Source organism: Roseovarius arcticus (genome assembly GCF_006125015.1).
Classification (GTDB): Bacteria; Pseudomonadota; Alphaproteobacteria; order Rhodobacterales; family Rhodobacteraceae; genus Roseovarius; species Roseovarius arcticus.
Genome location: NZ_SZZN01000001.1, coordinates 3,752,774 through 3,809,127 on the forward strand (window position 1 = coordinate 3,752,774; position 56,354 = coordinate 3,809,127).

The 56,354-nt window shown below is 60.9% G+C and carries 53 protein-coding genes (1 of these 53 cut by a window edge); 32 read left to right on the forward strand and 21 right to left on the reverse strand.

Going from position 1 to position 56,354, the window contains the following annotated elements:
* The 5 genes from thiM to MK6180000_RS17990 all read left to right on the forward strand — a co-directional run.
* Window positions 1-656: the 3' portion of a hydroxyethylthiazole kinase gene (thiM, locus tag MK6180000_RS17970; RefSeq protein WP_138935996.1), read on the forward strand. It extends 133 nt beyond the left edge of the window; only the last 656 of its 789 coding nucleotides appear in the window; its start codon lies beyond the left edge, outside the window; it ends in the stop codon at window positions 654-656.
* Window positions 653-1,285 carry a thiamine phosphate synthase gene (gene thiE, locus MK6180000_RS17975; RefSeq protein WP_138935997.1) on the forward strand — a complete coding sequence of 211 codons (633 nt, stop codon included), beginning with the start codon at window positions 653-655 and terminating at the stop codon, window positions 1,283-1,285. The genes thiM and thiE overlap by 4 nt, the downstream gene beginning before the upstream one ends.
* Window positions 1,282-2,076, forward strand: a complete 795-nt coding sequence (thiD, locus tag MK6180000_RS17980; RefSeq protein ID WP_138935998.1) for a bifunctional hydroxymethylpyrimidine kinase/phosphomethylpyrimidine kinase — start codon at window positions 1,282-1,284, stop codon at window positions 2,074-2,076. Before thiE ends, thiD begins: the two co-directional genes overlap by 4 nt.
* A 117-nt stretch (window positions 2,077-2,193) precedes the next feature.
* Window positions 2,194-3,324, forward strand: coding sequence for a pyridoxal phosphate-dependent aminotransferase (locus MK6180000_RS17985; protein WP_138935999.1), 1,131 nt, complete (start codon window positions 2,194-2,196; stop codon window positions 3,322-3,324).
* Between the two features lie 203 nt (window positions 3,325-3,527).
* Window positions 3,528-4,193 carry a L,D-transpeptidase gene (locus MK6180000_RS17990; RefSeq protein ID WP_138936000.1) on the forward strand — a complete coding sequence of 222 codons (666 nt, stop codon included), beginning with the start codon at window positions 3,528-3,530 and terminating at the stop codon, window positions 4,191-4,193.
* Window positions 4,194-4,238: 45 nt separating this feature from the next.
* Here MK6180000_RS17990 and MK6180000_RS17995 read toward each other — a convergent pair whose 3' ends face one another.
* Both MK6180000_RS17995 and dapB read right to left on the reverse strand, forming a co-directional pair.
* The gene (locus MK6180000_RS17995) at window positions 4,239-4,526 is read right to left on the reverse strand and encodes a hypothetical protein (RefSeq protein WP_138936001.1); all 288 of its coding nucleotides are present in this window, start codon (window positions 4,524-4,526) and stop codon (window positions 4,239-4,241) included.
* A gap of 89 nt (window positions 4,527-4,615) precedes the next feature.
* A complete protein-coding gene (gene dapB / locus MK6180000_RS18000; protein WP_138936002.1) occupies window positions 4,616-5,428 on the reverse strand; it encodes a 4-hydroxy-tetrahydrodipicolinate reductase in 813 nt (270 codons plus the stop codon).
* Between the two features lie 86 nt (window positions 5,429-5,514).
* Between dapB and rbfA the strand changes: the two genes are divergently transcribed.
* The 8 genes from rbfA (at window position 5,515) to pnp (ending at window position 13,942) form a co-directional block, all read left to right on the forward strand.
* Window positions 5,515-5,925 (forward strand): 30S ribosome-binding factor RbfA, encoded by a 411-nt coding sequence (gene rbfA, locus MK6180000_RS18005; protein ID WP_138936003.1) that lies wholly within the window; start codon window positions 5,515-5,517, stop codon window positions 5,923-5,925.
* On the forward strand, window positions 5,918-6,661 hold the full coding sequence (locus MK6180000_RS18010; protein ID WP_138936004.1) for a phosphodiester glycosidase family protein: 744 nt from the start codon (window positions 5,918-5,920) through the stop codon (window positions 6,659-6,661). The genes rbfA and MK6180000_RS18010 overlap by 8 nt, the downstream gene beginning before the upstream one ends.
* 99 nt (window positions 6,662-6,760) lie before the next feature.
* On the forward strand, window positions 6,761-8,173 hold the full coding sequence (locus tag MK6180000_RS18015) for an MATE family efflux transporter (RefSeq protein WP_138936005.1): 1,413 nt from the start codon (window positions 6,761-6,763) through the stop codon (window positions 8,171-8,173).
* A gap of 54 nt (window positions 8,174-8,227) precedes the next feature.
* Window positions 8,228-9,139: a tRNA pseudouridine(55) synthase TruB gene (gene truB / locus MK6180000_RS18020; protein WP_138936006.1), complete on the forward strand. Its 912-nt coding sequence runs from the start codon at window positions 8,228-8,230 to the stop codon at window positions 9,137-9,139.
* A complete protein-coding gene (locus MK6180000_RS18025; RefSeq protein ID WP_138936007.1) occupies window positions 9,136-9,657 on the forward strand; it encodes a DUF1643 domain-containing protein in 522 nt (173 codons plus the stop codon). The genes truB and MK6180000_RS18025 overlap by 4 nt, the downstream gene beginning before the upstream one ends.
* A gap of 75 nt (window positions 9,658-9,732) precedes the next feature.
* A complete protein-coding gene (locus MK6180000_RS18030) occupies window positions 9,733-10,947 on the forward strand; it encodes a calcium-binding protein (RefSeq protein ID WP_138936008.1) in 1,215 nt (404 codons plus the stop codon).
* A gap of 141 nt (window positions 10,948-11,088) precedes the next feature.
* Window positions 11,089-11,358 (forward strand): 30S ribosomal protein S15, encoded by a 270-nt coding sequence (rpsO, locus tag MK6180000_RS18035; RefSeq protein WP_076529993.1) that lies wholly within the window; start codon window positions 11,089-11,091, stop codon window positions 11,356-11,358.
* Between the two features lie 451 nt (window positions 11,359-11,809).
* Window positions 11,810-13,942 (forward strand): polyribonucleotide nucleotidyltransferase, encoded by a 2,133-nt coding sequence (gene pnp / locus MK6180000_RS18040; protein ID WP_138936009.1) that lies wholly within the window; start codon window positions 11,810-11,812, stop codon window positions 13,940-13,942.
* Window positions 13,943-14,002: 60 nt separating this feature from the next.
* Here the strand turns inward: pnp and MK6180000_RS18045 are convergent, their stop codons facing one another.
* Window positions 14,003-14,461, reverse strand: coding sequence for an Lrp/AsnC family transcriptional regulator (locus MK6180000_RS18045; protein WP_138936010.1), 459 nt, complete (start codon window positions 14,459-14,461; stop codon window positions 14,003-14,005).
* Window positions 14,462-14,595: 134 nt separating this feature from the next.
* Here MK6180000_RS18045 and ald point away from each other — a divergent pair, with 134 nt between their 5' ends.
* Together ald and aroC are read left to right on the forward strand one after the other, a co-directional pair.
* Window positions 14,596-15,708 carry an alanine dehydrogenase gene (gene ald, locus MK6180000_RS18050; RefSeq protein WP_138936011.1) on the forward strand — a complete coding sequence of 371 codons (1,113 nt, stop codon included), beginning with the start codon at window positions 14,596-14,598 and terminating at the stop codon, window positions 15,706-15,708.
* Between the two features lie 96 nt (window positions 15,709-15,804).
* Window positions 15,805-16,911 carry a chorismate synthase gene (gene aroC, locus MK6180000_RS18055; protein WP_138936012.1) on the forward strand — a complete coding sequence of 369 codons (1,107 nt, stop codon included), beginning with the start codon at window positions 15,805-15,807 and terminating at the stop codon, window positions 16,909-16,911.
* Between the two features lie 27 nt (window positions 16,912-16,938).
* On the opposite strand, the gene MK6180000_RS18060 is transcribed toward aroC, so the two are convergent.
* The 3 genes from MK6180000_RS18060 to MK6180000_RS18070 form a co-directional block, all read right to left on the reverse strand.
* Window positions 16,939-18,531 (reverse strand): thiamine pyrophosphate-binding protein, encoded by a 1,593-nt coding sequence (locus MK6180000_RS18060; RefSeq protein ID WP_138936013.1) that lies wholly within the window; start codon window positions 18,529-18,531, stop codon window positions 16,939-16,941.
* Window positions 18,531-19,979, reverse strand: a complete 1,449-nt coding sequence (locus tag MK6180000_RS18065) for a TrkH family potassium uptake protein (RefSeq protein ID WP_138936014.1) — start codon at window positions 19,977-19,979, stop codon at window positions 18,531-18,533. The genes MK6180000_RS18060 and MK6180000_RS18065 overlap by 1 nt, the downstream gene beginning before the upstream one ends.
* 65 nt (window positions 19,980-20,044) lie before the next feature.
* Window positions 20,045-20,470: a PaaI family thioesterase gene (locus MK6180000_RS18070; protein ID WP_138936015.1), complete on the reverse strand. Its 426-nt coding sequence runs from the start codon at window positions 20,468-20,470 to the stop codon at window positions 20,045-20,047.
* 132 nt (window positions 20,471-20,602) lie between these two features.
* Between MK6180000_RS18070 and rpe the strand changes: the two genes are divergently transcribed.
* On the forward strand, window positions 20,603-21,295 hold the full coding sequence (gene rpe / locus MK6180000_RS18075; RefSeq protein WP_138936016.1) for a ribulose-phosphate 3-epimerase: 693 nt from the start codon (window positions 20,603-20,605) through the stop codon (window positions 21,293-21,295).
* Window positions 21,296-21,301: 6 nt separating this feature from the next.
* Here rpe and pbpC read toward each other — a convergent pair whose 3' ends face one another.
* Window positions 21,302-23,338 carry a penicillin-binding protein 1C gene (pbpC, locus tag MK6180000_RS18080; RefSeq protein WP_138936017.1) on the reverse strand — a complete coding sequence of 679 codons (2,037 nt, stop codon included), beginning with the start codon at window positions 23,336-23,338 and terminating at the stop codon, window positions 21,302-21,304.
* 4 nt (window positions 23,339-23,342) lie between these two features.
* On the reverse strand, window positions 23,343-28,748 hold the full coding sequence (locus MK6180000_RS18085) for an alpha-2-macroglobulin family protein (protein WP_138936018.1): 5,406 nt from the start codon (window positions 28,746-28,748) through the stop codon (window positions 23,343-23,345).
* A gap of 143 nt (window positions 28,749-28,891) precedes the next feature.
* Between MK6180000_RS18085 and MK6180000_RS18090 the strand changes: the two genes are divergently transcribed.
* Entirely contained in the window at window positions 28,892-31,078 is a 2,187-nt protein-coding gene (locus MK6180000_RS18090) for a response regulator (RefSeq protein ID WP_138936019.1), read from the forward strand.
* 5 nt (window positions 31,079-31,083) lie between these two features.
* Here MK6180000_RS18090 and yaaA read toward each other — a convergent pair whose 3' ends face one another.
* The 3 genes from yaaA to MK6180000_RS18105 all read right to left on the reverse strand — a co-directional run bounded on the left by yaaA (window position 31,084) and on the right by MK6180000_RS18105 (window position 34,296).
* Entirely contained in the window at window positions 31,084-31,839 is a 756-nt protein-coding gene (gene yaaA / locus MK6180000_RS18095) for a peroxide stress protein YaaA (RefSeq protein ID WP_138936020.1), read from the reverse strand.
* Between the two features lie 28 nt (window positions 31,840-31,867).
* Window positions 31,868-33,907 carry a DNA helicase RecQ gene (recQ, locus tag MK6180000_RS18100; protein ID WP_138936021.1) on the reverse strand — a complete coding sequence of 680 codons (2,040 nt, stop codon included), beginning with the start codon at window positions 33,905-33,907 and terminating at the stop codon, window positions 31,868-31,870.
* A 101-nt stretch (window positions 33,908-34,008) separates the two neighbouring features.
* Window positions 34,009-34,296 carry a YggT family protein gene (locus tag MK6180000_RS18105; RefSeq protein WP_138936022.1) on the reverse strand — a complete coding sequence of 96 codons (288 nt, stop codon included), beginning with the start codon at window positions 34,294-34,296 and terminating at the stop codon, window positions 34,009-34,011.
* Window positions 34,297-34,438: 142 nt separating this feature from the next.
* On the opposite strand from MK6180000_RS18105, the gene MK6180000_RS18110 reads away from it, so the two are divergent.
* From MK6180000_RS18110 to MK6180000_RS18150, 9 genes are all read left to right on the forward strand, one after another.
* Window positions 34,439-35,776 (forward strand): MFS transporter, encoded by a 1,338-nt coding sequence (locus MK6180000_RS18110; RefSeq protein WP_171054686.1) that lies wholly within the window; start codon window positions 34,439-34,441, stop codon window positions 35,774-35,776.
* Window positions 35,777-35,832: 56 nt separating this feature from the next.
* Window positions 35,833-36,672 carry a penicillin-insensitive murein endopeptidase gene (mepA, locus tag MK6180000_RS18115; protein ID WP_425466861.1) on the forward strand — a complete coding sequence of 280 codons (840 nt, stop codon included), beginning with the start codon at window positions 35,833-35,835 and terminating at the stop codon, window positions 36,670-36,672.
* Window positions 36,673-36,976: 304 nt separating this feature from the next.
* The gene (gene arfB / locus MK6180000_RS18120) at window positions 36,977-37,399 is read left to right on the forward strand and encodes an alternative ribosome rescue aminoacyl-tRNA hydrolase ArfB (RefSeq protein ID WP_138936025.1); all 423 of its coding nucleotides are present in this window, start codon (window positions 36,977-36,979) and stop codon (window positions 37,397-37,399) included.
* 133 nt (window positions 37,400-37,532) lie between these two features.
* Window positions 37,533-38,144, forward strand: a complete 612-nt coding sequence (locus MK6180000_RS18125) for a ribonuclease D (protein ID WP_138936026.1) — start codon at window positions 37,533-37,535, stop codon at window positions 38,142-38,144.
* Window positions 38,141-38,758: a hypothetical protein gene (locus MK6180000_RS18130; protein ID WP_246040569.1), complete on the forward strand. Its 618-nt coding sequence runs from the start codon at window positions 38,141-38,143 to the stop codon at window positions 38,756-38,758. The genes MK6180000_RS18125 and MK6180000_RS18130 overlap by 4 nt, the downstream gene beginning before the upstream one ends.
* Window positions 38,759-38,817: 59 nt before the next feature.
* Window positions 38,818-39,258 carry an LptA/OstA family protein gene (locus tag MK6180000_RS18135; RefSeq protein WP_138936573.1) on the forward strand — a complete coding sequence of 147 codons (441 nt, stop codon included), beginning with the start codon at window positions 38,818-38,820 and terminating at the stop codon, window positions 39,256-39,258.
* A complete protein-coding gene (gene lptB, locus MK6180000_RS18140) occupies window positions 39,255-40,031 on the forward strand; it encodes an LPS export ABC transporter ATP-binding protein (RefSeq protein ID WP_425466851.1) in 777 nt (258 codons plus the stop codon). Before MK6180000_RS18135 ends, lptB begins: the two co-directional genes overlap by 4 nt.
* 227 nt (window positions 40,032-40,258) lie before the next feature.
* Window positions 40,259-40,822 (forward strand): ribosome hibernation-promoting factor, HPF/YfiA family, encoded by a 564-nt coding sequence (hpf, locus tag MK6180000_RS18145; protein ID WP_138936574.1) that lies wholly within the window; start codon window positions 40,259-40,261, stop codon window positions 40,820-40,822.
* Between the two features lie 46 nt (window positions 40,823-40,868).
* Window positions 40,869-41,333, forward strand: coding sequence for a PTS sugar transporter subunit IIA (locus MK6180000_RS18150; RefSeq protein ID WP_138936028.1), 465 nt, complete (start codon window positions 40,869-40,871; stop codon window positions 41,331-41,333).
* A 6-nt stretch (window positions 41,334-41,339) separates the two neighbouring features.
* Here the strand turns inward: MK6180000_RS18150 and MK6180000_RS18155 are convergent, their stop codons facing one another.
* The 7 genes from MK6180000_RS18155 to cysQ form a co-directional block, all read right to left on the reverse strand.
* The gene (locus MK6180000_RS18155; RefSeq protein ID WP_138936029.1) at window positions 41,340-42,764 is read right to left on the reverse strand and encodes a sulfotransferase family 2 domain-containing protein; all 1,425 of its coding nucleotides are present in this window, start codon (window positions 42,762-42,764) and stop codon (window positions 41,340-41,342) included.
* Window positions 42,765-42,767: 3 nt separating this feature from the next.
* Entirely contained in the window at window positions 42,768-44,468 is a 1,701-nt protein-coding gene (locus MK6180000_RS18160) for a DUF5927 domain-containing protein (RefSeq protein ID WP_138936030.1), read from the reverse strand.
* A 19-nt stretch (window positions 44,469-44,487) separates the two neighbouring features.
* Window positions 44,488-45,474 (reverse strand): glycosyltransferase family 2 protein, encoded by a 987-nt coding sequence (locus MK6180000_RS18165; RefSeq protein WP_138936575.1) that lies wholly within the window; start codon window positions 45,472-45,474, stop codon window positions 44,488-44,490.
* 166 nt (window positions 45,475-45,640) lie between these two features.
* Window positions 45,641-46,684 (reverse strand): glycosyltransferase family 2 protein, encoded by a 1,044-nt coding sequence (locus MK6180000_RS18170; RefSeq protein ID WP_138936031.1) that lies wholly within the window; start codon window positions 46,682-46,684, stop codon window positions 45,641-45,643.
* A 38-nt stretch (window positions 46,685-46,722) separates the two neighbouring features.
* Window positions 46,723-47,706: a UDP-glucose 4-epimerase GalE gene (galE, locus tag MK6180000_RS18175; protein WP_138936032.1), complete on the reverse strand. Its 984-nt coding sequence runs from the start codon at window positions 47,704-47,706 to the stop codon at window positions 46,723-46,725.
* Window positions 47,707-47,728: 22 nt separating this feature from the next.
* Window positions 47,729-48,622 carry a UTP--glucose-1-phosphate uridylyltransferase GalU gene (gene galU / locus MK6180000_RS18180; protein WP_138936033.1) on the reverse strand — a complete coding sequence of 298 codons (894 nt, stop codon included), beginning with the start codon at window positions 48,620-48,622 and terminating at the stop codon, window positions 47,729-47,731.
* 195 nt (window positions 48,623-48,817) lie between these two features.
* Complete coding sequence (gene cysQ, locus MK6180000_RS18185) at window positions 48,818-49,615, reverse strand: 3'(2'),5'-bisphosphate nucleotidase CysQ (protein WP_342777731.1); 798 nt, start codon at window positions 49,613-49,615, stop codon at window positions 48,818-48,820.
* A gap of 133 nt (window positions 49,616-49,748) precedes the next feature.
* On the opposite strand from cysQ, the gene MK6180000_RS18190 reads away from it, so the two are divergent.
* Window positions 49,749-50,573, forward strand: coding sequence for an ABC transporter permease (locus MK6180000_RS18190; protein WP_138936034.1), 825 nt, complete (start codon window positions 49,749-49,751; stop codon window positions 50,571-50,573).
* A 51-nt stretch (window positions 50,574-50,624) separates the two neighbouring features.
* The gene (locus tag MK6180000_RS18195) at window positions 50,625-50,990 is read left to right on the forward strand and encodes a VanZ family protein (RefSeq protein ID WP_138936035.1); all 366 of its coding nucleotides are present in this window, start codon (window positions 50,625-50,627) and stop codon (window positions 50,988-50,990) included.
* On the opposite strand, the gene pncA is transcribed toward MK6180000_RS18195, so the two are convergent.
* On the reverse strand, window positions 50,983-51,579 hold the full coding sequence (pncA, locus tag MK6180000_RS18200) for a bifunctional nicotinamidase/pyrazinamidase (RefSeq protein WP_138936036.1): 597 nt from the start codon (window positions 51,577-51,579) through the stop codon (window positions 50,983-50,985). The two genes, MK6180000_RS18195 and pncA, sit on opposite strands and share 8 nt — an antisense overlap.
* 99 nt (window positions 51,580-51,678) lie before the next feature.
* On the opposite strand from pncA, the gene trhO reads away from it, so the two are divergent.
* A complete protein-coding gene (gene trhO, locus MK6180000_RS18205; RefSeq protein ID WP_138936037.1) occupies window positions 51,679-52,593 on the forward strand; it encodes an oxygen-dependent tRNA uridine(34) hydroxylase TrhO in 915 nt (304 codons plus the stop codon).
* A gap of 257 nt (window positions 52,594-52,850) precedes the next feature.
* On the opposite strand, the gene MK6180000_RS18210 is transcribed toward trhO, so the two are convergent.
* Complete coding sequence (locus tag MK6180000_RS18210) at window positions 52,851-53,072, reverse strand: DUF1127 domain-containing protein (protein ID WP_138936038.1); 222 nt, start codon at window positions 53,070-53,072, stop codon at window positions 52,851-52,853.
* A gap of 257 nt (window positions 53,073-53,329) precedes the next feature.
* On the opposite strand from MK6180000_RS18210, the gene MK6180000_RS18215 reads away from it, so the two are divergent.
* The 3 genes from MK6180000_RS18215 to MK6180000_RS18225 all read left to right on the forward strand — a co-directional run bounded on the left by MK6180000_RS18215 (window position 53,330) and on the right by MK6180000_RS18225 (window position 55,651).
* Window positions 53,330-54,421, forward strand: a complete 1,092-nt coding sequence (locus MK6180000_RS18215) for an Mrp/NBP35 family ATP-binding protein (RefSeq protein ID WP_138936039.1) — start codon at window positions 53,330-53,332, stop codon at window positions 54,419-54,421.
* A gap of 57 nt (window positions 54,422-54,478) precedes the next feature.
* Window positions 54,479-54,880, forward strand: a complete 402-nt coding sequence (locus MK6180000_RS18220; RefSeq protein ID WP_138936040.1) for a DUF2177 family protein — start codon at window positions 54,479-54,481, stop codon at window positions 54,878-54,880.
* 84 nt (window positions 54,881-54,964) lie between these two features.
* The gene (locus MK6180000_RS18225; protein ID WP_246040570.1) at window positions 54,965-55,651 is read left to right on the forward strand and encodes an SGNH/GDSL hydrolase family protein; all 687 of its coding nucleotides are present in this window, start codon (window positions 54,965-54,967) and stop codon (window positions 55,649-55,651) included.
* 9 nt (window positions 55,652-55,660) lie between these two features.
* Here MK6180000_RS18225 and MK6180000_RS18230 read toward each other — a convergent pair whose 3' ends face one another.
* Window positions 55,661-56,176, reverse strand: a complete 516-nt coding sequence (locus MK6180000_RS18230; protein ID WP_138936041.1) for a peptidoglycan-binding domain-containing protein — start codon at window positions 56,174-56,176, stop codon at window positions 55,661-55,663.
* Window positions 56,177-56,354 lie beyond the last annotated feature (178 nt).

Genomic DNA, 56,354 nt, shown 5'->3' on the forward strand with positions numbered 1-56,354 from the left:
ATGCTCAGCAGGAGGCGGCAGAGTTCGCTGGTCTGGCCGATGCGCTCAGCGTCAATATCGGCACGCTTGACCCTGAATGGGTTGTGTCGATGGAGGACGCCGCGCGCGTAATGAACGCAACAAACAAGCCATGGGTGCTGGACCCCGTTGCCGTCGGCGCGACCGCTTTGCGCCGCGATGCCGGCGCGCGCCTGCTTGCGTTGAAGCCGACCATCATTCGTGGAAACGCCTCTGAGATCATCGCGCTCGCGGGCTTTGAGGCCGCGGGCAAGGGCGCCGATACCGCAGACACGGTCAGCGACGCCGAGGACGCGGCGCGCATTCTGGCCCGCCAGACGGGCGGCGTCGTAGCTGTAACGGGCGAACGCGATTTTATCACAGATGGGCAGGCAGCCTACCGCGTGGCGGGCGGTCATGCGCTGATGCCGCGAATCACGGTTTTAGGCTGTTCGCTGACCGGAATCGTCGCCGCTTTTGCGGTAGACCAACCCGCATTGCCTGCGACGGTCGGCGCGCTGGCCTACTATGGCGTTGCGGGCGAAGTGGCAGGCGAGGTCGCCACTGGCCCGGCCAGCTTCCAGGCCGCCTTCATCGACGCGCTCTATAACCTCGGGCCTGAGGAAGTATCCGACCGCGCGCGAATTGAGGTCGTATGAGGCTAAATAAGCGGCAACTTGGCCCGATTTATTTCGTGACTGACGCGGGCGCGCCTGCGACCGTGCCGGAGCAGGTGCGCGCCGCTCTTGCCGCAGGCGTGCGCATCATTCAACTTCGCGACAAACACGCCAGTGATGCGGAGTTCGAGAAGCTGGCAGCTGCGCTGCTGCGCATCACGAGCGCCGCAGGCGCGGCTCTGATCGTCAATGACCGTGTCGACGCCGCGCTAAAGATCGGGGCGAACGGCGTGCATCTGGGGCAGGGCGACGGGGACGTCGCTGCCATTCGCCGCCGAATCGGGCCTGATATGATCCTGGGGTTGTCGGTGGAAACGCTGGCGCAAATCGGCTCTATACCGCAGGATAGTGTCGATTATCTTGGCGTTGGACCTCTGCGCGCGACAGCGACCAAGCCGGATGCGGCAGAGCCTTTGGGCATTGACGGCATGGCCCGGATAATCGCGGCCACGCCGCTACCATGCGTTGCAATCGGCGGGATAAAGCGCGGCGATGCGGCGGCCATTCGGGCGATAGGTGCGGCGGGCATTGCAGTCGTCTCGGCCATATCGCAGGCGGCCGACATGGAAGGCGCGGCGCGCGCCCTGATCGCAGAATGGGGCCCGGCATGATCCCCAATATCTTGTCCATTGCAGGCTCGGACCCGTCGGGCGGGGCTGGCATTCAAGCCGATATAAAATCCATTTCTGCCAATGGCGGCTATGCCATGGCTGCGATCACAGCGCTGACCGCGCAGAACACACGCGGCGTGCAGGCCGTGCGGTTGATGGATGCAGATATCATCACAGCCCAAATTGCGGCGCTCCGCGAGGATATTCGCATCGACGCGGTCAAGATTGGAATGCTGGGTGGTGCCGTCCTGATTAACGCGGTGGTAGATGCGCTTGCAGGGCTGGACGCGCCCATCGTGCTGGACCCGGTCATGGTGGCCAAGGGCGGTGATCGCCTACTGGAAAGCGATGCGGTTAATGCGCTGCGCAGCCTGCTATTGCCAAAAGCCGCGCTGATCACGCCGAACCTGCCGGAGGCGGCCGATCTACTGGGCTGCGCCGAGGCGCTTAATTTGGATGAAATGACCCGCCAAGCGGACCAGCTATTGGGTCTTGGGGCGCAGGCCGTGTTGCTAAAAGGCGGGCATCTGGACAGTGACGCCAGCCCCGATCTGTTAGTGTGGCACGATGGTCGCGAGTGGCTGCATGGCGCGCGCATCGACACGGTGCGCACCCATGGCACAGGATGCACGCTGTCATCGGCCATCGCGGCGCATCTAGGCGCGGGTTTACCGCTGCTGGAGGCGGTGCAGCGCGGCAAAAAGTACATCACAGAGGCAATCGCCGCCGCACATCTGCTGGATGTGGGCCATGGCCACGGACCCACGCATCACTTTTATCACTGGCAGTAGACTCTATTCCGGCGCAAAAGTGGCTCTATAGGTAGTACCTTGGATGACGGATGACTTAGCATCGTTGGTGTGGTCTCAAGGTGTCCTATGGCGCAGAGGGACACGCAAGGAGACAGCATGACAGGATTACCCGATTTCCGGCTAGAGACGCATTTCGCCAAGTGGGAGTTCAGCGCCCGCTACCACCTGACTGCTTCTGACGCCGAAAGCATGCCGCTGGCGGATTTACTGGCCATGGCGACGCCTGAGGATCGTGCCGCATTTGAGAATATGTGGCTCGGTTACACCGAAACATGGGGCGAGCCTGCCTTGCGGGCTGAGATCGCCGCGACTTATGCCGGGCGGGATGCGGACGATATCCTGTGCTTTGCCGGGGCCAGCGAGGGGATATTTGCCGCCAATTCCGTGCTGCTGGCGCCGGGCGATCATGCCGTCGTCGTTACCCCGAACTATCAGTCGCACGAGACGCTGCCTGCGATGATCTGCGACGTGACCGGCGTGCCGCTGGACGCAGATGATAACTGGTCACTGGATATCGACCGCGTGGCTGCCGCAATTCGGCCCAACACGCGGCTGGTGACGATCAACTTCCCGCATAATCCCACCGGGGCGATCCTGCCGCTGGATCGCTACCGCGCGCTGATCGCGCTGTGCCGCACCCACGGCATCTGGATTCTGCACGATGAGATTTTTCATGGGCTTGGGCCAAGCGGCGCCGCGCATCTGCCGTTTGTTGCGGACGAGTACGAGCGCGGGCTGTCCTTGGGCGTGATGTCCAAATCATACGGTTTGCCGGGCCTGCGCATTGGCTGGATCGCGTGCCAGGATCGCGATGTATTATCCCGCATGGAGCGGATGAAGCACTACTTATCTATCTGTAACTCCGGCCCGTCCGAGCATTTGGCCCGCATCGCGCTGAAGGCGCGCGGGCAGATATTGGCACGTAACAACGCCATTGTGGACGAAAACCTGCCAAAATGGGACGCATTCTTTGACCGCCATGCGGATCTGTTTGAATGGCGGCGACCTGATGGATCCTGCATGGGGTATCCGCGTTATCTGGGCGCGGATGGCGTGGAGACGTTTGCCCGCCGGTTGGTCGAGGAGGCCGGCGTGCTGGTGCTGCCCAGCACGATCTATCGGTCCGATTTGGGCAAGACGCCGACAGATCGCTTCAGGATCGGGTTCGGTCGGACAGGGCTAGATGAGGGGCTTGCGGCGATGGAGGGATGGCTGGAACGGGAGTAGCAGGCGGCTTGAAATGGTGTTTTCAACAGCCAATTGCCTGCCGCGAAGCCGTTCGCTGACGCTTCTTCCTTCTGCATTTGCATTTTTGCAACTATAACTTGCTATAGGCGCTGACACAGGCACGTGATTGGATCTTTGCCCGGTGATGCGTTGTTGAGTAGTTATCTACAGATTCGTGCCGCAACAAAAAGGATCAAAAACCTATGCTGACCAGACGCCACTTCGTGATTTCGACAGCCGCTTTGTTTTCGGCACCCATTCCGACCATCGCAGCAGCGGCCCCGACGTCGGACCAATCGAAATGGTCGAAATGGGATGCTCAGGTCACGCCCGCGAACTATGATCCGGCCACGTCGAACCCTTGGGGATTTAATCCGCGCTTCCTGCCACAGCGTGTCGAGGCGAATGATGGTCTGCGGCCCGGCGATATCCATGTCGATGCAGTGGCGCGGTATCTGTACCATATCGGCGGCGATGGAACGGCGATGCGCTACGGCGTCGCTATTGCGCGCGGCAATCTTTACGAGCCGGGCACGTACACGATCCGGCGCAAGGCAAAATGGCCGACGTGGACGCCGACGGCAGCCATGATCAAGCGCGATCCCAACATTTATACGCAGCATGCAGATGGCATGAACGGCGGGCCGAACAACCCGCTCGGCTCTCGTGCGTTTTATCTATTTGTCGGCAATCGGGATACCTACTTGCGCATTCACGGCTCTCCGCAGCCGCGCTCGATCGGGGGGCGGGCCAGTTCGGGCTGCGTTCGTATGGTTATGGCGCATATCATCGGTTTGTATGGACAGGTTCAGCCCGGATCGACGGCATACCTATATGCGCCCGAGGACCGGATCGCAGCCCAAAGCTGAGGCCACTTTCGCCGCCCTATCAGCAGGGCGGCGTTACCTGTCTGCTTAGGTCTTTGCGACGCGCTGTGTGCAAATCGGCCGGCCGTCTTTGGACCTAAGTGGCAGGAACGTAGTCTCGACCGGACCTGTATATTGATAGACATAGCATCCATCCGCCGGGTTAAGCCGTACAGCGTTCAGATTCTGGTAGGGTGCGGCAAGGGCCACTAGGCTCTCTGGCAACTCGCTTATGAATTGATTGGACGCACCGCCCGTCCCGGTGCCACCCTCCATCTCCTCGCATGCCGCGAGCAGGAATGGTGCGCAGCCCAATAGCCAGACAAACTTATTCATAACAGATATTTCTCCTAGTTCTGGTTAGGATGGTCGATTTTATGTCGAAGGACCAGCGCTTTTGCGCGGGTCTAGGATGGGCGCTTGCCTCACCGCAGCCCCAAGACATCCAGCATGTCATAGGATCCCGGCTCGCGGCCTTGGCCCCATAGCGCCGCCTTAAGCGCGCCGCGCGCAAATACGGCGCGGTCAGTCGCGATGTGGCGCAGGACGATCCTCTCCCCGGCGGCGGCAAAGATGACGTCATGTTCGCCCACCACGTCGCCGCCTCGAATAGCGGAGAAGCCGATGTCGCCGCGCGTCCGTGCGCCCGTGATGCCGTCGCGCCCTCGGTCCGACACGCGGTCCAGCGCGACACCGCGCCCCGTCGCCGCCGCCTCGCCCATCATCAGGGCAGTGCCGGAGGGCGCGTCCACCTTTTGATTGTGATGCGCCTCGACGATCTCGATGTCGAAATCATCGTCCAGCGCGCGTGCGACCTTTTCGGTCAGCATGGTCAGTAGATTGACACCCAGGCTCATGTTGCCTGCGCGGATCTGTACGCAATGGCGGGCGGCGGGCTGTAGCGCCTCAACGTCGGCGTCTGAAAATCCCGTGGTGCCTATAACGTGCACGGCGCGGGCCTGCGCGGCCAACTGGGCAAATGCGATGGTGGCGGCGGGCGCGGTAAAGTCAATGATGGCCTGCGAGGGGGCGAACGCCTCTAGCGCGTCGTCCGTCACGATCACGCCCATTGCCGCGCCGCCCATCGCTTCGCCCACGTCGCGGCCGATCCATGCGTGGCCAGTACGCTCAACCGCGCCAGTAAGGTGGGCGCGCCCGCTATCCATGATGGTGCGGATCAGCATCTGGCCCATTCGGCCAGATGCGCCTGTCACTGCTATGCCCGGTCCTGTGCTCATGATCCTGCCTCTTTGCTGGTTGCAGCCCTCAATAGCGCGGGCATCATCGCTTGGCAAAGGGCGCTATAGGGACTAAATGCTGCGCTATGGCAAAGAACAAATCTCAAGATGGCGCAGGCCCAACGCAACGGCAGCTTCAGGTTGGCGAGAACGTGCGCCGCACGCTGGCCGAAGTTCTGTCGCGCGGCGATATCCACGATCCCGATCTCAGCCGCATGTCGGTGACGGTAGGCGAGGTGCGCATGTCCAACGATCTAAAGATCGCGACAGCCTATGTTATGCCGCTAGGCGGACACGGGCAGGAGGAATTGCCCGCCTTGCTGGCGCGCAACAAGGGTGAGCTGCGCCGCGTGATCGGCAAGAAGCTCGGCCTGAAATTCGCCCCTGATTTGCGGTTTCGGCTAGACCCGACCTTTGACCAGATGGACGAGACGCGCCGCCTCTTTTCCCAAGGTGCGGTGCAGCGTGATCTGGAGGATGGGGCCAGCGATGACTAAGGCGTGGCTGGCGGCCCTGCTGGCGCTGCTGCCTGCGGTGCTGAGCGCGGCAGAGTGCCGAACGGACACGTTTGAGGATGTCCAGTACTCCATCTGCGAGGTCGACATGAGCGTCGCCGACTTGCGCGTTTTCCTCAAATCCCCCGAAGGCGAGACGTTGGGCAGTTTCAGCCGTGTCCGTGTCCAGCTGGCCGAGGATGGCGGCGATCTGGATTTTGCCATGAATGCCGGAATGTATCATTCGGACCGTCGGCCTGTCGGCCTTTATGTCGAGAACGGGCAGGAGCATGCGGGTCTTGTCACGAGCAAGGGCCCTGGCAATTTCGGCTTGCTACCTAACGGTGTCCTATGCGTGCGAGAGGGCCGCGCCGACGTGATCGAGACGCTGCGCTTTGCCGATAGGGCGCCAGAGTGCCGCTATGCAACGCAGTCGGGGCCGATGCTGGTAGTGGACGGTGAATTGCATCCCCGTTTTTTGGTGGATAGCGACAGCCGCTACGTCCGCAACGGCGTCGGCACCAGCAATGACGGCACGCGGGCTGTGTTTGTCATCTCGAACGCGGCTGTGAACTTTCATACGTTTGGGCGCCTCTTTCGCGATCATCTGGACCTGCCTCAGGCGCTTTATTTCGACGGCAATATCTCGCGCCTCTACGCGCCCGAGCTGAACCGCAGCGATATCGGATTTGCCATGGGGCCGATCATTGGCACGGTGGTTCGCGGGCAGCCTGAATAGGCGCAAAATCAATGATGGATTCGGCTTTTTGGTGAAACGCCTTAGGTAGGCGCGTTGGCGGCCCGTCTGGCCGCGCCGATACCTGAGGGCACGCACATTATGACCGCCGAAAAGACACTGAACGATGGCCCTGTAGGTCGCGCGCTATGGTCCGTCAGCGCGCCGATGACGATCGGTATCTTGGGCGTGCTCAGCGTTGGTCTGGCGGATGCGTTCTTTCTGGCGCGCGACGGGGCGACATCCCTGGCCGCGATCGGCTTTGTCTTTCCTGTGATAACTGCGCTGACATCGCTGTCCATCGGGCTGTCTGCAGGCACAAACACTGTCATTAGTCAGGCCATCGGTCGCGGCGAAGACGCAGGTGATCGCCGCCGTATGACCCTACACGCGATGGCGTTGGCGCTGGGGCTGTCCTGCACGATAGCGCTGATCGTATATCTGGTGGCGCCGCATCTCTTTGCTGCGATGGGCGCCGGCGGCGAAGTGCTTGGCGCGATACTCGGGTATATGCGCTTTTGGTGCCTGAGCTTTCCGTTTTTAGTCACTGGTATGGCGCTGAATGCAGTTTTTCGCGCCGGGGGTCGCAGCGGTGTCGCCGCAATGGCAATGCTGGCGCAGGCACTTTTGAATATCGGCCTTGATCCGATGCTGATCTTTGGTTTTGGCCCGATTCCGGCGATAAGTATGGATGGCGCCGGCCTGGCCTCGCTGATCGCGCGGATGGCGTCGTTTTCGGGGCTGGCCTTCTTTGCGTGGCACGCTGGCGTCTTGCAGTTAAACGCGGCGCCATGGCTGGGCGCCGCGACCTCTATCCGCCGCATTGTGCGCGTGGGCGCGCCTGCCGCGATGTCAAATGCGATTAATCCGCTGGGCATGGCCATCGTCACCGGCTTTGTTGCCACCATCGGCGATACGGCCGTCGCGGGATTTGGCGCAGCGACGCGGGTGCAGGGCGTGGTCGTGGTGCCGCTGCTGGCGCTGTCATCTGGCATCGGGCCTGTTGTGGGGCAGGCGTGGGGCGCGGGCGACGAGGCGCGGGCGAAAAAGGGCCTGCGCATCACACATGCCGCCTGCGCGATCTTTGGGCTGGGTGTGGCGGCGCTGCTGCTATTCTCTGCGGTGCCGCTCGCCGCGATCATGACCTCGGGCAGCGAGGCGCAATCCTACACCGCTACCTATCTGCGCATCGCCAGCTGGGGCTTTCTGGGCTATGGCATCCTGATTACGGCCAATGCGGCGATGAACGCGCGCGACCGCGCGCTATGGTCGATGAGCCTGAGCGGAACGCGTATCTTTCTGCTCTATGTACCGATGACGTGGGCGGGCCTTCAATTGGGCGGATATACCGGGATGCTGATCGGCGCGGTGGTTGCCAACCTTTTCAGTGGGTGGATGGCTCTGATTGCCGTCCGCTCTGTCGGTCTTGGGGTGATGGGCTGGGGGCCTGTGCGCTGGCCATCTGACTGGCTGGCGGCGCGGCTGGGTGCGCATGGCACGCCTGCCCGAGATTGACAGACCGCCGGCCTTGGGCTAGCCCCGCCTTTCATCCATCAAAGGCAGGACCGCATGGCACGCAAACGCAAGGGACGCGATATCTCAGGCTGGCTGGTCGTGGACAAGCCTGCTGGCATCACCTCCACCTCCGTCGTGAACAAGGTGCGCTGGGCATTGCAGGCCAAAAAGGCCGGGCATGCCGGCACGCTGGACCCCGAGGCGACAGGCGTTCTGGCCGTGGCGCTGGGCGAGGCGACCAAGACGGTGCCGTACATCACCGATGCGCTCAAGGCCTACAGGTTTGAGGTGCGGTTTGGCACGGCCACCAACACCGACGATGCAGAGGGCGAGGTGATCGCCACTAGCGACACACGCCCCACCGATGATGAGATCAAGGAGGCGCTGCACCGCTTTGCCGGCGATATCATGCAGGTGCCGCCCAAGTTTTCGGCCGTAAAGGTTGATGGCGAGCGTGCCTATAAGCTGGCCCGCGACGGCGAGGATGTGACGCTGGCCGCGCGCCCGCTCTGGGTGGATGAATTGCTGCTGGCCGAGCGGCCCGATGCAGACCGCGCCGTGCTAGAGATGGTGTGCGGCAAAGGCGGCTATGTGCGCGCCATTGCCCGCGATCTGGGCGATGCACTGGGCTGCAAGGGGCACGTCACATGGCTGCGGCGTGTTTGGTCCGGCCCGTTCGAGGCCGAAGAGGGTATCACCTTGGACAAAGTCGAGGAACTGGCGCACGATCCTAGCATCGACGCGCATATCCTGCCGCTGGAAGTGGGTCTTACCGACCTGCCCGAACTACGCTGCACACCCGAAGGTGCGGCCAAGCTGCGAAATGGTAATCCCGGCATGGTCTATCCGGGTGACGCCGAATATGGCGATGAATGCTGGGCCTCACTAGAGGGCCGCGCAGTGGCTGTGGGCATCTACAAGGCGGGCGAATTGCACCCCAGCCGCGTCTTTGCCGCGCCCGAATGATCACGCGCACACATCTGAAGGGCGACGCCGCGTCCACCGCAATCTATTCGCCCTGCGAGAGGTATCGTTACTCTTTGACCCGCATCTGGGACGATACAGCCGGACGCGCGCATTTTATCATGCTGAACCCCTCGACCGCGACCGAGATCCAGAACGACCCGACGGTCGAGCGATGCGAGCGGCGCGCCCGCGCGCTGGGCTTTGGCGCATTTCGTGTCAGCAACATCTTTGCTTGGCGCGACACCGACCCGCGCAAAATGCGCGCCGCCCTTGATCCGGTCGGCCCTGCCAACGACGCGGCCATTTTGGAGGGATGCGACTGGGCGGGGTGCAACATCGCCGCATGGGGCACCCACGGCGCGCATCTGGACCGGGGCGCGCAGGTCGCGGCCTTGCTCATCAACGCTGGCGGCGCGGTACATCATCTGGGCCTGACCAAGGACGGCCATCCGCGCCATCCGCTATATGTCGCGTATGCGCGCCAACCCGAATTGTGGGATATAATGCAGTCGCGTTAACCACTTGCAGGGAATTGTCTGTTATGCACGCGGCAGATCTCGCATGTTGGATGCTGGATCATCAGGATTGACGACATGCTGTTTCTTGCAGGCCTTATGGGAATGATGGCGCTCGGCGCGACCGCCTTTGCAGGTTTGTCGCCTGCGATGGACGATCATGAGGGCGCTGGGCGGGACGACTCGGGCGACGGCGATGACACAGCATCGCAAGACGAACCGAGCAGTGCCGACGAAGCTGGGGTGGAAATCAGCGGGACCAGTATTCTGGATTTTGCGACCCTTGACACGCATCAGGTAGCGACGGGGAATGTCGCGAATGGTGGCGATCAGGACAACACTGCTGGCGACTTGGTTGATCCCACCAATGATGTGACGTCAGTGAGCGACACACTTGCCGATGTCCTCCCTGCGGATAAGCTGCCCAATGACGTTGCGCAGGCCACCAAGGTCAGCGACGCAGAAACTATCCAGCGCGTTGCTGTTGGCACAGTTGAAGACGATCATATGGCCGGAACGAGCGACCGAGATGTCGCCAACGGCTATGATGGAGATGACAAGTTAACTGGTGCGGAGGGCGACGACGAATTGTGGGGTGCGCTCGGCGACGATACGCTTGACGGAGGCGCCGGCAGTGACACACTGCATGGCGGCGCGGGCCAGGACGATGTGAAGGGTGAGGACGGAGAAGACCACGTGTTCGGCCATGGCGGCGACGATACTATGGCAGGCGGTGCAAACGACGACAGCCTCGTCGGAGGGCATGGCAACGACACGCTGGACGGCGGCGACGATGACGACGCCATTCACGGCGGACTGGGCGACGATGTACTGCGCGGTGGAACTGGGGCAGATGTTTTATTTGGCGGCTGGGGCGACGACACATTGTCTGGCCTTGAGGATGATGATGGCACGGATGGCTGGGATGATACAGACGTCAGCGACTTTCTTAACGGCGGCGGCGGCGCCGACCTTATCATCGCTGGGGCAGGCGATATCGTGACCACCGGCGACGGGGCTGATACCGTCCTGCTGGGTGAGTGGCTAAGCATGGAGCATCAGGCGGATATTCTTGACTTCGCCCCTGGCGAGGACAGTTTGTTGGTGGTCTATGACGATATCACCGGAGGCGAGCCTGACGTGGATCTTTCCCCTGATCCCGACAATGCCAGCGTGCAGCATATCATGCTGAACGGGATTCAAATCGCTACGATTAACAATGTGCCGGGGCTGAACGCGGGCCACATCACGCTGGTCGGATCCAGCATGCTGCCAGCCGGTGTGATGCTGTAGCATCCCGGCCCTTCCCAAACGATCCCAATTCGCCTATACGCCCCCAGTGCGCCCGCCATCGGCTTGCGTGCAGATTCTCTATGGACCCTGCTGGACGACATCCCGGCTTGCGCCCGCAACCCCTGTTAAAAGGAGATCCCGATGTCGATTACCGTCGAAGAAAAGCACCGCCTGATGAAGGAATTTGCAACCAAGGAAGGCGACACTGGCTCGCCCGAGGTTCAGGTTGCCATCCTCACATCGCGCATCACTACGCTGACAGAGCATTTCAAGACCCACAAGAAGGACAACCACGGTCGCCGTGGCCTTCTGAAGATGGTCGCGCTGCGCCGCAAGCTGCTGGACTATACCAAGTCCAAGGATGAGGCACGCTACCAAGACCTGATCAAGCGTCTGGGCATCCGCCGCTAAGCGTTTCGAGCTAATTTACAAAACTTTGGCCGCCTTGGTTTTCCCAGGCGGCCTTTGCATTTGTGCACCTGCACCCCGCACAGCGGGCGCGAAACTGGCGATCATTTGTTTCGTTGCCGACCGTTGGGCGTGACGAGCACCTCCAACGTCATGCGTCGGCAGCAGGGCCGCGCCGGTCTTCAGCCAAGAGGCTCCTCGCCGAGGTGCTCCCCGACGACTAGATCAACAGCCGCGGTCATGTTTCCGACGCCCGTAATGCCGCGCGCCCCCGCTGTGCCTCACTACCTTTCAATTCATCCCATTCTGCTGTATGGCCCCCACATCTGAAACTGCGTGCCATGGCCCCGGCACCCAGATGACAAGATTATTGGGGTCGGCGGCAATGGGGCCGCCATTGAAAAATCGGAGGGTCGGGCAGGGGTCCGGTACGCCTCCAGATAGGAAACGATAGATGTTCAACGAAGTGAAAAAATCAATCCAGTGGGGCGAAGAGACGCTGACACTGGAAACGGGCAAGATTGCCCGCCAAGCAGACGGATCGGTCATCGCCACCTTGGGCGAGACCAGCGTCATGGCCAACGTCACGTTTGCGAAATCGCCCAAGCCGGGCATGGATTTCTTTCCGCTGACGGTCCACTACCAAGAAAAATATTACGCGGCTGGCAAAGTACCAGGCGGCTTTTTCAAGCGCGAAGCGCGCCCGTCCGAAAAAGAGACGCTGACCGCGCGTCTGATCGACCGACCCATCCGCCCGCTTTTTGTCCCCGGTTTCAAGAACGAGACACTGGTGATGTGCACAGTGCTTAGCCACGATCTGGTCAACGATCCTGACATGGTTGCTATGATCGCTGCCTCGGCTGCGCTGACGATTTCCGGTGCGCCCTTCCGCGGGCCGATTGCCGCCTGCCGCGTTGGATTTGAGGATGGCGAGTACATTCTGAACCCGACAGTCGACGATATGCACGACCTCAAGAACAATCCCGATCAGCGTTTGGATCTGGTCGTTGCAGGTACGCAAGACGCCGTGATGATGGTCGAATCCGAAGCCTACGAACTGACCGAAGAAGAAATGCTGGGCGCCGTGAACTTCGCCCATGAGCAGATGCAGCCGGTCATCGGCCTGATCATCGACTTGGCCGAGGATGCTGCCAAAGAGCCTTTCGATTTCCAGCCCGCCGATTATTCGGACCTTTATGCTGCTGTGAAAAAGGCTGGCGAGGACAAAATCCGGGCTGCCTATGCGATCACCGACAAGCAGGAACGCACTGGTGCGGTGTCTGCCGCCAAGGACGAGATCAAGGCATCTCTGTCTGATGAGCAACTGGACGATGCAAACCTCGGCGCGGCGCTGAAGAAGCTGGAAGCCACCGTTCTGCGCGGTGATGTCGTGAAAACCGGCAAGCGGATCGACGGCCGGGCATTGGATACCGTGCGCGAAATCGTCAGCCAGACGGGCCTTCTGCCCCGTACGCATGGCTCGGCGCTGTTCACGCGCGGCGAGACGCAAGGCTTGGTCGTGACCACGCTGGGCACCGGCGACGATGAGCAGTTCATCGACGCGCTGCATGGCAACTTCAAATCCAACTTCCTGCTGCACTACAACTTCCCTCCCTATTCGGTTGGCGAAGCTGGGCGCGTGGGCCCTCCCGGTCGCCGCGAAATCGGCCATGGCAAGTTGGCTTGGCGCGCGCTTCAGGCGGTTCTGCCTGCTGCGACGGATTTCCCGTACACCATTCGCGTTGTGTCTGAGATCACCGAATCGAACGGCTCCAGCTCTATGGCGTCGATTTGCGGTGGTTCACTGTCGATGATGGATGCGGGCGTTCCGCTGAAGGCAGCTGTGGCTGGCGTCGCCATGGGCCTGATCATGGAAGAGGATGGCGAATACGCAATCCTGACTGACATTTTGGGCGACGAGGATCACCTCGGCGACATGGATTTCAAGGTCGCAGGCACCGAAAAGGGCATCACGTCCTTGCAGATGGACATCAAGATTGCAGGCATCACGCCTGACATCATGAAAAAGGCGCTCGCACAGGCCAAGGACGGACGGATTCACATCCTGAACGAGATGTCCAAGGCGCTTACTGGCGCTCAGGATTTCTCAATCCATGCGCCGCGTATCGAGACGATGCAGATTCCCACGGACAAAATCCGCGAAGTCATCGGTTCGGGCGGCAAGGTCATCCGCGAGATCGTCGAAGTGTCGGGTGCCAAAGTCGACATCAACGACGAAGGCGTCATCAAGATTGCATCGCCCAACGCCGAGGCCATCAAGAAGGCCTACGACATGATCTATTCGATCGTGGCCGAGCCCGAAGAAGGCCAGGTCTATGATGGCAAAGTCGTCAAGATCGTCGATTTCGGCGCGTTCGTGAACTTCTTTGGCAAGCGTGACGGCCTCGTGCATGTGAGCCAGATCGAGAACCGCCGCCTGAACCATCCCTCGGATGTGTTGAAGGAAGGCCAAGACGTGAAGGTCAAGCTGCTTGGCTTTGACGATCGCGGCAAGGTGCGTCTGTCGATGAAAGTCGTCAATCAGGAAACCGGCGAAGAAGTCGCGGCTGACGGCGACAGCGACTGATAACTGCCTCTAGGCAGCGAAATGCGAGGGCCCCTGCGGATGCGCCGGGGCCTTTTGCGTTCAGACCGGCAGCGCTGTCGTGTTGCACACCGTTCGCAGGGCAAAGCTGCTTTGCATCTTGGCCACGCCGGGCAGGCGCGTCAGGTATTGCCGATGGATACGGGCGAAATCCTCGGTATTTTCGGCGACAATCTTGAGGATGTAATCCGCCGTCCCAGCGGTCAGGTGACATTCCAGCACGTCGGGGACGCGCGCGACGGCCTTCTCAAACGCCTCCAGCACAGAATCGGCCTGCGCAGATAATGTAATTTCCACAAATATCGTAGCCGAGACGCCCATTTTGCGCGCGTCCAGCAGGGCAACGTAGCCCGCGATATACCCCTCGGTCTCTAGCCGTTGCACCCGGCGGTGGCAGGCGCTGGCGGACAGATTGACCTTATCGGCAAGATCCGCGTTCGAGATGCGACCCTGCTTTTGCAAGACGGTCAGCAGGCGGCGATCCATCGCATCGAGGGACATTCTCGCAAATCCTTTCACGTTTTGGGGTAGTCTATCGAAGAATCTTGCCATGAAAAGCGTTCTGACAGGCGAAATTTCAAACGGATTGCGTAGTGCTTGCCTCATATCTGGATGTATCAACAGGAGAGCCAACAATGAAAATCGGATGCCCCACCGAAATCAAGCCACAGGAATTCCGCGTCGGCATTACGCCCAACGCGGCGCAAGAGGCCGTATCGCACGGCCATGACGTTCTGATCCAGTCTGGCGCCGGGATCGGCTCCGGATTTACCGATGACGACTACACCTCTATCGGCGCCAAGATCATCGACACCGCCGAAGAAGTGTTTGCCACCGCCGACATGATCGTCAAGGTCAAAGAGCCACAGGCAGTTGAGCGCAAGATGCTGCGTGAGGGCCAGTTGTTGTTCACCTATCTGCACCTCGCCCCGGACCCTGACCAGACGCGCGATCTGATTGCGTCAGGCTGCACAGCCATCGCGTATGAGACGGTGACAGACCGCAATGGCGGCCTGCCCCTTCTGGCACCGATGTCCGAGGTCGCCGGGCGCCTTGCGCCGCAGACCGGATCATGGGCGCTGCAAAAGGCCAATGGTGGTAGCGGCGTCCTGATGGGCGGCGTGCCGGGCGTTCGACCTGCAAATGTTGCAGTCATCGGCGGCGGCGTAGTGGGCGCCGCCGCGGCCCGCGTGGCCGTGGGTATGGGCGCGAACGTTACCGTGCTTGATCGGTCGATCGCGCGGCTGTCATATCTGGACGATATTTTTATGGGCCGCCTGACGACGCAATATTCCGACAAGGGCGCCGTTGTGGAGCTGCTGCCGCGCATGGATATGATCGTGGGCGCCGTTCTGATACCCGGTGCCGCCGCGCCTAAGCTGGTTAGCCGCGATCAACTATCGCTCATGAAGCCCGGCTCGGTTCTGGTGGATGTTGCCATCGACCAAGGTGGCTGTTTCGAAACGTCCAAGGCCACGACCCACAAAGACCCGATCTATGAGGTCGATGGTATCGTGCATTACTGCGTCGCCAATATGCCGGGCGCGGTCGCGCGCACATCAACCATCGCACTGGGCAACGCCACGATGCCCTTCATGCTGGCGCTTGCCGATAAGGGCTGGAAGAAGGCTTGCGCGGATGATCCGAACCTCTTGAACGGCCTGAATGTCCATGCCGGGCAGCTGACTTATGAGGCAGTCGGTACTGCACTGGGAATTGACACCGTAGACCCTAAGTCGCTGGTTTGACGCCATGGGGCCGCTGCTATGGCGGTGGCCCTATTGCCAAAATCCCTTGAGGGATACGGACCGGGCAGCTAGACCAAGCGGCAAAGGAGCCGCGCCATGAGCCTCAATACTTTCGGACATATGTTTCGCGTCACGACATGGGGCGAAAGCCATGGGCCTGCGTTGGGCGCGACGGTCGATGGCTGCCCGCCGGGCGTGCCAGTGGACGAGGCGATGCTACAACAGTGGCTGGACAAGCGGCGCCCCGGCCAGAACAAAAATATGACCCAGCGGAATGAGGCTGACGCGGTTCGCATTCTGTCGGGTGTGTTTGAGGGGAAAACCACCGGAACATCCATCCAGTTGATGATTGAGAATACCGATCAGCGCAGCCGTGATTATGGCGACATCGCGAATACGTTTCGGCCCGGTCATGCGGATATCACTTATCACCAGAAGTACGGCCTGCGCGACTATCGTGGCGGCGGGCGTAGCAGCGCACGCGAGACGGCATCGCGGGTGGCGGCGGGCGGTATCGCACGCGCGGCCTTGGGCCAGTTGGTCCCCGAAGTGCAGATCAAGGGCTACATGACGCGCATGGGCGCGATGACGCTGGACCGTGCGGCGTTCGACTGGGACGCGATTGAGGGCAACGATTTTTGGCTACCAGACGCCAATGCCGCGCCCGATTGGGAGGCGTATTTGCAAAAACTGCGCAAGGCCCACAACTCGGTCGGCGCAGTCGTTGAGGTGGTTGCGCGGGGCGTGCCTGCGGGGCTGGGCGCGCCGATCTATGCCAAGCTGGATACCGATCTGGCCGCTGCGATGATGTCGATCAACGCTGTGAAGGGCGTCGAGATCGGTGAGGGGATGGCCGCTGCCGAATTGATGGGCACCGATAACGCTGACGAGATTTTCATGGGCAAGGATGGCCCGGTATACAGCAGTAATCATGCGGGCGGCATCCTTGGCGGTATATCGACAGGGCAAGAGGTCGTCGTGCGCTTTGCGGTCAAACCAACGTCGTCGATCCTTAGCCCGCGTGCATCGATCCGAATGGATGGGACGGCGACAGAGGTGGTGACCAAGGGCCGCCATGATCCTTGTGTCGGCATCCGTGCCGTGCCAGTGGGCGAGGCGATGATGGCTTGCGTTTTGCTGGACCATCTGCTGCTGCATCGCGGGCAGACGGGCTGCATCGGGCCTGTGGGGCGCATCGGCTGACGCGCCCCACATTTGCCGATTGGCAGATTAATCCTTCATGTCGCCGGTCATGTAGATCAGCGTCGGCCCGTCCGCTTTGAACGCCGCCGTGACGGCTTTCTTCAGCTCTCCGAGTGATTTCGGCGCCGTCGCCTCGCAGCCGTACGCCTTGGCCAGCGCGACGAAATCGGGATTGTGGGCGATCACCGAATTGGGTGCGATCTGGGCGGCGACCATGCTGTCCTCGATCTCTTTCAGCTTGCCGTTATCCCACAGCAGAATCGGCAGTGGCTGGCCCAGTTCGACGGCTGTTCCCAGCTCTTGCACGGTGTATTGGAAGCCATAATCGCCCGCGATCACGACCGTCGGCAGGCCGGGCCGGGCGGCCGCGCCCCCGATGCCGGCAGGTAGCGCATAGCCCAGCGTGCCAAAGCCGTAGGGGTGGTGCCAGTGGCCGGGCCGGTCCATATCCCAGAATTCCTTACCGGCATAGGCGAACTGAGTCATGTCCGAGTAGAACATCGTGTCCTCGGGCATCACCTCTTTCAGGGCGTCGCAGATGCGCGCAATGCCGGGCCGTTCGGAATCGGCTTCGGCGCGCCAGCGTTTGCGCGCCTTCGTGACCTCGCCCGCGTCCCATGAGGTTTTAGCACTGTGGCCCTCAATGGCGGCGTTCAGCCCGGTGAAAAAATCATTTGCGTCCATCGGCACCGCGATGCTGCGGGGCTCTTGGCCCAGCACTTCGGGGTCGATGTCGACGCGGATCATCTGGCAGGTATGCTCCAGCTTGGCGCGCCAGAGGTCCGTCTCGGACAGCTCGCTGCCAACAACGATGACCAGATCGGCACTTGCCGCGACCTTTGCCGTCTCAGGTCGGCCCAGATAGCCGCCATAGTGCAGCGGATCGCCTTCGACCGAAATAATGCCCCGCCCCGCGTCAGTCGGGAAGCTGGCAGCCTTGAGCGTTGTTAGCGCGCGGCGTGCCTGCTCGGAGGCGCGGACGGCCCCGCCGCCCAGGATAAAGAGCGGGCGATTTGCCGCCATGATCTGGCCTGCGATGCCGTCGGGCAGGACGTGGCGCACCGGCTTCACGCTGGGCGGCGCATCGGGTGCGGCGACGGCCTCACCCTCAAGCGCGGCGATCGGCACCTGAATATGCTTGGTCCGTGCGCGCTTTGTCTGGAATTCGGTCAGCGCACGGTCGATCAGGGTGTAGGCGGCGGCCGCTGTATTTGCGGTGTAGGACCAGTCTGACACGCATCCGCCTGCCGCCTGCTGATCCAGCATCTGGTGCAATTGGCCGCGCGTTGCCGCCGTATCGTCAAGGCACGAGGACAGCACGAGGATCGGCACGCTATCAGAGTAGGCCTGCCCCATCGGGGTCATGGTGTTACAAAGGCCCGGCCCTGTAATCACATAGGCGATGCCCGGCTTGCCACTGGCGCGCGCATAGCCGTCGGCCATGAAGCCTGCGCCCTGTTCGTGCCGCGCCAGAAGGTGGCGGATGCCTGCCTCTTCGATGCCGCGGTACATTTCCTGGTTATGCACGCCGGGGATGCCAAAAATGGTGTCGACACCCCGTGATTTCAGCATATGCGAGATTTGAGCGCCCAAGGGGCGGGTTCGGGATGTATCAGGCATCAGATTCTCCAGAATGTTACGGTAAATATGGCATAAACGACAAGCAGCTCCAAGCGGCCGATCAGCATGGCAGCCGTCAAGATCCATTTCGCCGTGTCATTCAGCGTGACAAAGTTGCCCGAGGGGCCAATGACGTCGCCAAGTCCGGGTCCGATATTTCCCAGCGCGGTTGCGGCGCCCGAAAGTGCGGTGGTGAAATCGAGGCCAGTCATGCCCAGCAGGACTGCGATCAGGCCGAGGCTGACGGTAAAGAAAACAAAGAACGACATGACGGAGTTTAACACGTCGTCACCGACTGCCTTGCCGGAATAGCGCGGCGTGAAGACGCCATGCGGCGTGCGAATCCGGGCCAGTTGTACGCGGATTGACGCAAACAGCAGTTGGTAGCGAAAAATCTTGATGGAGCAGGCGGTCGATCCGGCGCAGCCACCGATCAGCCCGGTAAAGAAGAAGATTGCGACGGCGAACGGCCCCCACAACATATAATCCTCGCTGGCGTAGCCGGTGCCGGTGATGATCGACACCACGTTGAACAGCACCTCGCGAAACGTCTCTTCGGTGAAGTGCGCGCGTTGGACGAATTGCCAGGCGGTCAGCACGCCGACGATGGACGAAATCGTGATGAAAAAGCCGCGCACTTGCGGATCGCGCAGCAGTGGCTTTGCCGTCCCTGATATCATTTGCACGTACCGCACGAAGGGCAGCGCCGACAGAATCATGAAAATGACTGCGACATATTCTGCCGATTTATGAAGCTCGCCAAAGGAGGTGTCGTAATTTGACATGCCGCCTGTCGACACGGTTGTCATGGCATGCACCGTGGCGTCAAAAGCGTTCATGCCGGTTGCGACGTAGGACATGATGCAGGCCAGCGTCATGGCGAGATAAATTACCGATATACGGCTGGCGATCTCAGTGGCGCGGGGCAGGATCTTGCCCATTGTGTCAAAGGCTTCGGCCTTGAAAATCTGCATGCCGCCGACGCGCAATTCTGGCAGGAACACCATGGCGACGACGATGATACCGACCCCGCCCAGCCATTGTGTGATGCCGCGCCACAGCAGCAGCCCCTTGGGTAGCGTATCCAGCCCCTCAATCACCGTCGATCCGGTGGTCGTGAGGCCCGACATCGCCTCAAACACGGCATCGGTAAAATCGAGGCCAGTTGCGCCCAGCATGAACGGCAGCGCACCGAAAAGAGGCAGCACAACCCAGACCCCGGTGGTCAAAAGGAATGTCTGGCGAATGGTTAGCCCCTCGCCCACACCGTTGCGGCAGGCGCCGGCAACAAGGCCGCCGATCATGATGGTCAGGATCGAGGTTTGTGCGAAAACGTGCCAGTGGCCGCGCCCCTCGGCAATATCCACGACAAGCGGCAGCAACATGGCCAGCCCCAGCGCCATGGCCAACAGGCCGACAACATATCCCACCGGGCGCAGATCTAACATCAGGGGAGGGTTGGCCCGCCCTTTGCCTGCTGTCAAGCAGGATCAGGCCAAAAATACTTCCAGCCTCAGACTGTAAGTGGCCCGCTGCGATAGCGAAAGACGCCGCTGGCGGTGGCTGCAACGACGCCGGTCTCATCGGTGATCTGTGCCTCAGCAAAGTAGGTCTTGCGGCCGCCACCTGTGCGCCGGCCCGTGGCGATGATGCGCGTGCCTTGCAACTGGGCCAGATAGTTTACCGTGATCGATAGGGTCAGCGCGTCCTGCTTTGACCCTTTGTCGCCCGTGTAGCAGCCCGCATATCCCATAGCCGTGTCCAGCATCAGCGCGTGAACGCCGCCGTGGAGCAGCCCTTGGCGGTTGTGCAGTTGTGGCGCGAAATCCAGCTCAACTCGCGCGTAATCGCGTGACCACTCGGTCAGTTTGTATCCTAAATGGATTTGCAAGCCGGATGGTGCCTCCAGCAGGGAGGGGTCAATGGGGGCGTCGGTCATGGTCAGGGCCTTTCGTAGCGGTGCGTACTGATTGGTGCCACAATCAGGCGCAGGCCGCAATCGGGCCGGCCTTGACCTTGGGCCGGGTTAGGGCGCATTTAGCCCTCATCAGCCTAACCCCGGAGCCAGCCCATGACATTCGACCGCAAGATCAGGATCGCGCCGTCGATCCTCTCTGCCGATTTCGCCAATTTCGGACAGGAGATCCGCGCAATTGAGGCCGAGGGATGCGACTGGGTGCATGTCGATGTGATGGACGGGCATTTCGTGCCAAACCTCACGTTCGGCCCGCCTCTGCTCAAGGCGATCCGCCCGCATATTCAGACCGTCATGGACGTGCATCTGATGATCTTGCCCGTCGATGCGTATATTGACGCCTACGCAGATGCGGGCGCCGACGTCCTGACCGCGCATCTGGAGGCGGGGCCGCATATCCACCGCACGCTTCAGGCTATTCGCGGGGCGGGTTGCAAGGCCGGACTGGCGTTGAATCCCGGCACAGGGCTGGACGCGGTGCCGCACCTGCTGGACATGATAGACCTCGTATGCGTGATGACAGTAAATCCCGGCTTTGGCGGGCAGAAATTCATCCACAGCCAGATCGAAAAGGTCCGCTCCTTGCGCGCCATGATCGGCGACCGGCCCATCCATATCGAGATTGACGGCGGCATGACGCCCGAAACCGCGCCTTTGATGGCCGAGGCGGGCGCGGATGTGTTCGTCGCCGGATCAGGCGTGTTCAAGGGCGGCAGCGTGGATGACCCTGCGCCTTACGGCGAGAATATTCGGGCTATCCGTGCAGCGGCCGAGGGCGCGCTGGCTTAGGCTGCGTCAATCTAGTCGGATGTTCACCCGCGCGCTACGGCCCAGTGCGTCAATCACTGATATCTGGCTGAAGCCTGCGCCTAGCCCCATGATGTTCGCCTGCGGCACCCGCACGCCTGTCAGCAGCGGCTGGCCGTTTGCCATCCATGTATAAGGCGGCGTACCACCGCGCACTTTGACCGGCAGGCCCGGCACGGCGCTGGCAAAGCGCGCGCCGTCGGGTGGAAAAATCAGCTCGGGCGCACTGGGGTCCTTGGCGAATATGGCGTTTCGCCCGGTAAAGCGGCGCAAAGGCTGCGGCAGTTCGGCGGTGGACACGATCAGCGTCTCTGGCGGGGGGGCGGGCAGCGGATCGGGCTGCGGTTTTAGCCTTTGGAACGCCTCAAATAGGATGGGCGCCGCCAGATCGCCGCCGAATGCGCCCGGCACCGGCGTGCCGTCGGGCCGCCCGATCCATACGCCGGCCACATGCGCGCCGTCATAGCCGAGCGCCCACGCGTCGCGGTGGCCATAAGAGGTGCCCGTCTTGTAGGCGAGCGCGCGGCTGGGCGCATTCTGCGGCGGCGCGAGGCCCGATAGGATATCGCCCACTTGCCAAGCGGCTGATGCGCTGAGGATGCGGGTGGGTACAGGTGCGCCGCCGCCTTGCCGCCAGCGCAGCGGGATCGCATCACCGCCGCGCGGTAGGGCCGCATAAAGCTGCACCATATCCGTTAGCGTAACGCCGACACCGCCCAGCGCGATGGCAAGCCCGGCATGATCGCCGGGCAACTGCGCGTCCATCCCGGCGCGGCGCATGACGTCCATCAGGTGGGCCGGGCCAATCTCGTCCATCAGCCGCACCACAGGGATGTTCAACGATTGGCGCAGCGCGTCTGCCACAGTCACCTCGCCGCGAAAATGGCCGTCGAAATTTTGCGGCGCGTAATCGCCAAAGCGGACGGGCGAATCGTCAATCAGCGTTTGTGGATGCGCGAGGCCGCGATCGAATGCCATGGCATATATCACCGGCTTGAGCGTCGATCCGGGTGAGCGCAGCGCCTGTGTCATATCGACGAAGCCCTGCCGCGCGCCATTGTCAAACCCAGCCGAGCCGACAGAGGCAAGGATGTCGCCGCTGCGATGATCAGCGAGCACGATGGCGACCGACACCGCGCCGGGCAGGCCGCGCACCGCGCGTGCGGCCAGCGTTTCCAACTGGGCCTGTAGGCCGGCGTCGATGGTTAGGTCGTGGCGCAGCGTAGCGGGCGCGTCTGCTATGGCACGGTCTGCCAGATGCGGGGCAAGCGCGGGGAATGGGCGCCGCGCGGTCGGCACCGGGTCCAGCTTGGCGGCGCTCGCGGCCTCAGCGCTCAGCACGCCTTGCTGCGTCATGCGGTCCAGCACGCGGTCGCGGGCGGCGCGTGCTGCGGCGCGGTGGCGATCCGGGCGGCGCGCCTCGGGCGATTGAGGCAGGGCGACCAGCAGCGCCGCCTCGGCGGGGGTCAGGCGTGCAGGCTCCTTGCCGAACCACGACAGAGTAGCGGCGCGAATACCCTCGATATTGCCGCCATAGGGTGCACGGGTCAGGTAGATTTTCAGGATCTGGTACTTGGTTAGCCGCCGCTCCAGCGCCAATGCCAGCCTGACTTGCCGTAGCTTGCCCGCCCATTGCCCGGTGCTGCCATCCTCCATCAGGCGCGCGACTTGCATCGTCAGCGTTGAGCCGCCTGATACGATGCCGCCACTGCGCACGGCCTGCAGTGCGGCGCGTGCAAACGCGCGCAGATCGACACCGGAATGGCTGAGATAGCGGCGATCCTCATAGGCGATCAGCATATCGGTAAATGCAGCATCCACGCGCCCCGGCTCTAGCCGCCAGCGGCCATCGGCAACTGTGTAGATGCGCAAGGTTTGCCCATTGCGGTCCAGCACCTCGGCCCCGGTCGAGGTAAGCATCGCGGGTAGGGGGGTCGCCGCGATCCAGCGGTCCAGCGCATCGCGACCGCCGCCCGCAAGGACCAGCGTCAGAGCGAGCGCAAAGAGCCAGCGATGCGCGCGCATATCCCTACTCGGTCACAGTCAACTGGCCGGTATCCGTGTGGGCGCGGTACTGAGGCCGATACATATCCTCGACCGTGGCGGCGGGGTGGTGATAGCTGCCGGGTGACACGGCGCGCACGATATAAGCAAGGCGAAATGCCTCGTCCTCGCGCCAGTCCACGGCGGCTATGAACCTGTCCGAGCGGAATTCGGTGTGCTGCGCATATGCCGTTTTCAGCCAGTCGAGCGAGCGCACGTCGCCCGACCGCAAGAGGTTCGGGTTGTCGATCTCAAGCCCTGCCGGCAGCGGATCGTCGATGATTAGCCGCGCCTCGCCGTCCTCAAACGGTGTGATGGTCAGAACCGCGACCAACCGCGCGCCCGACGCAACACTTCCCAGTTCAGCGGAATTGCCGTCCATGTCGTAATAGCTGCGCTCAATCCGGTATCCATAGCCATCTGCCGGGCCGGGCACTTGTGGCACACCAAAGGTGGTCAGCGTGATGTCAGTGCTGGTGCTTGCGGTATTCTCAATCCGTTGTGGCACCAGAGTCTGTGCCGCGACCTTGCGGATGAACGGGCCGGTGACAGGCTCGCCATTGAGGGTCAAACCCTGCGAGGACGCATCCTTGATCAGGGCATTTGCAGCCAAAAGACTCCACGCCTCTTCTTGGGTGGACATGTGCGGGCCTTCGGTATTCAGGCGGCGGGCCAACTCATTGGTGTCGCCCACCTCGCTGCCTGCCTCTACCAGCAGGGCTAGTACGCCCGCGCGATCGCGTGCGGCGGTGCCATAGTCCGAGCGCCATACATGACGCTCGTCCGTATCGCGTGCGCTGCTGTCCAGCGCTGCGCGGAACATGCGATCGGCGCGTGACGGGTCCCCGTAGGACGCTAGCGCCGCGCCCAGTTGCGCCTGTGCAAGCGGCGTGGCGAAATCGCCCGCTTTGACGTCGGCGTAGTAGCGCAAATCGCCCATCGCGGCGGCGCCTTCGCGGGCGAGGACCATCAGCGCATAGGCAATATCCTCACCACCGTTATCGAAATCGGGGGCGTAGTTCACGCGGTTGCGCAGGTTGTCCATTGCCATGGTAAAGGCGTGGTCCGGCACGTCGAACCCTTCGGTGCGGGCGCGCGACAGGAAGTCAGCGACATAGGCATCCAGCCAAAAATCACCCGATTCTGCCTGCCAGAGGCCGAACGCGCCGCTGGAGGTCTGCCGCGTCAGCACGCGGGCGACGGCCTGCTCGATGCGCTGTTTAATGGCTGCATCGCCTCCTAGGCCAAGGGCAGAGGCGACCTGATTGAAATAGAGCAGCGGCAGCGCGCGCGATGTCGTCTGTTCGGTGCAGCCGTAGGGGTAGCGATCCAACGATTGCAGCAGCCCCGCCACGTTTAGCCGCGCCAGCGCGCCGGCCGACATCACAGCCTCGCCCGTACCGGGGCGATAGTCGGCAAAGACATCATCCGTCAGCGTGAACGTATCGCCTGCCGCCAGCTCAAATCGGCGGGTTTCGGACACAGCCGGATCGTTGGCGCGCACGGGCAGGGTCAGTGATTTGATCAGTTGTTTGCCGTCCGGCGTCGTCATGGCGATGCGGATCTGATAATCGCCCACCTCCCCTGCAGTGACGGGCAGGCGGAACGTCTTCTTTTGCCGCTCAGCCAAATCAAAGCCTGAGGGCGCGCCATCAAGCGTTAGTCCGGGCGCTGTTATGTCCATCCCGATGCGGCCTGCCGGGCCGGCGGCATGGACAATCTCTAACAGCATAGAGCTACGATCACCCGGCGCGAGGAAGCGGGGCACCGATGCGGTCAGCACTACGGGATCGCGCACCAGCACGTCGCGGTCTGCTTGGCCGACACCTCGCGCGCTCCATGCGATGGCCATCAGCCGGACGGTGCCGTTGAAATCGGGGATGTCGAACTGCGCCTCTGCCGTTCCATCAGTGGCGACTGTGATAGGCCCGGTGAAGTAGGCAACCAGATCCTCGGTCGGGGGTGGCGACTTGCGCTGCATCCCGCTGCCTGCATCCCCGCCTGATCGGACGCGCCCCTCGGCGCCGTCCATCGCGTCGATGAGGCGGCCATAGATGTCACGAATTTCTACCCCCAGGCGGCGCTGGCCGAAGTAGTGATCTGACGGATTGGGGCTGTCAAAGCCAGTCAGGTTCAGGATGCCGACGTCGACAGCCGCAAGCGTGACGTAGCCTGTCTCGCGCTCCAGCCCGTCCACCTTGACGGTGGCGTTCAGCGGTCCGCGCGGATCGGACGCGTCAGATGTGTCGATAGTCACCGCAAGTTGGCGCGCGCCCGGGTCGATCTTGGCGTAGGCCAGCCCCAATGAGCGCGCCGGGTTCTGCCCGGCGGCCACATCCATCGGCCGGATGACCTGAGCGGTGACGTATGCCCCTGCGCCCCAGTCGCCTGTGACTTCGACGGGGATGATATTCTCGCCCTCCGTGACTTCGACGGCCTGCTGCGAGATGACGCGGTTCGACATAACGGTGACCAGCGCGGTGCCAGCATAGCGTGGGACGATGCGCAAGCGGGCGGTGTCGCCGGGGGTGTAGGCCTCGGCGTCCAGCGACAATTCCAGCGTGTCGGGTGTCTGGCTGCTATCGGCGGGCGCATACCAGCCGGCATAGAAATCGGTAGAGGACGCGGTGTAGGAGCCATCCGTACGCTCTACCACGAGCTCGTATTGGCCCCACTCAACGGGCGCCGTGATGGTGAGGGGTGCGTCGCCGAGCATCCCGTCCCCGCTGGCGATGCGGGTGCGGGTGACAATCGGCTCCCAATTCCAGTCGCCATATTGGCGGTACCACTGATAACGGGTGTTAACGCGGTTTAGCGTCCAATTGATGGCCATAGCAGTGCGGGCCAGGTCCGGCGCAATGGCGATCACGTCAAAGCGTGCCTCACCGCCCTCCTGCACCACACCGTCCGACGCGGGCTTGATCCCGATGACGGGAGCGGCGGGGGCGACAGTGCGGGTGATCTGCCGCTCAACCGGGCGGCCCGACCCTTCGCGCAGGCGCACTACGGCGGTGGCAGTATAGGGGCGATCCTCGCCCAGATCCTCGGGCATCTCCAAGGGTAGAGACAACGTGCCGTCCGCCGCAGTTGTCCTCGCGTCCAAAACCGAAACGCGCGGACCCACCGTGCTGTCATAGCGGCCAAAGAGGTAGCCCGGGAAGGCGTCCAGGTTTCGCGCCGGACGCAGCACCAGCTCGCCCTCGGATTTCAGGCCGCCGCCGGGCGCGCCAAAGAGGTATTTCGCCGCGACCTGAACAGGCGCAGGGGCATCGGCGCTCAGCGTGCCTTCGGGTAGGGTCAGGGTAAAATCTATCCGCTCGGGCAGGAAATCCTCGACCAGCACTTGGGTCGAGGCCAGCGCGGGGGCGTCCAGGTCGGCCTTGATATCTAGCGTCCACGTGCCGCGGGGTGCAGTGTCACCTATCGCCAGATTGAACACATGACCGCCAGCCGCACCATCCGGCGACAGCGCGCGCGTATATTCCACGCCATCAGGGCGCGTCAGGATCGCGGTGAGGGGCAGTCCGGCGGTGGCATCTGCGCGATCGTCGCGCGCCAGTGCGGTGGCTTGGATCACCTCGCCCGCGCGATACGCGCCGCGATCGGTGGCGAGAAAGACATCGACGGGCGGCGCAGGCGCGCGGCCTTCAACGCCGCGATCTGACAGATCGAACGCAGGATCGGTCAATGACAGGAACGCTGCATCTTCGTCGCCGCGTTTCGCGATCACCAGCGCGGGGGCTGCGCCGCCCGTGCCACGTGTGAGGCCAGCTTCGAATCGGAGGTTCCCCTCGGCGTCAGTCATTGCCGTGCCGAGCACCGCGTTCGCGCGCGACAGCAGCGTCACCTCGACCCCCTCCAGCGCATCCGCGCTGGCAAGGCTGCGCGCCGACACGTGCAGGCCGTCATTGCCCATAAACGTCGTCAGGCCCAGATCGGTCAGCACAAACCATTGAGTCGCGCCGGCGTCGTCATAGGTATCCACACCCTCAATGCTGGCCGTCAGGGTGTAGATGCCGGTGGGCTGGTCGCTGAGCACGTCGCCCAGCGGCAGGCGCGTGGTCATGTTGCGGTTCAGCTCGTTTTGCACCTCGCCCACGCCGGTCCAGACATCCTGGGCGATGTTTTCCGAAAAGTCGTTTAGCGAATAGCCGTCCAGCGGGCGGCCAAAGTATCCGTCCTGAATGGCGCGCAAGAGGTTGCGGTCACTCACCCGGCGCAGGCTAAGCTGCACGGTGTCCAGATTCACAGTTTCGACCGGCAGGGCGGCATCCGCAGCGCGCGGCAGCACGTAGGCGCGACCCGGAAATGCGACATTAGGCGCGCGGTCGCGCACATACGCGGTTATTGCGATATCTTTCGCAAGCGTCTGGCCATCGGCGGCAGGCAGGCCCTTGCGGAAAGTGATCGTGTATCGCTCTCCATGCTTGACGCCGTCAATGCAGATTTGCCGCTGCTCTGGCTGCACCACGAGGCCGGGATCGGGCAGGCGCACGAAGGGCGCATAGTCTGTGCCTGCGACGATTAGATCCTCAGAGAATTCGGCGCAGATGCGCGGTGCGGCGGTGTCGGCGTCCGTGCTGTTATCGGTCACGCGAAAGCCATACTTTGCGACGGCTGCATCCAGCTTGGTAGTGACATCCTCGCGCGGTTGAATTTCGCTGGCAAGTCGCAGCGCCTGCACCATGTCGCGGCCCCGTTCGGCGCGCTCTAGCGCATCGGCCATGACCAGTAGCGCATTGACGCGTGCGCCATCTGAGGGGGCGCGCAGATAGGCGTTGGTGGCTGCGCTGATCGCTTGCGCCACATACGTACTCTGATCCTCGTTGATGCGCAGCGACAGGCGGGCGTAATCTGTCCAATGCTCGGCGAAATCGCCGGTGGCGACGGCGGCGCCGGTCCAGCGCATGGCATTGACGATATCGCCCGTAGCCTCGCGGTCCTGCGCGGCTGTGATCATCGCCTCAACGGACCAGGCGCCTCCGGAATGGACGCGCCCGATCTTGGCGGCCTGCTCGTACGCGGTGCTCAGCGCGGCGTTGCCTAGAAAACTCAGTTCGTTTGCGCGATCCTGTGAGGCGGCCAAAATCTGCGGGTTGGCGGCGACGATACGGCCCGAATAGGCCCCCTCAAACGGTTGCTCTTCGCTGACGCTGCTCTTGGGAAAGCAAGAGTTTGACTTGGAATTATAGGTAAAGGCGCGGCAATCGGGATAGCCGAGGCACGCATTTTGGCAGGCCTCATAGGTGGTATCAAAGATGGCGGTCAGGTCAGCGCCGTAGAAGTCCACATCGGCGGTGATGATCGCGCGCCGCTCAGGGACGGCCGATTGTGCGGCCGCTTGTGCGGCGAAGCCAATGACAAACAGCGATAAAATGACGTGACGCAGCATCGGAGCCTCCTGAGCATGACCGCATCATCGTGGCATGAGGCCGGCGGCGGGGCAATGATTCACGCGCACAGATTAAGCTGTTGTTCACCTCAATCCGCCAAAGTCACGGCACTTCGTTTGGAACGACGCGGCAGGGAATCGGCATGACGCTCGCCAATAAGCTGGCACAAGAAAGGCGCGCGCGCCTTGGGGCAGAGCGTCTGCTAGAGCAAAAGCAGGCCGAACTGCATGCGGCCAACCGCAAGTTGGGCAAACATGCACGTGCCCTGTCGGACGAAATCGTCGTCACCCGCGCCAAGGTGCAGACCGTCGAGGATGAAAATCAGCGGGTCAAATCGGACCTGCACGTCGCCAACGAAAAGGTGCAGGTGGCCGAGAGGCGCCTCTGGCACTCGATCGAAACAATCCAGGACGGCTTTGCCTTTTTTGACGATAGCGGGCGCATGATCGCCGCCAACCCGGCTTATATGTCGGTGTTCGATGGGCTGGACCTGATCGAGCCCGGAATCAGCTATGTCGAGATCCTGCAACTGGCCACCGAGGAGGGTATCGTCGATATTGGCGACGAGACCCCTGCAGAGTGGCGCGAGTCGATGCTGGACCGCTGGCAAAGCAACGACCCCGAGCCGACAGTGATCCGTCTGTGGAGCGGCGAATACATCAAGCTGATCGACCAGCGCGGCCACGGCGGGGATGTAGTTAGTCTGGCGTTGAACATCACCGAGACGATCCGCTACGAAGAGCGGTTGAAGGATGCCCGCGCCCGCGCGGAGGATGCCAGCCGGGCGAAGTCGTCCTTTCTCGCCAATATGAGCCACGAGATTCGCACGCCGATGAACGGCGTCGTCGGCATGGCCGATCTGCTCAAAGATACCGAGCTGAGCGAAGAACAGCGCCTATACGCCGACACGATCAAGAATTCAGGCGAGGCGCTGCTAGTCATCATCAACGACGTGCTGGATTATTCAAAAATTGAGGCCAAAAAGCTGGTGCTGAAGCCCGAGTCATTTGATTTGGAGCGCTGCATCCACGAGCTAATCATGCTGATGCTGCCCAAGGCGCGCGATCAGGGGTTAGAAATTCTGCTGGATTACGACTTGTTCCTGCCGACGCAGTTCATCGGCGATCCGGGCCGCCTGCGGCAAATACTGACCAATCTGATGGGTAACGCCGTCAAGTTTACCGAAACCGGCCAAGTCCTGATCCGCGTCACGGGTATAGTGGGAACCGACGGCACGGCGCAGGTGCACATCTCGGTTGAGGATACGGGCATCGGCATCCCCGAGGATAAGGTCGATCACGTCTTTGGCGAGTTCAATCAGGTCGATGATGAGCATAACCGCCGCTTCGAGGGGACCGGCCTTGGCCTTGCTATTTCGCAGCAGTTGGTGCGGATGATGGGCGGGCGCATCTGGGTGGAAAGCGTACTGGGCACCGGCTCAACCTTTGGGCTAAAGCTAACGCTGCCAATGGTAGATGAGGGCGAGGACCCCGGCCCCATCGACACTGGCGATCTGCGCCGGGTGATGGTGGTCGACGCAAATGACGCGAACCGTCTGATCATGGAAAAAAGGCTGAAATTGCTGGGGCTCAAAACAGTGTGCTGCGCATCGGGCGACGCCGCGCTGGCGCAGATGGACGGCACTGTCGATCTGGTTCTGACCGATCACGAAATGCCCGGCATGGACGGGCTGGAATTGGCCGAGGCGTTGCGCGCGGGCGGGCACGGTGCACCGATTATCCTGCTGAGCGGCAATACAGGGTATGCAGCGCAAGACCCGGCGCGCGCCCTCGTGCACGCGGTTTTGCAAAAACCTGTCGCACGCCGCGATCTGTGTGCTGTGCTGAAATCCCTTAGCGCCGTTGAGATGCCTGACGGCGAGGCGCCGCAGACATCCGAGCCGGAAACTGCGATCCGTGCGCTGCGGGTGCTGGCCGCCGAAGACAACAAGACGAACCGTCTGGTCTTTAGCAAGATGGTCGGCTCTTTGGATATTGATCTGGTATTTGCCGAAAATGGGGTGGAGGCGGTCGAGTTATACCAGTCTTTTGCGCCGGACATCGTTTTTATTGATATCTCAATGCCCCTGATGGACGGCAAGGAGGCGACCGGGCGCATTCGCGACTTGGAAAAGGCCAGCGGCGCGCATGTGCCGGTGGTGGCGATGACGGCGCACGCCATGGACGGCGACGATACCGACATTCTCGCAGCCGGCCTCGATCATTACCTGACCAAGCCGCTACGAAAGGCCGCGATTCACGAACGCATTATGGATGCCTGTCCGCCGGATGTGCGCCCGCCGGTTGCACCTGTTGCAGAGGCGGGCTAACGCGCTCAGCTTGCGGCGCGCAAATACGCCGGTTTACCCTCTTTTGATAAATCTGGGCTGTGTTTGTAGCCGCCTGTATCGAACTCCAGCAAACTGTCCGCGTCCTTGAGGCGGTTCTGGATTATGAACCGCGCCATCGCACCGCGCGCCTTCTTGGCGTAAAAGCTGACGATTTTGGGCTGGCCACCCTTATCCTCAAGGAATACAGGGGTAATCACGCGAGGCTTTAGCGCGGCAGGGTCCACGGCGCCAAAATATTCCTGACTTGCGCAGTTGACCAGAACACTTGCGTCCACATCCGCGGCATGGCGATTCAGCGCCTCCGATATCCGGACGCCCCAATACTCGTATAGAGATTTGCCACGCTTGGTCTTGAGCTTGCTGCCCATCTCCAGCCGGTACGGCTGGATCGCGTCCAAGGGACGCAACAGGCCGTAAAGGCCCGACAGGATGCGCAAATGATCCTGCGCCCAAGCCATTTCATCTACATCAAGACTTTTGGCCTCTAGCCCCTGATAGGTGTCCCCGGCAAAGGCGAGCGCTGCAGGCTTGCTGTCCATGTCGCCAAAGTTGGCAAAGCGCTCGGCATTTAGCTGGGCCAGATTGGCGCTGATGCTCATCAGTTTTTGCAGCTCTGCTTGGCTCAGCTTTCCCGCGACCTTTGCCAATGCGTTGGCATCCTTGGCAAAGCCGGGGATTGTGGCATGCGTATCCACCGGCGACATGTCCAGTTTTTTGGCGGGTGAAACTACAACGAGCATCGGCAATTCCTTTTCGGTTGCCCCTGATCTAGTCCGCCTCTTGCAAAACGTCCAGAAAGGCGGGGCCGAACCGCTCAGCGCGTTTGTCGCCGAGGATGCGTGCCATTTGCGCGGCGTCGCGCGGACGCTGCTCGGCGATGCGGGTGATCAGCGAGGTCGAACAACTCAGCGGCTTGTCCAGACCATCAGCGCCGCGCGCCAGCTGTGTCTGCGTCTCAATCAACTGGTCGTAGATGCTGCCCGCTGCGCGCCCCGCCAGCTTGCGCCGGGATGGATGCATCTGTGCCGCTTCGCCGTTAATGACCTCCAAGAAAGCGTCGCCATACTGATCCAGCTTTTTCGCGCCAACGCCGCCGATGCGGGCCATGTCATCCAATGTGGCAGGGCGCATCTCGGCCATCTCAATCAGGGTGCGGTCGTTAAAGACGATATAGGCCGGCACGCTTTGGGCCTCGGCAAAGGCGCGGCGCTTGGCCTTGAGCGCCGATAGCAGTGGCGCATCCTCGTCCGATACCAGTGCCTTGACCGCCGGGCGGCGTTCGGTGCTTTGCATCGTATCCTGCCGCAGGGTGATGGTGCCCTCGCCTTTGAGGATCGGTACGGCGGGGTCCGTCATGCGCAACGCGCCGTGCCGCTCGGGGTCGGGGCGGACCAGATCGTGGCCCATCATCTGGCGAAATATTCCTTGCCAGCTTTGCTTAGACATATCTTTGCCAACGCCGAAGGTTGGCAGATCGTCATGGCCGCGCTGGCGGACTTTTTCGGTGGTCTTGCCGGTCAGAATGTCGATGAGATGACCCGCGCCGAAGTATTCGCCAGTGCGCAGGATCGCCGAAAGCGCTTTGCGCACCGCCTCGGTCCCGTCAAATGTGGCGGGGGGCGTATCGCAAAGGTCGCAATTCTTGCATGGCTGGGTATCCTCACCGAAATAGCCCAGTAGTTTGACACGGCGGCACTCCAGTGCCTCGGCCAGACCCAGAAGCGCGTTGAGGCGTGCGTGATCGGCCATGCGGCGCTCGGGTGGGGCCAGCCCCTCGTCGATCTGGCTGCGGCGCAGACGAATGTCGTCGGGGCCATACAGGGTCAGCGTTTCGGCCGGCGCGCCGTCGCGGCCCGAGCGGCCGATTTCCTGATAGTAACTCTCGATGGATTTGGGCAGATCGGCGTGGGCGACCCACCTGATGTCAGGCTTGTCGACGCCCATACCGAAGGCGACGGTGGCCACTACGATCAGCCCGTCCTCGGTGTTAAAGCGCCCCTCAACCTCGCGGCGTAGGCCGGCCTCCATCCCGCCGTTATAGGCCACCGCGTTGTGGCCGCCCTCGCGCAGCGCCTGCGCGAGCGTTTCGGTGCGCGCGCGGGTGCCGCAATAGACGATGCCGCACTGGCCCTTGCGCGCGCCGGCAAAGTCCATGATCTGGCGGCGCGGGCTGTCCTTTGCTGCAAATGCGAGGTGGATGTTGGGCCGGTCAAAGCCGTGCAGGAAACGCTCGGGCGCGGCGCCATCGAACAGCTTTTCGATGATCTCGTCCTGCGTTTCTGCGTCGGCGGTTGCGGTGAACGCGGCCAGCGGCACGCCCAAAGCGCGGCGCAATTCGCCGATCCGCAGATAATCGGGGCGAAAATCGTGACCCCATTGCGACACGCAATGCGCCTCGTCCACCGCGATCAGGGAAACGCCGATGCGGCGCAACATTCCCATCGACGATCCAGCGGCGAGGCGTTCGGGCGCGATATAAAGCAGCTTGAGCCGCCCGGCCTCAAGCGCCTCCCAGACGGCGGCTGTCTCTTCCTCGGTGTTGCCGGAGGTCAACGCACCGGCCTCAACGCCCGCCGCGCGCAGGGCGCGAACCTGATCGCGCATCAGCGCTATAAGGGGCGATATGACGACGGTGACGCCCTCGCGCATGAGGGCGGGCAACTGGAAGCAGAGAGATTTACCGCCGCCCGTGGGCATAATGGCCAGCACGTTGCGGCCCTCTGCCACGGCGGTCACGATGTCCTCCTGCCCGGGCCGGAAGGCATCGAATCCGAAGATATCCCTCAGAAGGGTGGGGGCGGGGGGCATGGAAATATCCTGCAAATTGCTTGGCTGCTCTTACAGAAGTATTTTCACACTAAGATTCGGTGAACAAGTCCCGGCTGGCGCAAAGCCGACGATTGCTGGTCTCAGGCGAAGCCGAAAATTACTGGTAGAATGTAGGCGCGCAGCGAAATGACGACGATCAGCGCGACCAAGGGCGCCAAATCCAGCGCGCCAGTGTTTGGCAGGACGCGGCGGATGGGCTGATAAATCGGCTCAAGCAGGCGGTTCAGACCGTCCCAAATCTGGGCGACCAGCGGCTGGCGCAGGTTCAGCACCTGAAAGTTGATGAGCCAGCTCATGATGATGTGAACGATCATAACGAAATAAATGATGTTCAGGATCAGTTGCAAAGGTCCGTAAATTGCCAGCATGGAAAGTCATTCCTCGAATAAAACCTGCCCTGAGGTAGGCGGAGCGGGCGCAAAGCGCAAGGGCAGCGCTCGGAATGGCTTGCCCCGGCCGCGCGCGCGCTGCCATACCGGGGGCGGACCGCAGCCGGAGTTAGAGGACCTTATGAAGGATATCAGCTATCGCCGCCGGATCTGGGGCTGGTTCTTTTTTGATTGGGCCAGCCAGCCGTATAACACGCTGCTGATTACGTTCATCTTTGCACCCTACATCAATGAGCTGATCGGCGACGGCGCACGGGCACAGACGGTTTGGGCGTTTGGCATCGCGGCGGGCGGCATCATCATCGCGCTGGGCGCGCCTGTCTTGGGGGCGATGGCCGATCATTCGGGCGCGCGCATCCAGTGGATCCAAGGGTTCTCGGCAATGTATGTACTGGGCGCGTTCGGCACGTGGTGGGCGATCCCCGGCGATCTGAACCTAGTGATGGTTCTGACTTTTTTTGTGATCGGCATGATCGGGATGGAGTTTGCAACGATATTCACCAATGCGATGTTGCCCGATCTGGGGACACGGGAGGAGATTGGGCGTATTTCCGGCAATGGCTGGGCGTTCGGCTATGTCGGCGGGTTGGTTGCATTGGTGATTATGCTGCTGTTTTTCGCCGAAGGGGCAGATACAGGCAAAACGCTGATCGGCCTTGACCCGGCTTTTGGTTTCGACGCAGCAAAACGCGAGGGTACGCGCTTTGTCGGGCCGCTGACAGGGTTCTGGTACATCCTCTTTATGATCCCCTTTTTCATGTGGGTGCGCGACCCCAGGCCCGTAGGCGGCGGTGCCCATGCGGTGCGTGATGCGCTGCGCACGGTTATGACGACGATCCAGCATCTGCCGCGCACGCCCTCTATGTTCTCCTACCTGGCGGCGTCGATGTTCTACCGCGATGCGCTGAATGGGATGTATTTCTTTGGCGGTATCTATGCCGCCGGGGTGCTGGGGTGGAGCGTGGTGCACGTCGGTATCTTCGGTATCCTCGCGCTGGTCGCGGGGGCAGTTTTTGCATGGCTGGGCGGATTTGCCGATGACCGTTTCGGGCCAAAGCCGGTGATTGTGGCCGCGATTTTGGTCCTGCTCTTTGTTGCCATATCCATCACCGCAATATCGCGCGGGGCGATCTATGGTGTTGCGCTGGTGCCCGGATCGATCCTGCCGGACGTCTTGTTCTACGGCTGCGGTATCTTGATTGGTGCGGCGGGCGGCGCAGTGCAATCGGCCAGCCGGTCAATGATGGTACGGCAGGCGCGGGCGGGACACATGGCAGAATCCTTTGGCCTCTACGGGCTGGCGGGCAAGGCGACCGCATTCATTGCTCCGACCCTTATCGGGATTGCCACATCGGCGTCGGGTAGCCAACAAATTGGGGTCAGCCCGTTGATCGGGCTTTTCGCGCTGGGCCTTGTACTGCTAATCTGGGTGAAACCGGAAGGAGACCCATCCGAATGAAAAACACTTTTAAGGCATTTCTCGCGGCTTGCGCGCTAGTCTATGCGTTGCCCGCGATGGCACAAAATGTGCCCGCAAATATGCAGGGCAAAGAGGCCAAGCAGTTTTTTGGCGCGGCGAACGTCGGCTCGCGCCAAGGCGCCGCGCCATTTGGCAGCTATGCCAAGGGCTGTATGGCCGGCGGCATGCAACTGCCCCAGACCGGGCCGACATGGCAGGCGATGCGCCTGTCGCGTAATCGCAACTGGGGGCATCCACAGTTGATCGATTTTGTTGCGCAGTTATCGGCCAAAGCGGCGCGCATGCCGGGCTGGCAGGGCCTGTTTTTAGGAGATATGAGCCAGCCGCGCGGCGGCCCGATGTTAAGCGGGCACCGCTCGCACCAGATGGGCCTTGATGCCGATATCTGGCTGATGGCCCCCAGCCGCCTGAACCTCAGCATTCGCGAGCGCGAGAACCTCTCGGCTGTGTCCATGCGCCGCGCGAACGGGGCGTTCGTGAATTCGCGCTGGACCCGTGCCCAGCACGAGTTGCTAAAGGCGGCGGCAAGTGATCCGCGTGTTGCGCGCATATTTATCTTTCCGGGTGCCAAGGTGCAGATGTGCAAGGACGAGACTGGCAACCGCGACTGGCTGCGCAAAATTCGGCCCTGGTGGGGGCATCACTACCATTTCCATGTGCGGCTGGCGTGTCCGTCAGGCGCGACTGGTTGCGTGAATCAGGCCCCGCCGCCGCCCGGCGATGGCTGCGCCGATGCGCAGCAATGGGTCAACAACATCCTCAACCCGCCCAAAGCGAAGCCGCGCGATCCCAACGCGCCCAAGCCTAAGCCGCGCCGCGAATTGACCATGGCAGAGCTGCCCCAGCAATGCGTCGGGGTTCTGCAATCGCAATAGTAGGGGCGCAACATGACGTGGCGAAAACTGCGCGGCCCACATCATTTTGTTTTGACATGTGCAAAATCTGTGTCAGGCTACCCCTAGAGTTCAACAACTGAAAGGAGGTGGCCCAGTGTCTAAAGTGGTATTGGAGCGAGGTGTCGGAACAGTTGGAGGGGCGCGTATCTGAGGCAGCCCTCGGATATTTGAGCTAATCTGATTGGTGAGAGCCTAACTGGCACACCTCCGAAGACTTCTTAAGGGCCGTCCTGTTACAGGGCGGCCCTTTTGATTTCTACCGCAGGTCGATAAACACAGGCATATGTTGCGCATTACAGACACCATCTCGATCGAGGATTGGGAGCTGACCGAGCAGTTCGTGCGCGCCAGTGGTCCCGGCGGGCAGAACGTGAACAAGACCTCCAGTGCGGTTGAGTTGCGCTTTGAGGCTGAGCGTTCTCCCAACCTGCCTGATCCTGTCAAACGTCGGCTCAAGCGGCTCGCCGGGCGGCGCTGGACGAATGACGGCACGCTCATCATCCAGTGCGACGAAACGCGGCATCAGGCGCGCAACCGCGATATCGCCCGCGATCGTCTGGCCGAACTGATCCGCAAGGCGACAGAAAAGCCCAAGCGCCGCATCCCCACCCGCCCCACGCTGGGCAGCAAAAAGCGCCGCCTCAAGGCGAAGAAAGTGCGCGGCGAGGTGAAGGCGATGCGCGGCAAGGTCGAGGGCGAAGGGTAGCGGAAAACTCATTTCTGCCTGCAACATTTCGCACAAGTCAAAGATCAGAGGTCCGCCCGACCGCCAGATACTGGTGGTTCGCGCGTCCGGAACCTATATATCGGATGCGAGAGTGGAGCGAAGAGGAACACCCATGACGAACACGCTATATCAGGGTGACCTGCCGGATGGGCTGGACCTTGGCCCCGTAGTGGCCATTGACTGCGAGACGATGGGTCTGCATCCGCACCGCGACCGCCTGTGCGTGATCCAGATGTCCGGCGGCGACGGCAACGCGCATCTGGTGCAGGTCGCCAAGGGCCAGACCGAGGCGCCAAACCTGTGCGCAATGCTGACAAACCCCGACGTGCTAAAGCTGTTTCATTTCGGCCGTTTTGACATCGCGGCAATGCAAAACGCATTTGGTGCCGTCACCGCGCCCGTCTATTGCACCAAGATCGCCAGCAAGTTGATCCGCACCTATACGGATCGCCATGGCCTGAAGTATCTGTTGCAAGAGTTGCTGGGCGTCGATATCAGCAAGCACCAGCAAAGTAGTGATTGGGGCGCCCCTCAATTGACCGATGCACAGTTGGAATATGCGGCCTCGGACGTGCTGTATCTACACCGGCTGCGCGAGGCGCTGAACAAGCGGCTCGAGCGTGAGGGCCGGATGGAGTTGGCGCAGTCCTGCTTTGATTTCCTGCCGACACGGGCAAATCTTGATCTGGTCGGTTGGCCCGAACAGGATATATTTTCCCATTGATCCGCCGGGGCGACAATTTTCATACCCGGCTGGTCAACTGGGCCAAAATCATCCTACCGCTGGTGGCGCTGGGCCTTTTGTCCACGCTGTTCCTGCTGTCGGACAAGGTCGATATCACCGACAAAATACCGTATGCGGATGTTGATCTGGTCCAGCGTGCGCAGGATCAGGGCGCGACCAAGCCCAGCTTTGCCGGAGTTACATCAGGCGGTGAGGAGGTGTCTTTTCGCGCCGCGACAGTCAGGCCTGATCCGAACGATCAGGAGCTTTTGTTGGCCGACACTGCGGCCGCGTCACTAATTCTGAACGGCGGCGGCGTGGTCGACATCAAGTCATTGCACGGCGCGGCGAGCCAATCGCGCATGACTGCGCGGTTAGAGGGCGACGTGCGTTTCACAACCACGACTGGCTTTGACATCCGCACGGATGCAATCGACGCCCGCTTTGACACGTTGTTCGCTGAAACGGCTGGCCCGATTACGGGCACAGGCCCGCCCGGCAATCTGGACGCGGGGCGCATGATCCTTACCTCTGATCCATATACTGGTGACGCAAATTTGCGGTTCACGGACGGGGTCAAGCTGGTATACATGCCGCCAACGGCGAAGGATTAATTTACGTGTTTCGTTTCATTCAAATAACTGCATTTATTGCATTATCCGGCCTCGCAGGCATGGCCCAGGCGCAGGGGATGCAGGTCGCGTTCGGCGGCGCGCCCCAAGATAGTGGCCTGCCTGTCGAGGTCACTTCTCAAAATCTAGACGTAAACCAAACCGACGGAACCGCGGTTTTCACCGGTGATGTGCTGGTCGGACAGGGCGAAATGCGCTTGGCCGCCCCGCGCGTATTGGTGGTCTATCTGGAGGATCGTTCGGGCATCGCGCGGCTAGAGGCATCCGGCGGCGTCACGTTGGTCAGCGGCGAGGATGCAGCCGAGGCGCGCGACGCAGACTATAACGTGCAAACTGGACTGATCGAAATGTCGGGCGACGTTCTATTGGTGCAGGGACCGAGCGCGCTGACGGCCGATACGATGACGGTCGACACAGTGGCAGGCACTGCACGTATGAATGGCCGGGTCAAAACCGTTCTTCAGCCCGAAAAACAACCGTGATGAAGGCTGATTTAGGCATATCTGAGGCGCCAGTAGCGCCCGATCCGGACGCCGGCCTGACCGTGCTGAACTTGCGCAAAAGCTATAAGAAACGCGTGGTCATTCGCGATGTGTCGCTGCAACTGCGTCAGGGCGAAGTTGCCGCCCTTCTCGGGCCAAACGGATCGGGCAAAACGACGACATTCTACGCCATCGCAGGCCTCGTCTATCCCGAAGGCGGGCGCGTACTGATTGACGGGCGCGATGTCACAAACCTGCCAATGTACCGCCGGGCCAAGCTGGGCGTTGGTTATCTGCCGCAAGAAATGTCGATCTTTCGCGGTTTGTCCGTAGAAGATAATATACTGGCAATCCTTGATATTTCAGTACGCGATACGCACAAGCGGCGCGAACGGCTGGAAGAGCTGCTGGCTGAATTTTCAGTCGAGCATTTGCGCCGCGCACCTGCAATGGCCCTGTCAGGCGGCGAAAGGCGCCGCGTGGAAATCGCGCGCTGCCTTGCCGCCGACCCTAAATATCTGCTGCTGGACGAGCCGTTCGCAGGCGTCGATCCGATCAGCGTGGGGGATATCCGGCACCTTGTTGCTGATCTGAAAAAGCGCGGCATTGGCGTGTTGATCACTGACCACAACGTGCGCGAGACACTGGAAATTATTGACCGGGCATATATTCTGCACGACGGCCAAGTTCTTATGTCCGGCACACCCGAAGAGGTTGTGGCAAATGAAAATGTGCGCCGGGTTTACTTGGGCGAAAACTTTCGTATTTCCTGAAAACGGTCGGCAGATTTCCGGGCCGAAGCAGCGATCATCATTGACAAGTGCGCCACAAAGGGCGTCAATTGATACATGATATTTCTAAACTTCAATCGCCAAGGAGATCCCGTACAGGCTTTGAAATCGTTAATGAAATATCAGTTTCAGCAGCCCTTCCAAGTAGCCCGGAGGGCGTCTATGCGCGATCGGGCACGGGAATGGTGCGCCTTTTTAAAGGAGAGACCATGCGCTATCAAATCACTGGCAAACAAATCGACATCGGTGAAGCCCTACAGACCCATGTGAGGACTGAATTGGGCGAGGCAGTGGCAAAATACGCCCAACGGCCCACGGATGCGAACGTCGTATTTTCCAAAAGCGCTAGTGAATATGTCTGCGAGTTAGTCGTGCATCTTTCGACGGGTCTGACCGCCCAAGCGCGCGGTAAGTCGCACGAGATCTACGCAGCCTTTGATGCTGGGTGCGAAAAAATGGAGAAACAACTGCGCCGATACAAGCGCAGGTTGAAAGATCATCATAAGGACCGCGTGCAACCTGTTGAACTCTTCGGTGGCTCCTCGTATATCCTCGCCTCAGAAGCCGAGGGAGAGGAATCGGAGCCCGAAAGTCTGCAACCCATCATCGTCGCCGAAATGGAGGCGAACATCCCGTCCCTCTCAGTTGGGGAGGCCGTGATGCAGATGGAGTTGGCGGGGGCCCCTGTCCTGGTGTTTCGCAATGAGGCTAAAAGCGGATTGAATGTGGTCTACCGCCGCGACGACGGCAACATCGGGTGGATCGATCCGTAAAACTGGGTCTGGCAGCGCTGTGCTGCCCTGACCTTCGGAGCAGTGAATGGACATTCCCATGATCCTGAGACCCGGGGCAGTGCGCGTTCTCGGCGCAACATCCAGTAAAAAGAGGCTGATGCACGAGCTGGGCGATATTGCCCATGCCGTGTATGGCGTCGAAGCACAGGCCGCCATTGAGGCATTGCAAGAGCGCGAGTCGCTAGGCCCAACTGGCGTGGGGCATGGCGTTGCCCTGCCTCATGCGCGGCTGCTTGATATTGACCGCGTGGTGGGTGCGTTCATCTTGCTGGAGAAGCCAATTAACTTCGACGCGGTTGACCGCCAGCCCGTCGATCTGGCGTTTGCACTCTTTGCACCCAAAGATGCGGGCGTGGAGCATCTCAAGGCGCTTGCGCTGGTGTCCCGCACGCTACGTGATGCGCAGCTTTGTGCCAAGTTGCGGGCGAACCCCGATCCTGCAACGCTTTATACCATTCTGACCGAAGCGCAGGCGATGCTGGCGGCCTGACGCTGGTCAGCGCCAGCGGTTCCATCCGAACATGATGTAATCGCGCTGATAGACATCGGCGACAAGTGTTTCGAGATCGTCGTCATAGATGTCGTCCAATGCGTACGGCGTCTCTGGCGGGGCGGCCTCGGCTGGCGCGGCGCCGGGCCTTCCGATCTGCTTGGCCAGCGCGCCCAGCTGCATCTGCATCTCATTCTCGCGGATTATGACATCGGGCAGACTAAATTGCGCCATACCCTGCAGGATCGCCGTCTGCGTCGCCCAATTGGCATCTACCCGCACGCTTGTCTGGCCGCGCAGATTAGCGCGTAAGAATTCCAGAAACGCGGTGAAGGCCACGTAGTGCGCGCGCTTGTCATAGCTGTCATCGGGGCCGCCACCGGGAATGGGCAGCTTGTGAAAATTGCGCAAAACGCGCCTAATTTCGCCCAATGAACCGGGGCCGGTATGAAGAATGCGCTGGCAAAACGCGGTATGAGCGCGCGCGACGGGATGGCGCAGCACGGTAAAGCTGCGATGCCCGCCCGCCTGCCGCATCCATTGGCGCAGATCCTTTTGGTTCATTTTCGTATGCAGCGCGTCCGGCGCTACATTATCCAAGGCCGCCATCCACGCGGCAACCTCAACATCGGGGCCAGACTTGATCGGCATGTAGATAAGGGGGGCGCTATGTGCCACGACATGCGACGGCACTGCAGGGCCGCGTCGTGGCTCAAACTCGGGCGTGCGGGTCAGGTTGAACCGGTCGAGGCCCGATAGCGCCTTGGTCATCTCGCCGAAATTGGCGACCTTGTCCGACAGCGCCTGTGGATTTTGAATCTTGAGCGAGGAATCCAGCGCCCGCAACCGTTCATCAGTACCCAAATAGGCGGCAAGACCGTTGATGATATCCAAATCATTCAGATCCTCGTAGGAAATGTAGAACGCCGTTTGCCCCGATTTCTGTAGCGTGTTTTGCACCAGAACCTGAAACGCCTGCAGGTTTGTGACATGCTGCTCAAATTCTTTGGCGTCGAACGTAGCCTTGGCATCCCTGCGCCGCTTGATGTTGGTCAGTTTCCACTGGCCGGTTTCCTGCGCGATCTTCCAGCTAATATAGCTCTCAGCGGGATTGCGCGTCAGAACGATCTTAGCGCAGCGCGGATCATTTAGGCAGATGTCCAGCGCGCGGGCGTCGTGATCGTGAAACAGGCGAAAACCGCCCAGGCCGTCGGAATATTCCTTGATGGTGTCGATCAGGCGGGCTGGATCACTCTCGCGCATGGCTTGCGTGACGCCGATAATCTCGGTGCGGTTGGGATAGCCGATAAACGCGGGGTTGAATGCCTCGCCGTGGCACTGGAAGCTCTGAAATGCGTTTATGTTTGTCTCTAACAGGTTGGAGCCGGTGCGCATTTCGGCGAGCACCACGAAATAGTCAAATTTCTGCATATTCTATCGCACCAAGTAGGGTTTGCGCGTGCTAGTTGGCGCCTCGTGCAGATCGTGCGTGACAGGGAAATTCCCCATCAGGTAGGGATGCATCCCCTGATTTTTGAGGTTCTGCAAGAACTGACCAAAGCCGGTGAGATCGGCCATTTTCGGCACCTCCGACAAGCCGCGTTGGGGCTGTCCCGGGCCAATTTCGTCGATTATCGTCTGTAGAGGCTCCATCGGCGCCTCGATAAATTCGGCCATAGTCCAAATGCGCACGCGTGCCTTTGTCCAACTGGAGCGCAAGATTTCAAGATGCTTCGATTCAATCTGTTGCAGGCGCGCGGCCTCGCTGCGGATGTCCGCGAAGTTGCTGTTCGACTGAAATAGTGGCACGGCCCAGGCGCCCGAAATGACCGAAATCTGGGCATTCGGATCCTTTGCGATATCCCAATTGATCTCCTGATTGTCGCGCGGCCCGAATTGAAAGCACTGACGCTCGCCCCGCGTGTTCCAGATCAGATTGGCCAGGAACGCGTGAGGATTGTAGTCGCGCAAGGCGGCACTGTCGCTGAGCGCGCCGTTTATGACCGTCTCGCCCTCGCTAAAATCCGCGCGATCGGGTGCAAAAAGGTGGCCGTGTACGCGTGCGCCCGTCGCACGGGCCAGCCATGGCTCAAAATTCTCAAAAAGGGCGGAAAATCCCTGAAAGACGGAATACTTCGCAGATGTCAGACCATTTTCGCGTGTTTCCACAGGAAAACGGCTTTGCATGTAGAGGCCGGGCCGTCCTCGCGTGCGCCGCTCCACTGCCTTGGAGAAGATGCGGTCAATCTTGGCGGGGTTCGGCTCGGTCCGCTTCATCGCGCCTGCCTCGTCGGTGAGGAACGCATCGTACAGCCTGCTGGCCTGCGGCCATATTTTGCGCGCAACAAAGCAGTCAGAGCGGCGCAGAAGCTGAAGGTGATCATCATAGAAAATGTGTGGTTTGCCCTGATAGTCGAACTTTGACAGCGTCAATGACCGACTTTCAATTTGGCGCGAATACTGCCGTGCGAGCGTCTGGAAATAGCTTTCGTCCGGGATCCACACCTTGGAGAAGTAGCGATCATACGACGCGCGCTCTGGGTCGGACAAAATGGCCGATAGCGTCTGGCGCGTCAGGCACCACCACTGGCTGCCCATATGAGGCACCATGCCGCCGGGCATGCGGCGCTTTATCCGCAGCCTACGTTGCAGCGCGACGTAGCGATCAAAGAGATAGCGGTGCCTACGCCATGAGAAGGGGAAGCGCAGGGTAAACCGCTCGGCATCCAGACCGCCGATCGTCCATGGCACGTCTGCGGTCGTTGCGCTTTCAATGAAATCGGTTTGCGGACGCGCAGCCAGATAGTCTACCAGCTCCTGCACCGGGCGCAGCGGCAGGCACGAGCCAGAGGCGAGATAGACGTGCCGCACCTTTGGGAAATCGGCAAGCATCATCTCGGCCGCGCTTTGGGATGCGGCCACGAGGCCCCAAGTACCCCATTCGCAGCGATGCCGTTTGGAAAAGCGTATATCGGGCAGATCCGCCAGCGATTTCTGAAAAGCCTTGAACGTCTTGGACGGCACAGACACATCGACGTGGATCACCAGTGGACAGCCGGCAGCGGACCAGTGGCGCGCTACCTCCTCGGCGCGGCCGAGGGCTGTGTGGACCAGCATGACGATACCGACGCTCATCGGGTGGATGCCCCTGTTGTCATGCCCAGTTCCCCTTGGACATGAGGCCCAAAATCTCTAGCTGACGCCAGTTTATATACTTTTCTGACCATTTGCACCAAAGCTCTGGCTGGTCCGCCATGTTTTCGACGTAAGCCTTGTATTCCAGTGAGGCGCGGTAGTGCTGCTTGCGCTCCATTTCCTCCTCTGCTTTCTGGGTGAAGGTATCGAGGAATTTCGTATGAAGCAGCACGCCGCTCGCTGTCTCCCCGCCCCATTCGTCATAGACAAGGTTCAGGCCGCGCGGCAGCAGCATGTGGGTTGAGCTGACATAGGCATAGCGCCGGTTCCATTTAACCAGGGGTATTTTGTTCAGGGCAGGTGCCTTTTTCGGGGAGTTAGCAAAGAATACGCGCCCCCGCGGGCCGCCTTGAATCCACAGGTTGCCAAACTTGCGGTTCTTCTGAATCAGGTAGTTGCCGGGATCAAACCACGATGCGATTTCGATCGGGTTCTGGCCGCGGCGGTAGGGCACCGCATCAAGGCGCCCCTTGGGGTACATGTCCAGAAGCATCGCGCCAAAGCTACGGACATTCGATCCGTCCAGCCAATCCGTCAGCGCCCGGATCGGGCGCGTGTCGCAAAATGGGTAGATAAAAAACTCATCAGGGTCGACAACCAGCGTCCAGTGATCGTGGCCGTACTTGGCCTGCAACCCGTTCAGCCAGTCGACGCCAAAGCGCGCATTTTTATAGCTGGCCGAAGTATGCCAGAGCGACACGTCTGGCTGTTCGATAAGGTAATCGCCGCTGCCATCTGTGCTGTCATTGTCCACGATTAGGAAATGATCGACGCCCAAGTTCCGGTAGTAATCCAGAAAATAGGGCAGGCGGACATGCTCGTTTCGCAGGGTTGAGAATAGCAAAACATCGCCGGGCTTGATCTGGGCTGTGCGATCGGCAGCAGGTCGCAGCGACAGCCCCTTGCGCAGCGACCGCATCTTGGCGTGTCGGCGGCGCAGGCGCATACGATAGGACTGCACGATACTCAAACGGACGCTCCCCCAACCCACGAATCGCGGTCACCATAAATGCCGGGGATTAAGGTTCTGTTGCCTCTTGCCCAGCCGGTGCGATACGCGGCGCTATAACGATAAGGCCTTGGGGCGCTTGGGTAAACTGTTATTGCGCCGCTCACAGCCATGTTCCACGCGACATAAGGCCCATCGCCTCTAGTTGCCGCCAGCCCAGATATCGGGTTGAGCCGTCGCACCATAGATCAGGGTCGTCCGTTAAGTCGTCGTAATATCCCTCGTAGAGTTCGGAATTAGCGAAGTGTTCCTGCCGTGCCTTCTCCTCGGCCGATTTGCTGGTGATCATGGGCAAAAACTTGGTGTGCAGCAGGACGCCGCTAGCCAATTCGCCGCCCGTCTCATCATAAACATGGTTCAGATGCCGGGGCAGGGCCGAATGGGCCGAGCTGACATAGGCATAACGGCGGTGCCATTTGACTAATGGTACCTTGCCCATTGTCGGGGCGCGGCGCGGCTCATTTGCAAAGAATATGCGCGCGCGGGGGCCGCCTTGAATCCACAAGTTTTCAAGGCGTTCCTGCTTTTGAATCATATAGTTGCCGCCGTCGAACCATGGTAGCGTATCCACGGGATCACTGCCCGTCTCATAAGTTGCAGCGCTCAGCGCCCCTTTAGGATACATGTCGAGCATCAGCGCACCAAAGGAGCGAACCTCCTTCATATCCAGCCACTGTGTGAGGGCGGGCAGCGGGCGGGTGTCATGGTTGGGGTAGATCATGATCTCATCCGCGTCCAGCGTCAGGCACCAGTGGCCGTGGCCATGGCGTATCTGCAGCCATGTCAGCCAATCGACGCCGAAACGCGCCATTCGATAGCTGTGCGGCGTGCGCCACAGCGACACATCAGACTGATCGGCGAGGTAGTCCCGCGTTTGATCGTCCGAGCCATTGTCCACGATCAGGAAATGATCGACGCCAAGTTTACGGTGGTGGTTCAGCCAGAAGGGTAGGCGCGCCGCCTCGTTCCGCATGGTGGAGAAGCAGAGGATCGCGCCCGGAGTGATCTGCCGGGTACGGTCGGCGACCACGCTTAACTGGCGACGTTTGCGGTAGCTGCGCCACAACAGGCGGCGACGCTTCCAACGAAGGCGATAGGCCATTGCCGCCGCCGCGCCTGCCGCTCTGATTTGCGCGCTCTTGTTCATCGTGTCTCCGCCAGCCCCGCTGCGGGGCAGGCCATCGTCTATTTTTCGTAATGTCCGGTTCGGTGCCAGCGCCACGCATCCTCGATCATGCGGTCCATCGTGCTGCGCGTAGGCGTCCAGCCCAGCTCGGCCTCGGCGCGGGACGAGCCTGAGACCAGTTTAGTGCAGTCACCCGGCCTGCGCGGACCTTCAATCACCGGCACGTCGCGGTTTGTCACAGCGCCCGCATGCCCGATCACCTCGCGTACGGAAAATCCAGCGCCAGTACCAAGGTTAAAGACGCGGCTATCCTCGCCGCGCTCCAGCCATTTGAGGCCTAGAACATGGGCATCGACCAGATCGCAGACATGCACATAATCGCGGATGCAGGTGCCATCGGGGGTGTCGTAATCACTGCCAAAAATTGTCAGGGCGGCGCGCTTGCCGTCGATGGCATCTAACAGTAGTGGCACCAGATGCGTCTCGGGTTGGTGAAACTCGCCCACGTCGCCATCCGGGTCAGCGCCCGCGACGTTGAAATAGCGGAATATGACGTGGCGCAGGTTATGGGCAAACTCAAAATCTGCCAGCATATCCTCGATCGTACGCTTGGATTTGCCATATGCATTGACCGGGTACTGCGCGCTGTCCTCGTCCAGCACCACGTTATCCTGATCGCCGTAAGTCGCGCAGGTCGAGCTGAAGACAAAGTCGAGGCACCCGGCATGAACCGCCGCTTCCATCAGTGTCAGCGATCCGGCGACGTTATTGTGCCAGTAAACCTCGGGCAGGCGCATGGCATCGCCCACTTGGCTTAGCGCGGCAAAATGCATGACGGCGGCAGGGTTGTAGGCGGCAAACACCTGATCCAGCCGCGCCCGGTCTGTCAGCTCGCCTTGCTCAAACGGGCCGAATTTCACGGCGTCTGCCCAGCCCGTGATCAGATTATCGTAGGTCACGGGGGTATATCCCGCCGCCTTCAACGCTTTGCATGCGTGGCTGCCGATGTAGCCGGCGCCGCCTGTCACAAGAATGTTGGTCACGTCTGCGCCCCTTCGGCCCAGATCATTCTGCGGCTTTGTCCACTGCGACCAGCTCATGAATAAAGTTAAGCAAATCGTCGCGCAAATCACTGCGGGCCAACGCAAAGGCTACGGTAGCCTGCAAGAAACCGGCCTTGGAGCCGCAATCATAGCGTGTCCCCTTGAAGCGGAGGCCATAGACCTCTTCGCCGTCGTTGCGCGCGTCGTCTATCGCATCAGTCAGTTGAATTTCGCCGCCCGCGCCAACCGTCTTCTTGTTCAGCTTTTGCAGGACTGTGGGCGTCAGAATGTAGCGCCCGATGACGGCCAGATTAGAGGGCTGTGTGCCGGGGGCGGGCTTCTCGATCATCCCCTTGGTCGAAACCAGCGCGCCCATATCCTCTTTGATGTCCAGGATGCCGTAGGACGACGTCTTGTCATCAGGCACCTCCATCGCGGCCACGATATTGCTCTGAGTTTCCTCAAAGGCTTCAACCATCTGCTGAAGGCACGACTTCTCGGCGGCGATGACATCGTCGGGCAGGATCACGGCAAACGGCTCATTCCCGACGAGGCGGCGGGCGCACCAGACAGCATGGCCCAGCCCTAGCGGCTTGTGCTGGCGCATATAGGCAATCTCGCCCGAATCCATGTTGGTGGATTTCAGAATTTCCAGTAGCTCGGTCTTGCCCTTCTTGCGCAGTTCTTGCTCTAGCTGGGGCGCATTGTCGAAGTAATCCTCTAGTGCGCCTTTGCCGCGCGAGGTGACAAAGATGAATTCCTTGATCCCTGCCGAGCGTGCCTCATCGATGGCGTACTGCACCAGCGGGCGATCAACGAGCGTCATGATTTCCTTGGGCACGGATTTCGTCGCCGGAAGAAAGCGTGTCCCCATGCCTGCGACGGGAAAGATGGCCTTCGTGACCTTGCTCCGCATGATGTCTCTCTCTTTGTGTATCAAGGGGTCTAAAATAGTAACAGATAACGTCCGCGTCTCAAAAGAGGTGGCTTGCACATATCGCTTACCGTGCGTTTACGGCAAGCGATCGCCAAATGGGAGAGACGTGATGCGTTATTTCTTGAAAGGTTTCCATACATAAGCATATTTGAGCGCGGTCTTGCCTATGACGGCCTATGCGGGCTTTAGTGTGACGCCGGGCGCGCATGCGATAAAAAAAGGATTGGCGTAGCCATCCTTGCCGTAGGTCAGCGGCGTGTGATCATCAAAACGGACAACGTGCCCGCCGGCACCGGCCAACACAGCATGACCTGCGGCTGTATCCCATTCCATCGTGCGCCCAACACGCGGATAGATGTCTGCCTCGCCCGTCGCGATCAGGCAAAACTTCAGCGAGCTGCCCGCGCTCTTGCTATCTTTGACGGCATATTTTCCGATGTAGTCGTCGGTCGCCTGATCGCGGTGCGATTTCGAGGCGACGACCATCAGCGCCGAATTATCTGGGTCTGACACGCGGATCGCGGTCTGCGCGCCGATGTCGCCCTTGTCCAGCGGTCCGGTTTCCTCGACCGCCGTGCCGTCTGGCAGTGTATAAAACATGCGGCCCTTGGCTGGCGCATAGACGACACCGCGAGTCGGCACGCCATTTTCGACATATGCGATGTTTACGGTGAAATCGCCGCGCCGATTGATAAATTCCTTGGTCCCGTCCAGCGGGTCGACGATCAGGAATGTATCTGCGCGCAGCGCGTGCGATGCAGCCTGCTCTTCGGTCACCAATGCGACGTCGGGAAACTCAGCGCGCAGCCCGGCCGAGATTAACGCATCTGCGGCCTCATCGGCGGCGGTGACGGGACTGTCGTCGGATTTCGATTTTACGTCGAAATCATCTTGGTCATAGATCTGCATGATTGCATCCCCAGCCTCCAGCGCCAGACGGCGCATCACAATGGTCAGTCTGGCGTGGTCCAAGGTGCGGTACTCCTGCGTAGTTGGGTTCGCAACGCGTTGTTGCGGTAAAAGGTTCAGTTCCTTATGGTGCGATGTCAACGGAACAGCAAGAAATCCGTGATAGACTGCAAGGTCATAGGCGCAGGGCGAGGCGATGTTTCAACAGGTGTACCAACGCAAGTCGAAGCTGCACGCTGCCGTTTCGATCTTGGAACTTATCTATCACGCGACGGTGCGCGATGTGCGCAAGTCGCATGGCAATGCCTTCATGGCGATCGGGCTCAACATTCTTCAGGCGTTGGTCTTTCTCGCAACATTCTACGTCATGTTCAATGTACTGGGCCTGCGCGGTGCTGCGCTGCGCGGCGATTTCCTGTTGTATATCATGTCGGGCATATTTCTCTTTCTGACGCATGTCAAAACGCTGGGCGCCGTCGTTGGCGCCGAGGGGCCATCATCGCCAATGATGAAGCATGCGCCGATGACTACGGCCATCTCGATCACCTCGGCGGCGCTGGGCGCGCTTTATATTCAGGTGCTCACCATGGCGTTAATCCTCTTTGCCTATCATGTGGGCGTTCACGCGTTCGAGGTTGAGTATCCTTTTGCCGCAATCGGCATGCTGCTCTTGGCTTGGTTCACCGGCGGCGCTATTGGATTGGTCCTTTTGGCGGTCAAGCCGTGGTTTCCCACATTCATCGCGACCTTTGCCACCGTCTACCAGAGGGCAAACATGATCGCATCGGGCAAGATGTTCGTGGCCAACATGCTACCCAGCTACATGCTCAAGCTGTTCGATTGGAATCCGCTGTTTCATACGATTGATCAGGCGCGCGGCTTTGTGTTCGTCAACTATTCGCCGCACAATTCTAACGTGACATATCCCATCGTGATCGCTATCGCGTTGACGATGATTGGGCTGATGGGCGAGTTTTACACGCGCCGCCATGCCTCTAGCAGCTGGGACGCGCGGCGCTAGGCACCTTGATCGCCGCTGCCGTCCTTTTCCCCGTTTTTCGGAGCGTACGAAATGATCTACCCGCTGTCCCCGCAACGCGCCGCCCGCTGGGCATGGATCGCCACGTTCCTGCTTGCGGCTCTTCTAGGGGCTTTGACGCTGACGCCTTCGGTGCCATCCGTCGGACCCGCGACAAACGACAAGGTACAGCATTTCATCGGATTCGCCCTTTTGGCTGCGCCATTGGGCGTGGCTTATCCGCGCCGTATTCTGGCAGTTATCTTTGCGGCAGTCTTGTTTGGCGCAATGATCGAATTGGTGCAGCCATTTGTCGGCCGCGAGCGTGAGGGCGCAGATCTTATTGCTGACACACTGGGTGCGGTATTCGGTGGCACCCTCGCCCGCGTCTGGGCGCTGCGCCGGGCCCGCGTCAGATAAGCGTCACGCCCGCGGCCCGCATCCCCGAGAGCGCCGCGTCCATGGACCCGCCCGCGTCGATCCCCCGGCTAAGCGCCGTTTCGACCCGAACGGCGTATCCTAACCGGGCCGCGTCAATGGCCGAAAAGTTGACGCAAAAATCCAAGGCTAGCCCCACCAGCGTCAGCGCCGTGATGCCGCGCGTGCGCAGATATCCGTCCAGTCCGGTTGGCGTCTGTTGATCATTCTCAAAGAACGCTGAATAGCTATCTATCTGAGGGTTCATACCTTTGCGCAGAACCGCATCTGCGCGGTCCGTATTCAGACTTGCATGGAACCGGGCGCCCGCGCTGCCCTGCACGCAATGATCCGGCCACAGAATCTGCGGCCCGTAGGGCATGTCCGTCACATCCATCGCCTGCGCCCCCGGATGAGAGGACGCGAAGGAGGAGTGTCCCGCCGGATGCCAGTCCTGCGTCAGGATTACGGCACTAAAATCGGCCATGCGTGCGTTGATGCCGTCCACAATGTCGTCCCCGCCCGCCACGGCCAGCGCGCCACCGGGGCAAAAATCATTCTGCATGTCGATCACGATTAGGGCGGCTGTCATCAGTCTCTCCTCTTTAGGCGTAAACTGGTAGGTGTCTGCGCCGGGTGCGTCAACATCGCCCACTTGCCGCGCGCGAAACTTGGGCCTAAACCCGCGCGCATGCCTACCATCGCCGCACTCTATCACTTTTGCCGTCTGAACGATCCTGCCGCCTTACAAGCGCCGCTGTTGGATCTATGCCGTGCAAAGGGCATCACTGGCTCGCTTATTTTGGCGGGTGAGGGGATCAACGGCACTATCGCTGGATCGCGGGCGGGCATTGACGCTGTACTTGCGCATCTGCGCAGCTGGCCCGGTTGCGCTGATCTGGAGCATAAAGAGAGCGCGAGCCGACGGCAGCCTTTCGGCCGGCTCAAGGTGCGGCTCAAGGCCGAAATTGTCACCATGGGCCAGCCCGGTGTCGATCCGCGCGCGCGTGCCGGCCACTACATCGCGCCCGCTGATTGGAACGATCTGATCACGCAGCCGGATGTCGCCGTAATCGACACGCGCAACGACTACGAGGTCGCTATCGGCACATTTGAGGGCGCCATTGATCCTGAAACCGCCAGCTTTCGCGAGTTTCCGGCATGGTGGGAGGCGAACAAACATCGCTTTCACAATAAGCGCATAGCGATGTTTTGCACCGGGGGCATCCGCTGCGAAAAATCGACGAACTATCTGCTGGGGCAGGGTGTCGAAGATGTTTATCACCTCAAGGGCGGCATCCTTAAGTACCTAGAGGACGTGCCAGCTGCTGAAAGCACATGGCAGGGCGACTGCTTTGTCTTTGATGGGCGGGTATCGGTTGGCCACGGCCTCACCGAGGGGCCGCACCATCTATGCCATGCCTGCCGCCGCCCAATTCTGCCTGCCGATATGCAGCGGCCAGAGTACGAGCAGGGCGTCGCTTGCCATCAATGCGCGGGCGAGACGGATGAGGCCGCAAAGGATCGCTTTCGCGAGCGGCAGAAACAGATGGCACTGTCCGAGGCGCGCGGCGAGCGACATATGCAAAACATCCCCGAAGGATGATTGGGTGCACGTCGCAGCCCCTTCGCCATTGTAAAAATACTGAAATCCAGACGAAAAAATCCGGCACGATCCCTCATTGAGGTGTCTGCCGGTCCAAAGCCTTATGTTTGCTTGATCCTCCGTCTCGCAGGGCGAGGGGGTAGTTAGCGGCGGCCCTCAGGGAGGAGGAGAAGGGCCACCGCCATGCCCGGATGCTACCGGGAGGAGTAATATGCATCCGGATCTCTGTGCGCCCGCGCGTCTTGCGGGCGAATTCTTTAGGCTTGGCGGCGTGTACCGTAGACGGCCTGCCATGCGTGGCTGGGTATCGTGCTGCGGCTCAGCCCCAGATCAGCCAGCTCATGATCGGACAGCTGCGACAGCGCTGTAATCGTTTGGCGGTATGAGCGGCGGCGCGCTACTTTGTTTTTCATGTCGCCAAATGCTGTTGCCAGTGAATGTGTGCCAGTGGCGCGGCCTGCGTGTGATGCGTAGCTCATTCGAATATTCCTAACTCTTACGTGTGGTGCGGTGGCCCGGATCGGCGCGGCCGCCCTTGTTCGTTTGTTGACCTTACATACGCCTTCGCTGCACGTGCACAATCCCACCCCTTAGCAATGCTGCTATGCAGCAATTGCTTAAGTAAGACTGACCTAGCGTTAAGCAAAATATGAGCTTTTTAGCCGGTTTCCCGATCTCCCTTGCCCTCGCGGTAAAAATCGCCACCTATGAGTCAACGCATTTCAGGAGGTAGGTCATGGCCGTAGCGCGCGCCGATATCGAAGCACAGCTGGCGCAGATCGAACTGCCCGATGGCGGTACCTTGATATCGCGCGACTGGGTGCGTGCGCTCAGCGTCGAGGGCGGCGAAGTGCGCTTTGTCATTGAGGCGCCCAGCCCCGAGATTGCCCGCCAGTTGGAGCCTATGCGCGCGGCCGCAGAGCGCGCAGTCGCGGCCATCCCCGGCGTCACCCGCGTATCGGCCGCGCTAACCGCACATGGCCCTGCGACCAAAGCACCTCCTGCACAGCCGCAACAGCAGCCCCCTAGCCTCAAAATTGGCGGGCATCCCAAACCTCAAGAAGGCTCCATGAAACCGGCAAGTGTAAAGTCGATCATCGCGGTAGGTTCGGGTAAGGGCGGGGTGGGTAAATCGACCGTTGCGTCCAACCTTGCTGTCGCGCTCGCACGCGCGGGCAAAAAGGTGGGCCTCTTGGATGCCGATATTTACGGCCCCAGCCAGCCGCGGATGATGGGCGTCAGCAAGCGGCCCGCCAGCCCCGACGGCAAGATCATCGAGCCGCTGCATGCCCATGGCGTCACGCTGATGTCTATCGGCCTGATGCTGGACCCGGCCAAGGCTGTGATCTGGCGCGGGCCGATGCTGATGGGCGCGCTGCAACAGATGATTTCTCAGGTGAACTGGGGCGAGCTGGATGTGCTGATCGTCGATCTGCCACCGGGCACTGGCGATGTGCAGCTGACGCTATGCCAAAAGGCCGAGCCGTCAGGCGCGATTATCGTGTCGACGCCGCAGGACGTGGCCCTTTTGGATGCGCGTAAGGCGATGGATATGTTCTCCACGCTGAAAACGCCGATCCTTGGTATGATCGAAAATATGAGCACCTATGTCTGCCCTGAATGCGGGCACGAGGCGCAGATATTTGGTCATGGCGGTGTCGAGGCGGAGGCCAAGAAGATGGGCTTGCCCTTCCTTGGGGCGCTTCCCATTGATCTGGAGACGCGGCTGGCCGGGGATTCCGGCACGCCTATCGCCGCGGGCGAAGGGCCAATGGCATCGGCCTATGCCGCACTGGCGCAGAGATTGATCGCGGGGGGTATCGTCTAGCCGCTGAACCGAGCTACCTCCAACTGCGTTGGTCAATATTCGCAATCGGAGATTTCAATGACTCTCGCCATTCTCTACGTCGTCACATTCGCGGTTTTTCTGGGGATCGATTATCTTGGTCTTAGCTACATAATCAAACCCACGTTTGAGCGTGATATAGGCTCGCTGCTAGCGGAAAGTCCGCGTATCGGCCCCGCCGCGATCTTTTACGCGTTCTACGTCGGCGTTTTGCTCTGGTTCGTCAGCTGGCCGGCGCTGGACGGGGACAAATCGCTGCTCTGGGTGTTTGGGTCTGGCGTGCTGATCGGCGCAATGGCCTACGGCACGTATGAGTTTACCAACCTCGCTACGCTCAAGGATTGGACGTGGCGCATGGTGGCGACCGATTTCACTTGGGGTAGCTTCCTGACGGGTGTTTCGGCAACAGCGGGCGTTGCAGTCGCCCGCGCAATTGGCTAGGCGATGGCGGCGATCCGCAGCGCTGGGCTAAATGTAGGGAGGGCCTTGGCCTTCCTACTTACACCAGCCAAAGGCGATCTTTGCATGCTTCTACACCGCTTTCTCTTGTGCTTGATGCTGATCCCGGCAGCCTTTTCTGCGCAGGCAGAGGCGCCGCTGCGCATCCTAGTAATGGGCGATTCGATGATGGCGGCGCACCGTATTTCCGGGCGCGCCGTATCACAGACTGTCGCCCGCGCGCTGAAGGCGGATGTAACAGATCAGTCGACGCTAGGCGCGCGGATCATCTACAACCTTCCGATTTCAGGCACGTTTGGACTGGATATCCGGCGGCAATACCGCACTGGGCAATGGGACTGGATTGTCGTCAACGGCGGGGGCAATGATCTATGGCTGGGCTGCGGATGTAGCCGGTGCCAGCGCAAGATGGACAGGCTCGCCACCCGCGCCAGCACCGGTGGCGAGATCCCCAAGCTATTGATGCGTTTGCGCAAAACCGGCGCACGGGTCGTCTATGTAGGATATCTGCGCAGTCCCGGCGCGGGATCGCCAATCGAGGGATGCCGCAACGAGGGCGATGAGCTGGAGCGCCGGGTAAGCACGTTTACGGCCAAGGTACCGGGCATCTACTATCTGTCGATAGCCAAGATGGTGCCGCACGGCGACCGCAGCCATCACGCTGCTGACATGATCCACCCCTCTATCAAGGGCAGCCGCGAGATCGGGCGCCGCGTTGCAGGCGTCATCGCGCAGGTCGAAAGGGCACGATAGGCGCGCCGCTCACTCGGACTGTAGATCGACCGCAACCAACCCCAGCCGCTGCGCGGCGGCGAGCGACAGGATACCGCTATCCAGACCCTCTGGCCTTTGAAACTTTCGTACGGCGGCGCGAGTGCGCCCGTCCATCTGGCCGTTGATCGCGCCGCGATAAATCGTTCGCGCGCTTAGTGCACGCTGCAGCGAGGCGACAAAGTCGGGGGTCAAATCAGCGGGACATGGGGTTTCGAACCATGTCACTTTGCGTTCGGTCACGATTTCCTGACGCGTTTCAGTTTTATAGACGCCGGGCGCGGTAATGGTGCCATCCTCCAGCGCATTTGGAGGCTGAACGAGAACTTGTTCAGTCACCGTTTCGATCACTGCCGGCGTGACAAGTTTGCCCCAGCATGTGCCTGCCGCAGCGCCCGGCGGTGCCTCAGCCAACGTCTGGACCAAATCAGGCTCGCCCGGGCCGATCACTGGCGCGCCGCAGGCGGTCAGCGCCAGTATCACCAGCAAGGTTAGGGGGCGGAACATTGGGTGCGCGTGCCTCTGAAAGCGGTCTGGTGCCGAGTTGCGCGCACGCTATACGGTTTTGCGCCCCTGCGAAAGGCGACAAGGTTGGCAGGGCGGGCGCACACCCGGCTTCGACTCTTTGCACCTGCCGGGCGCGAATCCTCTGGTCTGAGCATGTCGCGCCAGCTAGGTAGGCGGA

Bases quoted from the DNA above. Each gene is read 5' to 3' on its own strand.
- thiE (WP_138935997.1), top strand. From the start codon at position 653: ATGAGGCTAAATAAGCGGCAACTTGGCCCGATTTATTTCGTGACTGAC.
- thiD (WP_138935998.1), top strand. From the start codon at position 1,282: ATGATCCCCAATATCTTGTCCATTGCAGGCTCGGACCCGTCGGGCGGG.
- MK6180000_RS17985 (WP_138935999.1), top strand. From the start codon at position 2,194: ATGACAGGATTACCCGATTTCCGGCTAGAGACGCATTTCGCCAAGTGG.
- MK6180000_RS17990 (WP_138936000.1), top strand. From the start codon at position 3,528: ATGCTGACCAGACGCCACTTCGTGATTTCGACAGCCGCTTTGTTTTCG.
- MK6180000_RS17995 (WP_138936001.1), bottom strand. From the start codon at position 4,526: ATGAATAAGTTTGTCTGGCTATTGGGCTGCGCACCATTCCTGCTCGCG.
- dapB (WP_138936002.1), bottom strand. From the start codon at position 5,428: ATGAGCACAGGACCGGGCATAGCAGTGACAGGCGCATCTGGCCGAATG.
- rbfA (WP_138936003.1), top strand. From the start codon at position 5,515: ATGGCAAAGAACAAATCTCAAGATGGCGCAGGCCCAACGCAACGGCAG.
- MK6180000_RS18010 (WP_138936004.1), top strand. From the start codon at position 5,918: ATGACTAAGGCGTGGCTGGCGGCCCTGCTGGCGCTGCTGCCTGCGGTG.
- MK6180000_RS18015 (WP_138936005.1), top strand. From the start codon at position 6,761: ATGACCGCCGAAAAGACACTGAACGATGGCCCTGTAGGTCGCGCGCTA.
- truB (WP_138936006.1), top strand. From the start codon at position 8,228: ATGGCACGCAAACGCAAGGGACGCGATATCTCAGGCTGGCTGGTCGTG.
- MK6180000_RS18025 (WP_138936007.1), top strand. From the start codon at position 9,136: ATGATCACGCGCACACATCTGAAGGGCGACGCCGCGTCCACCGCAATC.
- MK6180000_RS18030 (WP_138936008.1), top strand. From the start codon at position 9,733: ATGCTGTTTCTTGCAGGCCTTATGGGAATGATGGCGCTCGGCGCGACC.
- rpsO (WP_076529993.1), top strand. From the start codon at position 11,089: ATGTCGATTACCGTCGAAGAAAAGCACCGCCTGATGAAGGAATTTGCA.
- pnp (WP_138936009.1), top strand. From the start codon at position 11,810: ATGTTCAACGAAGTGAAAAAATCAATCCAGTGGGGCGAAGAGACGCTG.
- MK6180000_RS18045 (WP_138936010.1), bottom strand. From the start codon at position 14,461: ATGTCCCTCGATGCGATGGATCGCCGCCTGCTGACCGTCTTGCAAAAG.
- ald (WP_138936011.1), top strand. From the start codon at position 14,596: ATGAAAATCGGATGCCCCACCGAAATCAAGCCACAGGAATTCCGCGTC.
- aroC (WP_138936012.1), top strand. From the start codon at position 15,805: ATGAGCCTCAATACTTTCGGACATATGTTTCGCGTCACGACATGGGGC.
- MK6180000_RS18060 (WP_138936013.1), bottom strand. From the start codon at position 18,531: ATGCCTGATACATCCCGAACCCGCCCCTTGGGCGCTCAAATCTCGCAT.
- MK6180000_RS18065 (WP_138936014.1), bottom strand. From the start codon at position 19,979: ATGTTAGATCTGCGCCCGGTGGGATATGTTGTCGGCCTGTTGGCCATG.
- MK6180000_RS18070 (WP_138936015.1), bottom strand. From the start codon at position 20,470: ATGACCGACGCCCCCATTGACCCCTCCCTGCTGGAGGCACCATCCGGC.
- rpe (WP_138936016.1), top strand. From the start codon at position 20,603: ATGACATTCGACCGCAAGATCAGGATCGCGCCGTCGATCCTCTCTGCC.
- pbpC (WP_138936017.1), bottom strand. From the start codon at position 23,338: ATGCGCGCGCATCGCTGGCTCTTTGCGCTCGCTCTGACGCTGGTCCTT.
- MK6180000_RS18085 (WP_138936018.1), bottom strand. From the start codon at position 28,748: ATGCTGCGTCACGTCATTTTATCGCTGTTTGTCATTGGCTTCGCCGCA.
- MK6180000_RS18090 (WP_138936019.1), top strand. From the start codon at position 28,892: ATGACGCTCGCCAATAAGCTGGCACAAGAAAGGCGCGCGCGCCTTGGG.
- yaaA (WP_138936020.1), bottom strand. From the start codon at position 31,839: ATGCTCGTTGTAGTTTCACCCGCCAAAAAACTGGACATGTCGCCGGTG.
- recQ (WP_138936021.1), bottom strand. From the start codon at position 33,907: ATGCCCCCCGCCCCCACCCTTCTGAGGGATATCTTCGGATTCGATGCC.
- MK6180000_RS18105 (WP_138936022.1), bottom strand. From the start codon at position 34,296: ATGCTGGCAATTTACGGACCTTTGCAACTGATCCTGAACATCATTTAT.
- MK6180000_RS18110 (WP_171054686.1), top strand. From the start codon at position 34,439: ATGAAGGATATCAGCTATCGCCGCCGGATCTGGGGCTGGTTCTTTTTT.
- mepA (WP_425466861.1), top strand. From the start codon at position 35,833: ATGGCACAAAATGTGCCCGCAAATATGCAGGGCAAAGAGGCCAAGCAG.
- arfB (WP_138936025.1), top strand. From the start codon at position 36,977: ATGTTGCGCATTACAGACACCATCTCGATCGAGGATTGGGAGCTGACC.
- MK6180000_RS18125 (WP_138936026.1), top strand. From the start codon at position 37,533: ATGACGAACACGCTATATCAGGGTGACCTGCCGGATGGGCTGGACCTT.
- MK6180000_RS18135 (WP_138936573.1), top strand. From the start codon at position 38,818: ATGGCCCAGGCGCAGGGGATGCAGGTCGCGTTCGGCGGCGCGCCCCAA.
- hpf (WP_138936574.1), top strand. From the start codon at position 40,259: ATGCGCTATCAAATCACTGGCAAACAAATCGACATCGGTGAAGCCCTA.
- MK6180000_RS18150 (WP_138936028.1), top strand. From the start codon at position 40,869: ATGGACATTCCCATGATCCTGAGACCCGGGGCAGTGCGCGTTCTCGGC.
- MK6180000_RS18155 (WP_138936029.1), bottom strand. From the start codon at position 42,764: ATGCAGAAATTTGACTATTTCGTGGTGCTCGCCGAAATGCGCACCGGC.
- MK6180000_RS18160 (WP_138936030.1), bottom strand. From the start codon at position 44,468: ATGAGCGTCGGTATCGTCATGCTGGTCCACACAGCCCTCGGCCGCGCC.
- MK6180000_RS18165 (WP_138936575.1), bottom strand. From the start codon at position 45,474: ATGCGCCTGCGCCGCCGACACGCCAAGATGCGGTCGCTGCGCAAGGGG.
- MK6180000_RS18170 (WP_138936031.1), bottom strand. From the start codon at position 46,684: ATGAACAAGAGCGCGCAAATCAGAGCGGCAGGCGCGGCGGCGGCAATG.
- galU (WP_138936033.1), bottom strand. From the start codon at position 48,622: ATGCGGAGCAAGGTCACGAAGGCCATCTTTCCCGTCGCAGGCATGGGG.
- MK6180000_RS18190 (WP_138936034.1), top strand. From the start codon at position 49,749: ATGTTTCAACAGGTGTACCAACGCAAGTCGAAGCTGCACGCTGCCGTT.
- MK6180000_RS18195 (WP_138936035.1), top strand. From the start codon at position 50,625: ATGATCTACCCGCTGTCCCCGCAACGCGCCGCCCGCTGGGCATGGATC.
- pncA (WP_138936036.1), bottom strand. From the start codon at position 51,579: ATGACAGCCGCCCTAATCGTGATCGACATGCAGAATGATTTTTGCCCC.
- trhO (WP_138936037.1), top strand. From the start codon at position 51,679: ATGCCTACCATCGCCGCACTCTATCACTTTTGCCGTCTGAACGATCCT.
- MK6180000_RS18210 (WP_138936038.1), bottom strand. From the start codon at position 53,072: ATGAGCTACGCATCACACGCAGGCCGCGCCACTGGCACACATTCACTG.
- MK6180000_RS18215 (WP_138936039.1), top strand. From the start codon at position 53,330: ATGGCCGTAGCGCGCGCCGATATCGAAGCACAGCTGGCGCAGATCGAA.
- MK6180000_RS18220 (WP_138936040.1), top strand. From the start codon at position 54,479: ATGACTCTCGCCATTCTCTACGTCGTCACATTCGCGGTTTTTCTGGGG.
- MK6180000_RS18225 (WP_246040570.1), top strand. From the start codon at position 54,965: ATGCTTCTACACCGCTTTCTCTTGTGCTTGATGCTGATCCCGGCAGCC.
- MK6180000_RS18230 (WP_138936041.1), bottom strand. From the start codon at position 56,176: ATGTTCCGCCCCCTAACCTTGCTGGTGATACTGGCGCTGACCGCCTGC.